59 protein-coding genes and 2 tRNA genes (2 of these 61 cut by a window edge) are annotated in these 54,861 nt (G+C 64.1%); 24 read left to right on the top strand and 37 right to left on the bottom strand.

Translation table 11 applies throughout. The annotated features are described in order from the left end of the window. On the bottom strand, positions 1-1,100 hold the 5' portion of the coding sequence (locus tag BMX67_RS12200) for an NADP-dependent isocitrate dehydrogenase (protein ID WP_090735315.1). It extends 112 nt beyond the left edge of the window; the window shows 1,100 of its 1,212 coding nt (coding positions 1-1,100); it begins with the start codon at positions 1,098-1,100; its stop codon lies off the left edge, out of view. Between the two features lie 227 nt (positions 1,101-1,327). Between BMX67_RS12200 and BMX67_RS12195 the strand changes: the two genes are divergently transcribed. Further along, complete coding sequence (locus BMX67_RS12195; RefSeq protein ID WP_090735313.1) at positions 1,328-2,458, top strand: Hint domain-containing protein; 1,131 nt, start codon at positions 1,328-1,330, stop codon at positions 2,456-2,458. 5 nt (positions 2,459-2,463) lie between these two features. Here BMX67_RS12195 and BMX67_RS12190 read toward each other — a convergent pair whose 3' ends face one another. Next, positions 2,464-3,591, bottom strand: a complete 1,128-nt coding sequence (locus BMX67_RS12190) for an HD domain-containing protein (RefSeq protein WP_090735310.1) — start codon at positions 3,589-3,591, stop codon at positions 2,464-2,466. Positions 3,592-3,600: 9 nt separating this feature from the next. Then, on the bottom strand, positions 3,601-4,263 hold the full coding sequence (locus BMX67_RS12185) for an alpha/beta hydrolase (RefSeq protein ID WP_090735307.1): 663 nt from the start codon (positions 4,261-4,263) through the stop codon (positions 3,601-3,603). A gap of 167 nt (positions 4,264-4,430) precedes the next feature. On the opposite strand from BMX67_RS12185, the gene iscR reads away from it, so the two are divergent. After that, positions 4,431-4,889: a Fe-S cluster assembly transcriptional regulator IscR gene (gene iscR / locus BMX67_RS12180; RefSeq protein WP_090735304.1), complete on the top strand. Its 459-nt coding sequence runs from the start codon at positions 4,431-4,433 to the stop codon at positions 4,887-4,889. 4 nt (positions 4,890-4,893) lie between these two features. On the opposite strand, the gene BMX67_RS12175 is transcribed toward iscR, so the two are convergent. Beyond that, positions 4,894-5,115 (bottom strand): hypothetical protein, encoded by a 222-nt coding sequence (locus BMX67_RS12175; protein ID WP_090735302.1) that lies wholly within the window; start codon positions 5,113-5,115, stop codon positions 4,894-4,896. Positions 5,116-5,391: 276 nt separating this feature from the next. On the opposite strand from BMX67_RS12175, the gene BMX67_RS12170 reads away from it, so the two are divergent. Continuing rightward, complete coding sequence (locus BMX67_RS12170; RefSeq protein ID WP_175479890.1) at positions 5,392-5,958, top strand: helix-turn-helix transcriptional regulator; 567 nt, start codon at positions 5,392-5,394, stop codon at positions 5,956-5,958. A gap of 63 nt (positions 5,959-6,021) precedes the next feature. On the opposite strand, the gene BMX67_RS12165 is transcribed toward BMX67_RS12170, so the two are convergent. The 14 genes from BMX67_RS12165 to BMX67_RS12100 form a co-directional block, all read right to left on the bottom strand. Continuing rightward, a tRNA-Phe gene (locus BMX67_RS12165) sits at positions 6,022-6,097 on the bottom strand. Between the two features lie 84 nt (positions 6,098-6,181). Then, positions 6,182-6,343, bottom strand: coding sequence for a DNA gyrase inhibitor YacG (locus BMX67_RS12160; RefSeq protein WP_090735296.1), 162 nt, complete (start codon positions 6,341-6,343; stop codon positions 6,182-6,184). Further along, entirely contained in the window at positions 6,343-7,383 is a 1,041-nt protein-coding gene (locus BMX67_RS12155; protein WP_090735292.1) for a ribonuclease E/G, read from the bottom strand. Before BMX67_RS12155 ends, BMX67_RS12160 begins: the two co-directional genes overlap by 1 nt. Beyond that, the gene (locus BMX67_RS12150; protein WP_090735289.1) at positions 7,380-7,979 is read right to left on the bottom strand and encodes a Maf family protein; all 600 of its coding nucleotides are present in this window, start codon (positions 7,977-7,979) and stop codon (positions 7,380-7,382) included. The genes BMX67_RS12155 and BMX67_RS12150 overlap by 4 nt, the downstream gene beginning before the upstream one ends. 7 nt (positions 7,980-7,986) lie before the next feature. Beyond that, positions 7,987-8,205 carry a translation initiation factor IF-1 gene (gene infA, locus BMX67_RS12145; RefSeq protein ID WP_010397442.1) on the bottom strand — a complete coding sequence of 73 codons (219 nt, stop codon included), beginning with the start codon at positions 8,203-8,205 and terminating at the stop codon, positions 7,987-7,989. 84 nt (positions 8,206-8,289) lie between these two features. After that, entirely contained in the window at positions 8,290-9,360 is a 1,071-nt protein-coding gene (locus BMX67_RS12140) for a FliM/FliN family flagellar motor switch protein (protein WP_175479889.1), read from the bottom strand. A gap of 64 nt (positions 9,361-9,424) precedes the next feature. Then, a complete protein-coding gene (locus BMX67_RS12135; protein WP_090735283.1) occupies positions 9,425-12,082 on the bottom strand; it encodes an ATP-binding protein in 2,658 nt (885 codons plus the stop codon). Then, positions 12,072-12,365 (bottom strand): hypothetical protein, encoded by a 294-nt coding sequence (locus BMX67_RS12130; protein ID WP_245739438.1) that lies wholly within the window; start codon positions 12,363-12,365, stop codon positions 12,072-12,074. The genes BMX67_RS12135 and BMX67_RS12130 overlap by 11 nt, the downstream gene beginning before the upstream one ends. Further along, entirely contained in the window at positions 12,355-12,732 is a 378-nt protein-coding gene (locus tag BMX67_RS12125; RefSeq protein WP_090735280.1) for a response regulator transcription factor, read from the bottom strand. Before BMX67_RS12125 ends, BMX67_RS12130 begins: the two co-directional genes overlap by 11 nt. Before the next feature lie 38 nt (positions 12,733-12,770). Then, entirely contained in the window at positions 12,771-14,084 is a 1,314-nt protein-coding gene (locus BMX67_RS12120) for a helix-turn-helix transcriptional regulator (protein ID WP_090735277.1), read from the bottom strand. Between the two features lie 133 nt (positions 14,085-14,217). Then, entirely contained in the window at positions 14,218-15,081 is an 864-nt protein-coding gene (locus tag BMX67_RS12115) for an ATP-binding protein (protein ID WP_425438982.1), read from the bottom strand. A 9-nt stretch (positions 15,082-15,090) separates the two neighbouring features. After that, positions 15,091-15,954, bottom strand: a complete 864-nt coding sequence (gene tatC, locus BMX67_RS12110) for a twin-arginine translocase subunit TatC (protein ID WP_090735272.1) — start codon at positions 15,952-15,954, stop codon at positions 15,091-15,093. Between the two features lies 1 nt (position 15,955). Beyond that, positions 15,956-16,453 carry a Sec-independent protein translocase protein TatB gene (gene tatB / locus BMX67_RS12105; RefSeq protein ID WP_090735269.1) on the bottom strand — a complete coding sequence of 166 codons (498 nt, stop codon included), beginning with the start codon at positions 16,451-16,453 and terminating at the stop codon, positions 15,956-15,958. An 18-nt stretch (positions 16,454-16,471) separates the two neighbouring features. Continuing rightward, a complete protein-coding gene (locus BMX67_RS12100) occupies positions 16,472-16,705 on the bottom strand; it encodes a twin-arginine translocase TatA/TatE family subunit (protein ID WP_090735266.1) in 234 nt (77 codons plus the stop codon). A 152-nt stretch (positions 16,706-16,857) separates the two neighbouring features. Here BMX67_RS12100 and BMX67_RS12095 point away from each other — a divergent pair, with 152 nt between their 5' ends. The 5 genes from BMX67_RS12095 (at position 16,858) to BMX67_RS12075 (ending at position 21,210) form a co-directional block, all read left to right on the top strand. After that, positions 16,858-17,478 carry a MarC family protein gene (locus BMX67_RS12095; RefSeq protein WP_090735263.1) on the top strand — a complete coding sequence of 207 codons (621 nt, stop codon included), beginning with the start codon at positions 16,858-16,860 and terminating at the stop codon, positions 17,476-17,478. Beyond that, a complete protein-coding gene (locus BMX67_RS12090; RefSeq protein WP_090735261.1) occupies positions 17,475-18,038 on the top strand; it encodes a retropepsin-like aspartic protease family protein in 564 nt (187 codons plus the stop codon). Before BMX67_RS12095 ends, BMX67_RS12090 begins: the two co-directional genes overlap by 4 nt. A 78-nt stretch (positions 18,039-18,116) precedes the next feature. Next, positions 18,117-18,542: a MarR family winged helix-turn-helix transcriptional regulator gene (locus tag BMX67_RS12085; RefSeq protein ID WP_090735258.1), complete on the top strand. Its 426-nt coding sequence runs from the start codon at positions 18,117-18,119 to the stop codon at positions 18,540-18,542. Further along, a complete protein-coding gene (locus BMX67_RS12080) occupies positions 18,539-20,170 on the top strand; it encodes an efflux MFS transporter permease (RefSeq protein ID WP_245739437.1) in 1,632 nt (543 codons plus the stop codon). Before BMX67_RS12085 ends, BMX67_RS12080 begins: the two co-directional genes overlap by 4 nt. Further along, positions 20,167-21,210, top strand: coding sequence for an HlyD family secretion protein (locus tag BMX67_RS12075; RefSeq protein WP_090735257.1), 1,044 nt, complete (start codon positions 20,167-20,169; stop codon positions 21,208-21,210). Before BMX67_RS12080 ends, BMX67_RS12075 begins: the two co-directional genes overlap by 4 nt. 14 nt (positions 21,211-21,224) lie before the next feature. Here BMX67_RS12075 and BMX67_RS12070 read toward each other — a convergent pair. After that, positions 21,225-21,311: transfer RNA gene (locus BMX67_RS12070), tRNA-Leu, on the bottom strand. A 118-nt stretch (positions 21,312-21,429) separates the two neighbouring features. On the opposite strand from BMX67_RS12070, the gene lipB reads away from it, so the two are divergent. The 4 genes from lipB to BMX67_RS12050 all read left to right on the top strand — a co-directional run bounded on the left by lipB (position 21,430) and on the right by BMX67_RS12050 (position 24,966). Next, complete coding sequence (lipB, locus tag BMX67_RS12065; protein WP_090735254.1) at positions 21,430-22,083, top strand: lipoyl(octanoyl) transferase LipB; 654 nt, start codon at positions 21,430-21,432, stop codon at positions 22,081-22,083. Positions 22,084-22,178: 95 nt separating this feature from the next. Beyond that, complete coding sequence (locus tag BMX67_RS12060; protein ID WP_090735251.1) at positions 22,179-22,598, top strand: c-type cytochrome; 420 nt, start codon at positions 22,179-22,181, stop codon at positions 22,596-22,598. Positions 22,599-22,792: 194 nt separating this feature from the next. Further along, on the top strand, positions 22,793-24,469 hold the full coding sequence (gene ctaD / locus BMX67_RS12055) for a cytochrome c oxidase subunit I (protein ID WP_090735249.1): 1,677 nt from the start codon (positions 22,793-22,795) through the stop codon (positions 24,467-24,469). Then, positions 24,469-24,966 (top strand): DUF2244 domain-containing protein, encoded by a 498-nt coding sequence (locus tag BMX67_RS12050; protein ID WP_090735246.1) that lies wholly within the window; start codon positions 24,469-24,471, stop codon positions 24,964-24,966. The genes ctaD and BMX67_RS12050 overlap by 1 nt, the downstream gene beginning before the upstream one ends. Positions 24,967-25,014: 48 nt before the next feature. Here the strand turns inward: BMX67_RS12050 and BMX67_RS12045 are convergent, their stop codons facing one another. Then, positions 25,015-25,203 carry a DUF3008 family protein gene (locus tag BMX67_RS12045; RefSeq protein WP_090735243.1) on the bottom strand — a complete coding sequence of 63 codons (189 nt, stop codon included), beginning with the start codon at positions 25,201-25,203 and terminating at the stop codon, positions 25,015-25,017. Between the two features lie 38 nt (positions 25,204-25,241). Beyond that, positions 25,242-25,706 (bottom strand): GatB/YqeY domain-containing protein, encoded by a 465-nt coding sequence (locus BMX67_RS12040; protein ID WP_090735241.1) that lies wholly within the window; start codon positions 25,704-25,706, stop codon positions 25,242-25,244. 154 nt (positions 25,707-25,860) lie between these two features. On the opposite strand from BMX67_RS12040, the gene carA reads away from it, so the two are divergent. Both carA and BMX67_RS12030 read left to right on the top strand, forming a co-directional pair. Continuing rightward, positions 25,861-27,009, top strand: a complete 1,149-nt coding sequence (gene carA / locus BMX67_RS12035) for a glutamine-hydrolyzing carbamoyl-phosphate synthase small subunit (protein ID WP_090735239.1) — start codon at positions 25,861-25,863, stop codon at positions 27,007-27,009. Between the two features lie 76 nt (positions 27,010-27,085). Further along, on the top strand, positions 27,086-29,167 hold the full coding sequence (locus BMX67_RS12030; protein ID WP_090735236.1) for a glycosyltransferase: 2,082 nt from the start codon (positions 27,086-27,088) through the stop codon (positions 29,165-29,167). On the opposite strand, the gene BMX67_RS12025 is transcribed toward BMX67_RS12030, so the two are convergent. Further along, positions 29,164-31,953 (bottom strand): [protein-PII] uridylyltransferase family protein, encoded by a 2,790-nt coding sequence (locus BMX67_RS12025; RefSeq protein WP_090735233.1) that lies wholly within the window; start codon positions 31,951-31,953, stop codon positions 29,164-29,166. The two genes, BMX67_RS12030 and BMX67_RS12025, sit on opposite strands and share 4 nt — an antisense overlap. A gap of 202 nt (positions 31,954-32,155) precedes the next feature. On the opposite strand from BMX67_RS12025, the gene BMX67_RS12020 reads away from it, so the two are divergent. From BMX67_RS12020 to ilvN, 3 genes are all read left to right on the top strand, one after another. Then, on the top strand, positions 32,156-32,995 hold the full coding sequence (locus BMX67_RS12020) for an arginyltransferase (RefSeq protein WP_090735230.1): 840 nt from the start codon (positions 32,156-32,158) through the stop codon (positions 32,993-32,995). Between the two features lie 158 nt (positions 32,996-33,153). Continuing rightward, positions 33,154-34,908, top strand: a complete 1,755-nt coding sequence (locus tag BMX67_RS12015; RefSeq protein ID WP_175479888.1) for an acetolactate synthase 3 large subunit — start codon at positions 33,154-33,156, stop codon at positions 34,906-34,908. Between the two features lie 67 nt (positions 34,909-34,975). Further along, positions 34,976-35,536 carry an acetolactate synthase small subunit gene (gene ilvN, locus BMX67_RS12010; protein WP_090735225.1) on the top strand — a complete coding sequence of 187 codons (561 nt, stop codon included), beginning with the start codon at positions 34,976-34,978 and terminating at the stop codon, positions 35,534-35,536. 7 nt (positions 35,537-35,543) lie between these two features. Here the strand turns inward: ilvN and BMX67_RS12005 are convergent, their stop codons facing one another. From BMX67_RS12005 to BMX67_RS11995, 3 genes are all read right to left on the bottom strand, one after another. Further along, a complete protein-coding gene (locus BMX67_RS12005; RefSeq protein ID WP_175479887.1) occupies positions 35,544-35,894 on the bottom strand; it encodes a hypothetical protein in 351 nt (116 codons plus the stop codon). Positions 35,895-36,052: 158 nt separating this feature from the next. Then, entirely contained in the window at positions 36,053-37,348 is a 1,296-nt protein-coding gene (locus BMX67_RS12000; protein WP_090735222.1) for a DUF2254 domain-containing protein, read from the bottom strand. Between the two features lie 2 nt (positions 37,349-37,350). Beyond that, entirely contained in the window at positions 37,351-38,109 is a 759-nt protein-coding gene (locus BMX67_RS11995) for a M48 family metalloprotease (protein WP_090735473.1), read from the bottom strand. 142 nt (positions 38,110-38,251) lie between these two features. Between BMX67_RS11995 and BMX67_RS11990 the strand changes: the two genes are divergently transcribed. Continuing rightward, positions 38,252-38,500 (top strand): hypothetical protein, encoded by a 249-nt coding sequence (locus BMX67_RS11990; RefSeq protein WP_090735220.1) that lies wholly within the window; start codon positions 38,252-38,254, stop codon positions 38,498-38,500. Here the strand turns inward: BMX67_RS11990 and BMX67_RS11985 are convergent. Continuing rightward, positions 38,497-38,745, bottom strand: a complete 249-nt coding sequence (locus BMX67_RS11985; protein ID WP_090735218.1) for a DUF167 domain-containing protein — start codon at positions 38,743-38,745, stop codon at positions 38,497-38,499. The two genes, BMX67_RS11990 and BMX67_RS11985, sit on opposite strands and share 4 nt — an antisense overlap. Positions 38,746-38,836: 91 nt before the next feature. Here BMX67_RS11985 and BMX67_RS11980 point away from each other — a divergent pair, with 91 nt between their 5' ends. Both BMX67_RS11980 and BMX67_RS11975 read left to right on the top strand, forming a co-directional pair. Further along, a complete protein-coding gene (locus BMX67_RS11980) occupies positions 38,837-39,409 on the top strand; it encodes a nitroreductase family protein (RefSeq protein ID WP_090735215.1) in 573 nt (190 codons plus the stop codon). Next, positions 39,406-40,122, top strand: coding sequence for an EI24 domain-containing protein (locus BMX67_RS11975; protein WP_090735213.1), 717 nt, complete (start codon positions 39,406-39,408; stop codon positions 40,120-40,122). The genes BMX67_RS11980 and BMX67_RS11975 overlap by 4 nt, the downstream gene beginning before the upstream one ends. On the opposite strand, the gene BMX67_RS11970 is transcribed toward BMX67_RS11975, so the two are convergent. After that, the gene (locus tag BMX67_RS11970; protein ID WP_090735210.1) at positions 40,076-40,348 is read right to left on the bottom strand and encodes a DUF1467 family protein; all 273 of its coding nucleotides are present in this window, start codon (positions 40,346-40,348) and stop codon (positions 40,076-40,078) included. The genes BMX67_RS11975 and BMX67_RS11970 overlap by 47 nt on opposite strands. Then, positions 40,348-40,752, bottom strand: coding sequence for a methylmalonyl-CoA epimerase (gene mce, locus BMX67_RS11965; RefSeq protein WP_090735207.1), 405 nt, complete (start codon positions 40,750-40,752; stop codon positions 40,348-40,350). The genes BMX67_RS11970 and mce overlap by 1 nt, the downstream gene beginning before the upstream one ends. Before the next feature lie 130 nt (positions 40,753-40,882). Between mce and BMX67_RS11960 the strand changes: the two genes are divergently transcribed. Continuing rightward, on the top strand, positions 40,883-41,614 hold the full coding sequence (locus BMX67_RS11960; protein WP_425438981.1) for a response regulator: 732 nt from the start codon (positions 40,883-40,885) through the stop codon (positions 41,612-41,614). On the opposite strand, the gene BMX67_RS11955 is transcribed toward BMX67_RS11960, so the two are convergent. From BMX67_RS11955 to BMX67_RS11930, 6 genes are all read right to left on the bottom strand, one after another. Next, a complete protein-coding gene (locus tag BMX67_RS11955; RefSeq protein ID WP_090735204.1) occupies positions 41,611-42,789 on the bottom strand; it encodes a DUF1501 domain-containing protein in 1,179 nt (392 codons plus the stop codon). The genes BMX67_RS11960 and BMX67_RS11955 overlap by 4 nt on opposite strands. A 4-nt stretch (positions 42,790-42,793) precedes the next feature. Beyond that, on the bottom strand, positions 42,794-44,167 hold the full coding sequence (locus BMX67_RS11950; RefSeq protein ID WP_090735202.1) for a DUF1800 domain-containing protein: 1,374 nt from the start codon (positions 44,165-44,167) through the stop codon (positions 42,794-42,796). Between the two features lie 71 nt (positions 44,168-44,238). After that, complete coding sequence (gene aspS / locus BMX67_RS11945; RefSeq protein WP_022706537.1) at positions 44,239-46,014, bottom strand: aspartate--tRNA ligase; 1,776 nt, start codon at positions 46,012-46,014, stop codon at positions 44,239-44,241. Between the two features lie 60 nt (positions 46,015-46,074). Then, entirely contained in the window at positions 46,075-46,734 is a 660-nt protein-coding gene (locus BMX67_RS11940) for a CPBP family glutamic-type intramembrane protease (RefSeq protein ID WP_090735199.1), read from the bottom strand. Next, complete coding sequence (locus BMX67_RS11935; RefSeq protein WP_245739436.1) at positions 46,707-47,471, bottom strand: glycoside hydrolase family 25 protein; 765 nt, start codon at positions 47,469-47,471, stop codon at positions 46,707-46,709. The genes BMX67_RS11940 and BMX67_RS11935 overlap by 28 nt, the downstream gene beginning before the upstream one ends. Before the next feature lie 151 nt (positions 47,472-47,622). Next, a complete protein-coding gene (locus BMX67_RS11930) occupies positions 47,623-47,895 on the bottom strand; it encodes a hypothetical protein (RefSeq protein ID WP_090735196.1) in 273 nt (90 codons plus the stop codon). A 202-nt stretch (positions 47,896-48,097) separates the two neighbouring features. Here BMX67_RS11930 and BMX67_RS11925 point away from each other — a divergent pair, with 202 nt between their 5' ends. The 3 genes from BMX67_RS11925 to BMX67_RS11915 are packed head-to-tail and all read left to right on the top strand — an operon-like array spanning position 48,098 to position 51,580. Further along, positions 48,098-48,982, top strand: a complete 885-nt coding sequence (locus BMX67_RS11925) for a glycosyltransferase (RefSeq protein ID WP_245739435.1) — start codon at positions 48,098-48,100, stop codon at positions 48,980-48,982. Further along, complete coding sequence (locus BMX67_RS11920) at positions 48,982-49,815, top strand: NAD-dependent epimerase/dehydratase family protein (RefSeq protein ID WP_090735194.1); 834 nt, start codon at positions 48,982-48,984, stop codon at positions 49,813-49,815. The genes BMX67_RS11925 and BMX67_RS11920 overlap by 1 nt, the downstream gene beginning before the upstream one ends. Before the next feature lie 37 nt (positions 49,816-49,852). Continuing rightward, on the top strand, positions 49,853-51,580 hold the full coding sequence (locus tag BMX67_RS11915; protein ID WP_090735192.1) for a chloride channel protein: 1,728 nt from the start codon (positions 49,853-49,855) through the stop codon (positions 51,578-51,580). A gap of 12 nt (positions 51,581-51,592) precedes the next feature. On the opposite strand, the gene cobT is transcribed toward BMX67_RS11915, so the two are convergent. From cobT to BMX67_RS11900, 3 genes are all read right to left on the bottom strand, one after another. After that, positions 51,593-53,461 carry a cobaltochelatase subunit CobT gene (gene cobT / locus BMX67_RS11910; RefSeq protein ID WP_090735460.1) on the bottom strand — a complete coding sequence of 623 codons (1,869 nt, stop codon included), beginning with the start codon at positions 53,459-53,461 and terminating at the stop codon, positions 51,593-51,595. 77 nt (positions 53,462-53,538) lie between these two features. Beyond that, positions 53,539-54,564, bottom strand: coding sequence for a Hint domain-containing protein (locus BMX67_RS11905; protein ID WP_090735189.1), 1,026 nt, complete (start codon positions 54,562-54,564; stop codon positions 53,539-53,541). A 118-nt stretch (positions 54,565-54,682) separates the two neighbouring features. Next, positions 54,683-54,861, bottom strand: partial view of a hypothetical protein gene (locus BMX67_RS11900; RefSeq protein WP_090735186.1) — the 3' portion only. It continues 460 nt past the right edge of the window; only the last 179 of its 639 coding nucleotides appear in the window; its start codon lies off the right edge, out of view — the gene reads right to left on this strand; its stop codon occupies positions 54,683-54,685.

The following is a 54,861-nucleotide window of genomic DNA, read 5'->3' as shown; positions in this document are numbered from 1 at the left end:
TCCTCGACGCACTGAACGGTGACCTTCTCCAGCGTGGTGGCAAAGTTCATCAGCGCATCATTGCCGTCCAGCTTGGCGCGGTGCTTCAGGCCACCGGTCCAGGCAAAGATCGACGCGATCGAGTTGGTCGAGGTCGCGTTGCCCTTCTGGTGTTCACGATAGTGACGGGTCACGGTGCCATGCGCGGCCTCGGATTCGACGACCTGCCCATCCGGCGTCATCAGGACGCTGGTCATCAAGCCAAGGCTGCCAAAGCCCTGCGCAACGGTGTCGGACTGCACGTCGCCGTCATAGTTCTTGCAGGCCCAGACATAGCCGCCCGACCATTTCATCGCGCTGGCGACCATGTCGTCGATCAGGCGATGTTCATAGGTAATGCCGGCTTCCTTGAACTTGTCCGCGAATTCCTCGTCAAAGACCTGCTGGAACAGATCCTTGAAGCGGCCGTCATAGACCTTCATGATCGTGTTCTTGGTCGACAGATAGACCGGAACGCCGCGGGCCAGACCATAGTTCATGCTGGCGCGTGCGAAATCGCGGATCGAATCGTCAAGGTTGTACATCGCCATGGCGACACCGGCGCCGGGCGACTGGAACACCTCGTGTTCGATTTCTTCGCCGTCCTCACCGACGAACTTGATCGTCAGCTTGCCCTTGCCGGGGAATTTGAAGTCGGTCGCACGGTACTGGTCGCCAAAGGCGTGACGGCCGACGATGATCGGCTGGGTCCAGCCCGGAACCAGACGCGGGACGTTTTCGCAGATGATCGGCTCGCGGAAGATCACGCCGCCCAGAATGTTGCGGATGGTGCCGTTGGGCGAACGCCACATCTTTTTCAGGCCGAATTCCTCGACGCGGGCCTCGTCCGGGGTGATGGTCGCGCATTTGACGCCGACACCGTATTTCTTGATCGCCTCGGCGGCATCGACGGTGATCTGGTCGTCGGTGCGGTCACGCTCTTCGATGCCCAGATCGTAGTATTTCAGATCGATGTCCAGATAGGGCAGGATCAGCTTTTGCTTGATGAAATCCCAGATGATCCGGGTCATTTCGTCGCCGTCGAGCTCGACGACGGGATTGTCTACCTTGATCTTCGACATACTGGCCCCCTTGGCGTTGGAATGCTGCTGAGGCGCTATAGCCGGATTCGAGGCTGAATGAAAGACGGTATGCGATGGTATGCCATCAGCGTCCCTACAGCCGGGCATTCAGGTCGAGACAGTTTGATGAAAACCCGATGCGGATTGCCCGCCCGCGTTAACCGCGGCTCAGCCAGCTTTGCCTAAGCCTTGATGGTCAGTCGTCATCTTTCAAGGAGTAAGGTCGCATGCCGACCACGGTGAACCTTTTGTGGTTCGGGAATCTTGCCCAGATCAACACGAACCCGGCCACCCCTGCCAGCAATGCACAGGCGCGCAGCCTGATCGGCCACAGTGCCGAAGGGCGCAGCCAACTGAAACCTGTCGAAATTGCCGGTGAGACCGTCGGCATCCGCGTCGGCAACCAACCCGTCAACGCCTTCGCCACCACCTACAACGCCGCCGGTACATCGGACATGAGCTATCTTTCCCCGCAGACGGGGCAGCAGGCTGTTTCGCAGATCACCGGTTTTTTCCGGATTCAATACGATCTGCGGCTGCCCGATGACAGCACCGTCACCCAAAGCGGGGTACTGATGCAGATGGCAAATGGCGATATCTTCATGCGCCCCGCACTCAGCACGGTTTCCGCATGGGACGGTATCAGTGTTTTGCGCGGCGTCACCATCGTCGACGCCGCCCCGCTGCCCGTGAACACCTATGCCGCGACGATCTCGTTCGGGGCAGATATTTTCGACTTGCCGATCGTCTGTTTCGCGGCGGGTACGATGATCCTGACCTCGCAGGGCGAACGACCGGTGCAGGATCTGCGACCCGGCGATCTGGTCTGGACCCGCGATCACGGACACCAGCCGATCCGCTGGCATGGCCGACGCGATCTGGGCGCCGCCGATCTGGCCGCCAATCCGAAGATGCGCCCGATCCGGATCAGGGCGGGGGCGCTTGGTCCGAACCTGCCCGCGCGCGACCTGACGGTATCACCCCAACATCGCATTCTGGTTCGCTCGCAGATCGCGCAACGGATGTTCGGCGCGTTCGAGCTGCTGGTGCCCGCCCGTCAATTGACCGATGCGCCCGGCATTGACGAGATCCTTGATGCGACGGCTGTCAGCTATATCCATCTTCTGTTCGACCGGCACGAGGTCATCCGCTCGGACGGGGCTGAAACGGAATCGCTGTATCCCGGACCGCAGACCCTGAAGGCCCTGCGTCACGCCGCCGAGGAAATCTTTGCCCTGTTTCCCGAACTGCGCGACCTGTCCGCGACATTTCCCGGCGCACGCCCCTTTGCCACGGGTGCCAAGGCCCGCCAGATGGTGCAGCGACACGGCGCCAATGGCCGCGCCCTGTTTTGCTGATCGGGTCAGTCGGCCAGCGCCAGCGCGATCTGCGGCGACAGCCAGTCCCAGATCGCGGGCGCGCCCCGGCTGACCTTGCTGCCCACCCGCGCCTCGACATCGGCAAAGCTGACCGAATATTCGCGCCAACTGACGCCGCCGGAATGCAGGTTCTGAACGGCGGGCTGTACGCGATCCAGCGATTTGGCAAAGATCGCATCGGGCGTCTGAACCGCCTCGAATTCCTGCCACAGCGCGTGGAATTCCTGCGCCTGCGCGTCTGGCAACAGGCCGAAGATCCGCCTGGCCGCGGCAGCCTCGGCCTGCTGGATCTGTGCAGATCCATGCGCCTGCCCCGCCGCGGAATGCAATGGCACGTCGCCGACGTCGATCTCGACCAGATCATGCAGCAGCAGCATCCGGATCACCCGGCCGATATCGACCCCCGGCCCGGCCTGATCGGCCAGGGCCAGCGCATAAAGCGCCAGATGCCAGCTATGTTCGGCGCTGTTCTCGAAACGCGAGGCGTCGATCAATGTCGTCGCGCGGTACACCGATTTCAGCTGATCGGCCTCGGCCAGAAAGGCCAGCCGCGCGGCCAGATCCCCGGCAACCGTTTCGCCCGCCAGCAAGGCCTGCGCGGCCTCGATCATCTCGGGCCATTCGTCGCGCAGACGCGCGGCGCGGCCACCTTCCAGATTGTCGCGCACGATCTGCACATGGTCGGGCAAGGGCGACGGGGCCTGCAACACCTGAAACAACGGCTGTGTGTGATCCATCCGCTTGGCAAAGACCGCATCGGCATCGACGCGCCCCTCGAAGGCGCGCCACTGGGTCAGAAGGGTGTCCGCGTCCGGATGAAGCCCAAGGATGCGGCGCGCGGCGGCATCCTCGGCGGCGGCGACATCGGTGGCATCATGGGTCAGATGGATCGGGTGATCGCCAACATCGATTTCAACCAGATCATGCAGCAACAGCATTGCGATCGCACGATCCGACGCGCCGAACACCATCGCCCACAAGGCGACATGCCAGCTGTGTTCGGCGCTGTTCTCGGCCCGCGACAGGTCCAGCAGGACATTGGCGCGGGTCACGGATTTCAGCCGGTCAGCCTCGTTCAGGAAGGCGAACTGACCGGCCAGAAGATCGGACATCGCCCGCGATTACCGCGTGGTTTCCGTCAGGCGACGGCGCACATAGGTCTGCACCTTGTCGATCATCGGCTTCATATGCGCCTCGTCGTCGCGGAAGAAGTGATCGGCGCCGTCGATTTCTTCGTGGCTGATGGTGATGCCCTTCTGCTCGCGCAGCTTGGCGACCAGCGTGTTGGTGTCTTTCGGCGGCGCGACGCGATCGGCGGTGCCGTTGATGATCAGGCCGGAATTCGGGCAGGGCGCAAGAAAGCTGAAATCATACATGTTCGCAGGGGGCGACACGCTGATGAAGCCGGTAATCTCGGGGCGGCGCATCAACAATTGCATCCCGATCCACGCGCCAAAGCTGAAGCCCGCCACCCAGCAATGCTTGGAGTTGGGGTTCATCGCCTGCAGATAATCCAGCGCCGAGGCGGCATCGGACAATTCGCCGACGCCCTGATCGAACTCGCCCTGACTGCGACCAACGCCGCGGAAATTGAACCGCATCACGGTAAAGCCCATCTTATGAAAGGCGTAATGCAGGTTGTACACGACCCGGTTGTTCATCGTGCCGCCATATTGCGGATGCGGGTGCAGGACGATGGCGATGGGCGCGTCGGGCTTGCCGGGCTGGGGATGGTAACGACCTTCAAGACGGCCTTCGGGCCCCGGAAAAATCAACTCTGGCATCGTCTTCCTTCAGCGGCAGGATGGTTTCTTGACGCGTTGCGCCGCGCCTTCTAGACCAGCATATCTGGGGTGCCGGCACAGGAACCGCAAGAAACGGATTTTGGCGGCATAACGCAGCGACGCGCCACCCGTCAATGCAGCCCGACAGAGCAAAGGGGAGGAGTCGCGTGAAACTTTCGACCAAAGGACGCTACGCGATCATCGCGTTGACCGATCTGGCCATCGCCAAGCAGGACGAATTGACCTCGCTTGGCGAGATCTCGAAACGTCAGGATATCTCGCTTCCCTATCTCGAACAGCTGTTCGTGCGCCTGCGCCGGGCCGAGTTGGTCACCTCGGTTCGCGGACCGGGGGGTGGCTATCGGCTTGCGCGGGCGCCCGAAACCATCCGCATCGCCGATGTGCTGGAAGCCGTCGATGAAACCGTCAGCGCCATGCATGTCGGCGCGGGGGCATCGGGCGGGGTGTCGGGCTCGCGAGCCCAGACCCTGTCGAACCGGCTGTGGGAAAGCCTGTCGGCGCATGTCTATGTGTTCCTGCACAACCACACGCTGGCCGATGTCGCCAAGAACCAGCTTCTGCCCTGCCCCGCCCTGCCGCGGCTGTTCAGCGTGGTCGACGAATAGCATCTCAGCCCTGCAGCAGGCGCAGGAAAGGCGGCAACTCGGCCATGCCGATCAGTTCGGCCCGTTCGCCATCCGGGCCACAAAGCCACAGGACATTGTCACGAAATTCGATCGACGCCACGCCGTCTTCGGGGATGTTCCGTTCGAAATAGGCGTTGATTACGTCCAGCATGTCACGGGTTAGTTCTGCCTTGACGCTGTAGCTTGGCTGACGGGCCGCTGTCATCGGTGGTCCTCTCGCAAAACTTGGCAAGTCACCCTTCAGATGCATGACCCAACAGGCATCCCCGGAAGCAGGCGACGGGCGACCGAACCGGGCAAGGCACAACTTTACCGAACAAAGTATTGAACTGTGTCATAGTTGACCCTTAGATCAATTTCCAATCCTTTGAGTTGAATTGCTGGCTTTTCAGCCAACGCCTTATTCCCAAATTCAGATTTTTTTTTCATGCTCGACAAAGTCATACAGATAAAAAGTGATGAACTCTCGCAACTTGAGCAGGTGGCGGCTACCGGCTTTCTGCTGGCTTTCGGTCTGCGCTTTGGCTATCCGCATTACCTTTTGAACAGATTCCCGAAGGATTGGGTCGAGATTTATGAACGCGAAAGGCTGGCCTTCGGCGATCCGGTCGCCTCTTGGGTGATCTCGCAGACCCATGCGATCCGCTGGTCCGAACTGAAGGCTCCGGACCCCCGCAATGTCATGCGCCGCGCCGCCCAGCACGGCCTGGTCTATGGCGCGACCTTCGTGTCGCAATATGACCGTCGGCGCAGCTTTCTCTCGGTCGCCCGCGCCGACCGCGAGATCACGGATCACGAAATGCAGATGCTTGACGGGATGCTGGATCGCTGGACACGGGCCTATTCGGAAACGGCTACGTCGCTGACCGCCGAAGAGCTGGCGGCGCTTGACCTGATCGGCCAAGGCGCGAAACAGAGCGAGGCTGCGGCACAGCTGAACATCAGCCTGTCATCGCTGAAGAACCGGCTGGAATCGGCGCAGCGCAAGCTGGGCGCGCGCAACACGATCAACGCAATCGCCATCGCCGTACGACGCGAACTGATCTGAAAAAGAACGACCAGAACACCAAGAACCGGCTAATTCAGGCTTTCGACAACTGAAGTGATTAAATGGTGCCCGGAGGCGGATTCGAACCACCGACACGCGGATTTTCAATCCGCTGCTCTACCAACTGAGCTATCCGGGCCCCTTGCGGCAACCTTGTGGGCTGCGGGCGTGGAGGGGTGTTTACGGCCGCTTTCACGGACTGTCCAGAGCAAACGTGAAAAAATTATCGCTCTTCGTCTTCGGGCGTGGGGACATCCTCCAGCGGCGGTCCCGGGATCACGTATTCACCGCGCAACCACCGCGCCAGATCGACATCCGCGCAGCGTTTGGAACAGAACGGACGGTAGGCCGGAATGCTGTCCTTGGAACAGATCGGGCAGGCCATCAGCGCCCCCCGGCAAGCCGCGCCAAGGGGGCGCGGTCGCGCTTGCGGTTGATTTCGTACAGGCCCATCGCGGTCCAGCCGACCAGCGTCGTTTCGGTTCCGTCGCCCTTGAAGGCTGCGCCCAGCACCTGGTCAAGCGTCGCGCGGTCGCGCTTGGGCATCGGCGCGAAATCGACCGCGACCTGCCCGCCAAGACCACGAAGCCGCAACTGACGCGGCAGATCGCGCGCAAGGGCGATATTGGCCTTCAGCGCCGCAGCAGGCGAGGTGTCGTTGCCGGTATTCACATCGACCGCGATCAGGGCGCGGGTCGATTCGATATAGGCCGAGGCACTGTTTGGCAGCGCGACCCGGTCGCGCAGCAGCGCGTCGATCGCATCCAGCACGCCAAAGGTCTCGAAGGCATCTTCGCCTTCTTCCACTGCGTCGGGCTGGGGATCGGACCATTCCGTCCAGGCCTGTTCCCAGGGGCTTGGCGCATCCAGCAACAGGTCGGGGTCGCCCTCACCTTCCGCCAGGATACGGTCCGCCAGATCGATCAGCGGGGTCAGATCGCGCAGGATATCCTCATCCTCGGCGTGCTCGGCCGCACTGCGGATCACCATGCCATGGGTTCGGTCGGCCATGCAGTCGCGGGCCAGCGCGGTCAGGTGATCGCGGGTCTCACTGTCGCGAATACGCCGCGAGACATTGATGCCGGGCGACATCGGCGTCACCAGACCATAGCGCCCGCGAAAGATCAGCCGCGGGGTCAGCGGGATGGCCTTGCCCTCTTCGGCGACGCCGCTGATCTGAACCAGCAAGGGCTGACCCTCGCTGATGCGAGAACGTTCGCGCAGATAGCCGCGCTGACCGTCGGGCAGGCGTACGAACACACCGCCCTGCCCTTTCATCAAACGCTCAGTCACGCCGCGGCAAATGGCACCGACCGCCAGATCCTCACCCGAATCGAGGATCAGATCGACCAGCTGACCGTCCTCCATCAGGGCTGCGGCCTCTTCGCCGTTGTAATGTCCAAGAACGACTTGGCGACCCTTCATTGGCGGCCTCCGTGAATTCCGATTGCGGCAAGCATCGCGGCGGTTTCCGCAAGCGGCAGGCCGACGACTGCAGAGAATGAGCCCTGAATCCAGGGAATGAATTGGGCGGCGGCACCTTGAATGGCATAACCGCCGGCCTTGCCCTGCCAGTCGCCGATATCCAGATAACGCTGCAACGCCGGCTCATCGACCGGGTTCATCCGCACCAGCGTCTCAACCAGCCGCACGCGACTGTGGTCTGCATGGCGCAAGGCGATGGCGGTCAGAACCTTGTGGCGGCGACCCGACATCAACCGCATGAACCGCGCGGCTTCGTCGCGATCCTCAGGCTTGCCCAGAATGCGACGCCCCACGGATACGGTCGTGTCTGCGGTCAGTACGGCCTCACCTTCGGCGACGGTCAGGGCATTCGCCTTTTCCAATGCCATGCGGCGCACGTAATCGCGCGGCAATTCGCCGGATGCAGGGGTTTCGTCGATATCGGCGGGGCGCAGGTCGGCAGGCTTGATGCCGATCTGGGCCAGAAGATCAAGGCGACGCGGACTTGCGGACCCCAGGATCAGCCGTGGTGGCGTGACCGATACAGTTCCGGTCATCGCGATCTTACTTGAAGCGGTAATTGATCCGCCCCTTGGTCAGGTCATAGGTGTTCATTTCCACCTGAACCTTGTCTCCGGCCAGAACACGGATGCGGTTTTTCCGCATCTTGCCTGCCATATGCGCGATGATCTCATGGCCATTTTCCAGCTCGACCCTGAACGTCGCATTCGGCAGGAGTTCCTTCACGACGCCGGGAAATTCGAGCATTTCTTCCTTGGCCATGGTCACTCCATACTATTCATCCCGCAGGAATCGGGACGTCAGCTAAATGCGTGCATGGCGCGCCAATTTCAAGTGGAAAGCGCGCTAGTTCTGACCATTCACCACGATTCCCGTCCCGGATGGCGGTCCGGACACGGTAGAATCGCGCGGCATCTTCGGTTCAGTCTGCCGGAATTCATCCGGAGTTGCCAGATCGACATGGCTGTTCGGTGCGGGTGCGACCGCCCCCGCATCACGGTCATGCAGCCGGATCGCATGGCAGCCTTCGGATTCGCCAAACTTCCCGGTGGACAGCAATTGCCCATCGGGTGTCTCAAGCCGAACATCGGCAAGGTTGACGCGCGGCAGGGCCAGCATCTTGCCCGCCGTCAGGCCACGAAGCTCACCCAGTGAGATCCGGCGGCGACACAGCACGCCGACCAGTTCGACCGGGGCGTCCTGCATGGATGCCGACAGGCTTGGCCGGGCCCTGGCCGGCTGTGCGACCTTCGGTGCCGCCACGGGCACCGGGCGTTCGGCCATGTCCCGCTGCGGGAAGGCCATGAAGATCTGTGCCTGCCGGGGATCGGGTCCGCCCAGCCGCAACTGAAAGGACAGGCTGCGATAGGCCTTGTCCTCCAGCATCAGCATCAGCGGGCGCAGGTCCGACAGATGGGTCGCGTATCGAAATCCTGCGACGCAGCCGAACCCTTGCAACGGTGCCAGATCGACAGCCAGTTCGGTCAGGCAGGCGGTGACGAAATCGGCACACAGCATCGCGTCGGCGCGGGTAATCTTGCGGCGCTCGACCGGGCGGCGGGTGATGCGGCCAAGGGTCTGCATCTCGATCAGCGCGGTCACGGCCTCGGGGCACAGGGCGACCATCGCGACGGCATCGCCCGGCCCCTGCAACACGGCCAACAGCGCGTCTTCGGGGATCAGTTCGGGCATTTCGGCCAGTGTCGCGGCCCCTGCCGTCACCTCATCGGGCTGGACCTGCATCTTGTAAAGCCGGTCCGCCGCGCGCCCCAAGGCGGTGGCTGCCGCGCGTGCGGGCGTCGGCGGCGCCGTCTGCGGCAACGAGGGCGCACGACCTGCCCCGACCTCGGCCTGCCCACGGGCCCGCAGCAATCGGCGCAATGCGCCCTCACCCTGTTCTGTCTGCCCATCGGCCATGCAAGACACCCACGAATCGTCGAAACACGCCCCTGAGCCTTTCAGCAAAGCATTGAGAAACCGTTTACGACGCTGCCCCGGCATGTGGGTTGGCCTGTCCGACCGGCGGGTGTTTCGGCAGCACGATACGAAACGCCGCGCCCCCCTGCCCCGGCAGATAGCTGATATCGCCACCAAGGGTCAGCATGATCTCGCGACAGATGGCCAGGCCCAGCCCCGCGCCCCCCGCCCGCGCAGGATCATTCAGTCGCGAGAATTTCTCGAAGATCAGCGACTGTCGCGCGGCATCGATTCCCGCACCGTTGTCGATGATGTCGATGGCGGGGCCGTTGGCCGGGCGCCGCGCGACACGGATGCGCAGCACCGGGCGGTCGGCATCGCAGTATTTGCGGGCATTGGTGATGACATTGATCAGCACCTGCAAAAGACGGTCCGGATCGGTGATGACGCCCAGATGTTCGGTCGGAATATCGCGATCAATGGTAAAGGCGCGTTCCGCCCGCGTAGCCGAGGCCGCGTTCAGCGCCCGTTCTATCAGATCGTGCAGATTAGCTGCCGATACATCCAGCTGCGCCTGCCCGCTTTCCAGCACCGAAAGGTCCAGCAGATCGTCCAGAAGCCGCGTCAGGCGTCCGGCCTCGTCATGGATGATGCCGGCGAAACGGGCGCGGTCCTCGTCCGACAGGTCAGGCGTCTTCAAGATTTCGGAAAACGCCCGGACCGAGGTCATCGGCGTGCGCAGTTCATGGCTGATCTGGCCCAGAAATGCGTCCTTCTGCACCGAAAGGGCGGTCAGCTTGTCATTCGCCTCGCGCAATTGCCGGGCCGTGCGTTCCAGTTCCGAGGTCGCGATTTCCAGCCGCTGCGCCTCTTTCATGGCGCGCTGCGCCTCGCCGGCGACATCCATCAGATCCGACACGGTCAACGACATGCCACCCGCCACCCGGTCGATCATCGCATGCGCCGTGGCCGCACCGACAGACCCCGACAGACGCCGTTCCAGCGCGGTCAGAAAGGCGGGCGTCAGATCCGGCAGATAACCGGATTTCCCCTGTGCGGCGGCCTGCGCCCGAAAGTAACGCAGCGCCTGATCGGGACCCCAGACGCGCCGCGCCATGGCCAGAAGCGGCTCGGCCCTGTCCTCGCCCGGTGCGCGGCTGTGGCGGATCGGCTGGATGGCGCTGACGAAGGACAGACCCTGCAAACGTTCGACCGGATCGGGAAAGCCGAAGATCGACAGCGCGATGAAGGCCAGCGTGTTGACCGACAGCGTCAGGAACACGGCAAAGGCCAGCGGATCGACACCATCGATCAGCGGCGGCAGGCGCCCGATCCCGACCGAAGGCAGGAACACGATCACCAGCCACAGCACCGAGCCCGCCCCGACCCCGGCATAGGCGCCCATCCGGTTCGCCCCACGCCACAACAATCCGCCCAGCATCGCGGGCAGAACCTGCGCCATCCCGGTAAAGGCGACAAGGCCCATCGCCGCCAACGCCTCGGACCCGCCAGAGGCCTGATGATACAGCCAGCCCGCGCCCATCACCGCAAGAATGGCCAGACGGCGCGAATTCAGAACGAAGCCACGCAGGTCATCGGTCTCTTCGCCCGATGCCGGGCGCCGCAGCCACAGCCGCAGCGGCGTCAGCCAGTGGTTCGAAATCATCGTCGACAGCGCGATGGTACAGACAACGACCATCGAGGTCGCCGCCGAAAACCCGCCCAGAAACACCAGCAGCGCCAGAAGATCCTGCCCCATCGCCTGCGGCAGGGTCAGGACATACAGGTCGGGATTGGCACTGGCGGGCAGCAGCTCGGCCCCCATCACGGCGATCGGCAGCACGAACAGCGACATGGCGAACAGATAGGCCGGAAAGGCCCATCCGGCGACATGCAGGCGTTCTTCGTCCGCCGCCTCGACGACCAGCACCTGAAACATGCGCGGCAGGGTCAGGATCGCGGCCGCCGACACGATGTTCAGCGCAGTCCAGCGGTCAGGGCGCAGCACCCAGCCGTCACGCGCGGGGTCCTGGGACGCGGCGGCGATGCGGGCCACGATGTCTGCCGGACCGTCGGCCAGCCCCCAGACTACAAAAACACCCAGGGCGACAAAGGCCACCAACTTGACCACGGCTTCCAGCGCGATGGCGGTGACGACCCCGTGGTGCCGTTCATCGGCGGCCAGATTGCGGGTTCCGAACAGGATGGTGAAAAGCGCCAGACCCGCTGCCACCCACAGCGCGGTTTCGCTGGTCACCGGCGTGGCCCCCGGCGATTGCAGGGCGAACAGCTCGAATGACAGGCGCACCGACTGCAACTGCAACGCGACGTAGGGGGTCGCGGCAATCACCGCGATCAGCGTGATCAAGGCGGCCAGCGCGTTCGATTTGCCGAACCGGGCCGAGATCAGGTCGGCAATCGAGGTCACGTGATGCATTCGCGCGATCCTGACCAGACGCCGCAGCCCCCACCAGGCCCCCGCGAATACCAGCGTCGGGCCAATATAGATCGTGGCGAATTCCAACCCCGAACGGCTGGCATAGCCAACAGCGCCATAGAACGTCCAGGCCGAGCAGTAAACCGAAAGGGACAGCGTATAGACCAGCGGATGATCCAACCAGCGCACGCGCCCCCGCTGTGCCGCGCGATCGGCGGCGAAGGCCACGCCGAACATCAGCACGACATAGCCCATGCAGACGGCGACCAATGTCTCAAACGGCATCGGGACGGTCCCAGTCTGCCTCGGACGGGGGGGTGCCACTGGCGCGGATCGTGGCGGCCTCGGCCCGGATCAGGGCGCGGTGCAGCGCGAAGATCGCCACGATCAGCGCGGCCCAAAGCCCGAACAGCCAGACGATGCCGCTGGCAAAACTGACAGCATCCGGCAGCCACCAGACCGGCAACATGAACCCGATCAGCGCCAGGATCGGCAACACCCGCGCCGCATCGCCCAGACGTCTGCGGCGAAACGAGGCGCGTTCCAGAAACAGGGGTTTATCCGCCATCGCCCCCCTGCCCCAGCATCCGCCGCACAAGCGCGCATAAATCATCATTGGCAAAGGGTTTCGACAGCACCGCATCGGCCTGTTCGGCCGCAGGTCCGGTCTGCCCCCGCGCGGTCAGCATCAGCACCGGGGTGGCGGCAAGGCCAAGATCGTCCTCGGCCCGCAGATCGGCCAGAATTTCCTCGCCCGAGCGGTTGGGCAGCATGAGGTCAAGGATGACCAGACGCGGACGCTGCGCCCGGATCGCCTCGATCCCGCCTGCGCCATCGGCATGCAGCGATATCCGCCAGCCTTCGCGCATCAGGATAAAGCGCACCGCCTCGGCGATATTGGGCTCATCCTCGATCATCAGGATATCCAGCATCATCGAGATAACCGCCCCTCCCAAAGCGTTGCCCGTGACGGCTAGTTTGCAGGATGCGGGCGCCCTGTCAAAGCCTGAGGGCCATGCAGCCCCGGCGCAAGGATCGAGGGTTCACGCCGCGCAAGGCAATCGCCGCGCGGGCAGATGCGGCAGGCGGGGCCGATGGGAATGACCGGGGTGGCGGCGGGCGCGGCCTCGCGGGCGGGCAGGATCAGCATCTGCGCCTGTGTCAGAACGGGCCCGGCAAGGCCCTGCGGCTGACTTCGGGTGGCGTGGCTAAGCGTATCGAAGGCTTGCCCCTGCGGCGTGACGACCCGCGTGCTGATCGCGACCTGCGGCGTCGCCAGGGCCTGAAACAGCGGCCAAAGCGGGCAGGCATCGCCCGGACGCGGCAGTGGAAAATCGGGCGCGGGACGGCGCAGGGTCAGCGCACCCGACCCGTCGCAGATCAGAAGCCCCGCGCTTTCAAAGCCCGGCGGGCGCAGGGCGGCCAGACGGCGCAGCACAAGATCAAGGGGTGCGCCCAGCCTTTCGGCGATCAACAGCGGATCGCCCAGATCACCGGCCTGGGCCAGACTGGCATCGGGCAGCCGACGGCGATCCTGTTCAAGCCGGTCCAGATGCGCGCGCGCCAGAACACGCGCCGCATCGGACGCCAGATCGGCGGAATCCGACAGATCGGGTGCCCCGGCGGCCATCCAGGCCTCGACCTCTTCCTGCGGGGTGAAGGTGCCGCCTTCGGTTTCGAACCCGTCCAGATAGGCGACCAGTGATTGCGCCGTTGTGGACAGTCGCAGACTGTCGGCAGACAGGTTGGCATGAAACCGGCTGCGCCATTCCGCGGGAATGTCGCCCTCTTCAGCCAGGATCGAGGCGGTCGACCGCACCGATGTCACGGCAGACAGCACCTCGTGCAGGGTGGTCAGAAGATAGGGATCCTGCGTCATCCGGTCGGACAGGTCGATCAATTGCCGTTCCAGCCCGCCGGCATGGCGGGTGGCGGCGATCAGCAGCCCGGCCCAGCCGGGAAAACGGGCCAGAAATTCGGGCGCCTGTTCCAGTTCAGGCATGGCATGACCGGACAAGGCCGGCACCTGCGCCGCAGCCTCGCGCAGGGCGGCAAGCCGGGCTTCCTCGCGCCCGGCGGACAGTTCTTCGACCGGAACGTCCAGCGCGGCGGCGATGCGGCCGACCAGCTTGTCCCCGATCGGCCGGCGGTTATGTTCGATGAGATTGAGATAGGCGGCCGAGATCCCGGCCTCGCGCGCGACATCGGCCTGACGGCGCGACATGGCCAGACGCCGCTCGCGGATGCGGGTGCCGGTCAGGACATGGGTCGCGCTGCGCTGGGTCATGGGCGGATGAAAGCCCGGCTGAGGTCACGGCGCAAGAGTTGCGCGCGATATTTATGTGCAAGCGGGGGCCGACCTTGCGGTCGGCGTGCTGCCGCCCGGGCCGGGGGCGCGCCGCTGACGCGGCGCGGGCGCCTCATGTCCGGATGGGCAGACCGTGGCGACCGGCAAGATCGGTAAAAAGCTGCCATGCCACACGGCCCGAACGCGACCCGCGCGTGGCCTGCCATTCGATCGCCTCTGCGCGCAGGGTGTCGGCGTCGATCTGCAATCCGTAGGCGCGGCAATAGCCCTGCACCATCGCCAGATATTCATCCTGCGAACAGGGATGAAAGCCCAGCCACAATCCGAACCGATCCGACAGAGAGATCTTTTCCTCGACCGCCTCGCCGGGGTGGATCGCGGTCGCCCGTTCGTTGTCGATCATGTCGCGCGGCATCAGGTGGCGCCGGTTCGAGGTTGCATAAAGGATCACATTCGCGGGCCGACCGCTGATCCCGCCATCCAGAACAGCCTTGAGCGATTTGTACTGCGTATCGTCATGGCTGAAGGACAGATCGTCGGAAAACAGCAGGAAGCGCCGATCGCTTGCCCTGCCCAGAATCGACAGCAGGCGCCCGACCGAGCCCAGATCCTCGCGCGCGATCTCGACCAGAACCAGCGGCAGGCCCTGGGCCACGGCCTCGGCATAGACGGCCTTGACCAACGAGGATTTCCCCATCCCCCGCGCGCCCCACAACAGCGCATTGTTCGCGCCATGCCCGCGCCCGAACTGAAGGGTATTGTCCAGCAGGATCTGCTTGGGGCGGTCAATGCCGATCAGCTGTACCAGATCGACGCGATCGACGGCGGGCACAGGGTCCAGCCGGTCGGGATCGGGGTGCCAGACATAGGCCGTCGCCTCGGCAAAGCTGGGCGCGGGCGATGGTGGCGGCGCCAACCGTTCCAGCGCCGCGGCAATCCGCTGCAGGGGGTCGGGGCCGTCATCCATATCGCGCATCTTTCCTCTTCAGTCTTCGCCGTCTTCGACCCACAATCCCTGCGCACGCAGTTCCGCCTCGCGCTTGCGTTCGATGCGGCGGACCAGCTGGATCGAGATTTCGTAAAGCCCGTAGACGACCGTGAACAGCACCACCTGACTGATGACATCGGGCGGGGTCGCCACGGCGGCCAGCAGCAGGATCGCCACCACCGCATATTTGCGGACCGAGCCCAGCCCCTCGGCCGAGACAAGCCCCGCCTTGCCCATCAGGGTCAGCAGAACCGGCAACTGAAAGCTAAGACCGAACGCAAGGATGAACTTGGTGGTCAGCGCCAGATATTCATCGACCGAACCCTGAAAGACGATCGCGGCCATCGGATTGTTCGCCGCGGCCTCGGCCCCGGCCTCGTCGGGCAGGGCAAGCGGCCCCTGCTGGAAGCCCAGGAAGAAATCATAGGCCATCGGCAGGATGACGTAATAGGCGAAGGCCGCGCCCAGAAAGAACATCACCGGCGAGGCGACCAGAAACGGCAGGAAGGCCTGTTTTTCGTTGCGATACAGGCCCGGTGCCACGAAACGCCACATCTGATAGGCGATCAGCGGGAAGGACAGCGCGAACCCACCAAGAAACGAGATGCGGATCGCGACAAAGAACCCCTCTTGCAGCTTCAGAAGGATCAACCCGCATTCCTGACCGCGCGTGTCCAGCGCGTGACAGATCGGGCGGGTCAGGAAATTGTAGATCGGGTTCCAGACCGTGTAGCACAGCACCATCGCGACGATGAACGCCAGAAGCGACCAGATGATGCGGGTACGCAGCTCGGCCAGATGCTCGATCAGCGGGGCCGAGCTGTCGTCGATCTCGTCTTCGGGGGTCGTGTTGGTGGCCAATTCAGGTGTCTTTCATGTCCGAGCGGCGGACCGCATGCAGCCGACGCTTGCCACTGTCATCGGCAGCAACGGTCGGTTGCGCCGGCGTCGATTGAACCTGCGGCGACGGGGCCGGGCTGTCGGCGGGAACGCTGGCGGGCGTTTCGCCCTGCGTGGCCGGAACCGGCGGCTGGCCGGGATAGGTCTTCAGCCCCTCGGTGGTGCCGGGGCGCTTGGGGTCCCATTTCTCGAATCGTTCGGCAGCGCGGTCCAGCGCGTCCAGACCCAGGGATTTCTTGGAGGTCAGCGACTTCATGTCCCGCAGGCTGCCCGCCGCCTCGTCGATACCCGAGGATTTCGCGGCATCTTCCATCGCCGAGGTGAACTCGCGCGCCATGGAACGTGCGCGGGCCGTGAACCGTCCCAGCGAATGAAACAGATGCGGCAGATCCTTGGGGCCGACGACGATCAGGGCGACGACGCCGATCAGCAGAAGCTCGCTCCAGCCGATGTCCAGCATGGCTGTGCCTTTCTGCGATCAGCTGCGGTCGGTCGAAGAGGGCGTGACGTCGCGGGCCTTTTCGCCCGGCGTTTCGCGCGGCTCGTCGGCGGCGTTTTCGATTTCCTCGGTGCCGTCTTTCACACCGCGCTTGAAGGCGGTGATGCCCTTGCCAACTTCACCCATCAGGGACGAGATCTTGCCGCGCCCGAACAGCACAAGCACCACGACCGCGATCAGAAGAAGGCCGGGAAGGCCGATATTGTTCAGCATTGCAAACTCCCTTGCCGGGACGGATCGCCCGTCCGCGCCCCTGTCTAAGGGCATCGCGATCCGAATGCAAAGCCCGAAAGCGTGATCGGGGCGACCGTCGCATGGCCGTCACAACGGCTTGGCAGGCCGGTCGCGGCGGGCGATAAGAAGGCATGGACATGTCGATCTATATCACCGCCTTCGTGACCCTGTTCGTGGTCATCGATCCTGTCGGGCTGGCCCCGGTCTTTATCGCGCTGACGCCCGGCCAAAGCGCGTCGGAACGCGCCCGCATCGGACGCCGCGCGGTCTTTATCTCGGCGATCTTGCTGACATTGTTCGGGCTGGTCGGCGAACGGCTGCTGTCGGGCATCGGGATCTCTATCTCGGCCTTTCGCATCGCGGGCGGCATCCTGTTGTTCCTGACCGCGCTGGACATGCTGTTCGAGCGCCGGACCGAGCGTCGCGAAGGTCAGGGTCAGGCGGATGCGCCCGAACATGACCCCTCGGTCTTTCCGCTGGCGACGCCGCTTCTGGCGGGGCCCGGCGCGCTGGCGACAATGATCCTGCTGGTGGGCGAACATCAGGGCTGGGGCCATGTGGTCATGGTTCATCTGGTGATGCTGGCGGTGCTGGCGATCGCACTTGTCTTGTTTCATCTGGCGACACCGCTGGCCCGGGCGCTGGGACGCACCGGCACGATGGTCGTCACGCGCCTTCTGGGGATGCTTCTGGCCGCGCTGTCGATCCAGTTCGTGATCGACGGGCTGGTCGGTTCGGGATTGATGGGATGAACCTGGACGATGGCGCGCAGCTGGTCTTCTATATCCTGCTGCTGATCGTGATCGGTGGCGCCATGATTTTCGAACTGGCGGGCCGGGGCGGGCAGATGCTGCGACAGGCGGCGCTGTGGGCGGTGATCTTCGCCGGGGCATTCTTCGCCGCCGACACCTGGCTGACCCAGCCACGTCAACAGGTCATCACCGGCGGCCGGATTCAGATCCCGGCCAGCCGCGACGGCCATTTCCACCTGACCGCCGAGGTGAACGGCACCCCGCTGCGCTTTATCGTCGATACCGGCGCATCCTATATCGCCCTTGGCCCGGACGACGCGCGCAAGGCCGGGATCGACCCGGACGATCTGGCCTATCTGGGCAGTGCGATGACCGCCAACGGGCAGGTTCGCACGGCCCGCGTGACCATCGACGACTTTTCCATCGGCGACATCCGGGAACAGCACGTTCCGGCCATGGTCATCGATGGCGACCTGAACGGATCGCTGCTGGGCATGTCCTATCTGCGCCGCTTTGCCCGTGTCAGCTTCGAGGGCGATCTTCTGATCCTGGAAAGATAGCCCCGCCCTGCCCCTTGAAGTCCCGATCCCGGTTCATTAGCTAGCCAACTTCGTTAAACAAGTTAGCACGCTAATAATATGGCTGACACTTCAATCATCGACTCGCTGCTGCATGTGATGCGAACGCTGCGGCGCAATTACGATGAATGCGCGCGCGACATGGGGCTGACCATGTCGCGCGCCCGCGTGCTGAGCCAGCTTAGCCGCCGGGAAGGGCTGACCCAGACCGAACTGGCCGCGGCGCTGGATATCGAAACCCCGACCCTGAAACGCCAGATCGACGCCTTGCAGGCCGATGGCTTTGTCCAGCGCCGCCCGATTCAGGGCGATGCGCGCAAGAACGCACTGTACTTGACCGACAAGGGCCGCGACAGCCAGATCACGGAATTCAGCCGCACCCTGCGCCGCGACGTGATTGCCGGAATCGACCCCAAAGACCTTGCCCGCGCCCAGTTGGTTCTGGACCAGCTGGCCGTCAACATCGCCAAGCTGTCCGCAAGATGAGCGCCGACGCCCCCGATAGCCCGGCCCAGCCGCCACAGAACCCCGCCCTGCCCCTTGGGCCGGCCCTGTGCTATGCGGCGGTCGCGCTGGCCGTCGGCCTGACCCAGGGCCTTGGCCAGGGGATGCTGCTGTCCAATCTGGGGGCGATCGCGGGCGATCTGGGCATCACGCGGGCGCAATCCAGTTGGCTTCTGGTCTGCTATATGGTGCCGCGCGCTGCCCTGCCGCTGCTTCTGATGAAGATGCGGACCCAGTTCGGGCTGCGCCGTTTCGCGGAAATCAGCATCGCACTGTACATGGTCGTGGCCTTCGCGGCGATCTATGCAAACGACTTCCGCTCGGCCCTGATCTTGCAGACCTTGTCGGGGGCGGCTGCCGCGCCGCTGTCCACGTTGACCTTCCTTTACATGATGGAGCCGCTGTCCCCGCAATGGCGCCTGCGCCTTGGCTTGCCGGTGGTGATGACGATCATCCTGTCCGGGACGCCGCTGGCGCGGATCATCTCGCCAGAGTTGATCGGCGACGGGTCGATCCTGTCGCTGCATCTGGTGACGCTGGCGATGTCGATGGTCAGCCTGGGACTGGTCTATCTGATCCCCGTGCGCCCCGTGCCGCGTGCCAAGGTGATCCAGCGGCTGGATTTCGTCAGCTTCGGCCTGATCGCGACCGGGTTCACGGCGCTGACCTCGGCCTTTGTGATGGGGCCGATCTACAACTGGACCGACGCGCCCGGAATCGGCATCGCGCTGGCCGTGACCGTCGCCACGCTGGCCACCGCCGCCATCATCGAGCTGAACCGCAAGGACCCGCTGCTGGATATTCGGTGGCTGACCAGCCCCGCGATCCTGCACCTGACGGCCACACTGTTCCTGTTCCGGCTGATCCTGTCCGAACAATCGTCGGGCGCACCGGGGCTGTTCACGGTTCTGGGGCTTGCGCCCTCGCAGATGACGACGCTGTTCACCCTGATCTTTCTGGGCGGGATCGCGGGCGGGCTGGCCTGCATCGCGTGGATCCGACCGCAGCGCGTTCCGCAGTTCCACCTTGCCGCGCTGATCCTGATCATGGTCGGCGCCTATATGGACAGCTTTGCCTCGCTGAACACGCGCCCCGAACAGATGTATCTCAGCCAGACGCTGATCGCGATGGCAAGTTTGCTGTTCATGCCGCCCGCGATGATCACCGGGTTGATGGCGGCGCTGGCAAAGGGACCGCAATACCTGCTGAACTTCATCATCGTCTTCATCTCGACCCAAAGTCTTGGGGCGGTGATCGGCTCGGGGCTGTTCACCACCTTCATCAACAACCGCCAGACATTGCATCTGCAATACCTGTCCGAACAGCTGCGCCTGACCGATCCGCAGGTTGCCCAGACGCTGCAATCTTCGTCGGCCCGGCTGGTCACCATGATCGCGGATCCTGCCCAACGTCAGGCGCAGGCCGTGATGGGTGTGGCGCAGCAGGCCAGCCAGCAGGCCTATATCATGGCCTATAACGACGCCTATTTCCTGATCTTCATTGTTGCGGCACTGGCCGCGGCCGCGCTGCTGATCCATCGGCTGCGTGATGGGCTTGCCCATCGAATGGCCGCCCGCGCGACTGCCGCCCAGACGGACGCTTTGACATGAACAAGACGCATCTTCTTCCCTCGGCCATCGCCCTTGTCATCGGCATTGCCGGTGTCGCGCTGCTGCTGTTCACCTGGCATCTGCCGCCCTTCCAGCCTGCCGATCCGGTGACCGAAAACGCCTATATCCGCGGCAAGGTCACCACGTTGGCACCGCAGGTTTCCGGTTATGTCAGCACTGTCGCGGCCACCGATTTTCAGGACGTCCAGAAAGGCGACGTGATCGCCCGTATCGACGACCGCAGCTATCGCCAGCGGCTGGCGCAGGCCAAGGCGCAACTGGCCGCGACACAGGCGGCGCTGCAGGTCGGCCAGCAGAATGTCGCCTCGGCCAAGGCGGCGCTGCGTGCCAATCAGGCGGCGGTCGAATCGGCCCGATTTGCGCTGGAGACCGCCGAAACCGACTGGAACCGCGCCCGCCGCCTGACCGACCGGGGCGTGGCCGCGCAATCGACGGCGGATCAGTCGGAACTGGCACTGAACAACGCCCGCGCCGAGGTGACCCAGGCCGAAGCGCAAGTGCAGGTCCAGCGCGAGGCGGTGACCTCGGCCCAGGTCTCGCTGGCCGCGCGCCGCGCCGATATCGAAAGCGCCAAGGCGGCGGTTGAACTGGCGCAGATCGATCTGGACAATACCGTCATCCGCGCCCCCGCGACGGGGCGGCTGGGGCAGGTTTCGGTCCGCGAGGGGCAATATGTAACCGCCGGGACGGCGCTGGTGTCCCATGTCGGCAGCGATCTTTGGGTCGTGGCGAATTTCAAGGAAACCAGCCTCAAGGGCCTGCGCGTCGGCGAAACCGCCGAATTCACCGTCGATGCCCTTCAGCATCAGCGTTTTACCGGCAAGGTGCAGGCATTTTCGCCCGCGACGGCATCGGAATTCAGCCTGATGTCGGGATCGGCCGCGACCGGCAACTTTACCAAGATCGCCCAACGCCTGCCGGTTCGCATCTCGATCGACGCCGATCAGGCGGGGGCGCAGGACCTTAGCCCCGGCATGTCGGTGGTGGTGCGCGTCGAAACCGTCGCGCAGGGAACCTGAAATCTGGGGAAGGTTGGTGCGGCCGAGAAGACTCGAACTTCCACTCCGGTTAAGGAACAGCGACCTCAACGCTGCGCGTCTACCAATTCCGCCACGGCCGCATCCGGGCAGTGCGGCGGGTCATACAATGGCGATGCGCAATTGAAAAGCGTTTTCTGACCGGCCCCGCGCTTTCCAAGGCGACTTGACCTTGACCGCCCCAAAGGCCAGATCGCACCCATGGTGGAATGGATCACAAGCACCGGCCTGACCGGATATGAACACGCCGTCGACCTGATGGAGGCGCGCGTCGCCGATATCCATGCGGGCCGCGCGGACGAGGCGATCTGGCTGGTGGAACATCCGCCGCTGTACACCGCCGGGACCAGCGCCGATGAAAAGGACCTGCTGACCGCGCGCTTTCCCGTCTACGCGGCCGGGCGTGGCGGGCAATACACCTATCACGGGCCGGGACAGCGCATCGTTTACGTGATGCTGGACCTGAACCGCCGCGGCCGCGACATTCGCGCCTTTGTCGCCGGGCTGGAACGCTGGGTCATCGGCGCATTGGCGGAATTCGGCGTGACCGGCGAAACCCGCGACGGTCGCGTCGGCGTCTGGGTCGCCCGCCCCGAAAAGCCCCCCCTGTTCGACGGCACCCCGCGCGAGGACAAAATCGCGGCCATCGGCGTGAAGCTGCGCCGCTGGGTCAGCTTCCATGGCATCTCGATCAATGTGGAACCCGATCTGACCCATTACGACGGCATCGTTCCCTGCGGAATCAGCGGTCATGGCGTGACCAGCCTCGTCGATCTGGGCCTGCCCGTCACGATCGAGGATCTGGACGTCGCGCTGCGCGGCAATTTCGCGAAGAACTTTCCCCAGCCCGACTGAATTCTGCCTGCGACCTTAGGGCGGGTGGATTCCCTGAACCGCCGCAATATAGTCAGGTCGGAGAACCAAGTCTTTTGGCTGAGCGAGGAAAGAGCATGAAAATTGCAGTTATTGGCACCCTGATGGGTGCAGCCCTAGCTATGCCGGCTTTTGCACAGGATGGCGATGTCGCCACGGGCGAAAAGGAATTTCGCAAATGCAAAGCCTGCCACATGATCGAATCGCCCGAAGGTGAATCGATCGTGAAGGGCGGCAAGACCGGGCCGAACCTGTATGGCATCATCGGCAGCCCGGCAGGCGCGCAGGAAGGCTTCAAGTACAGCGACGCGCTGATCGCGCTGAACGAAGCCGGCGAAGTCTGGACCCAGGAAGATCTGGCCGCCTACATCACCGATCCGAACGCCTTTGTGCAGGAAAAGACCGGTGACGATTCGGCCAAGACCAAGATGACCTTCAAGATGCGCAAGAATCAGGCCGATGTGGCCGCATATCTTGCCAGCGTCTCGCCGGAATAAGCCCCGCGCAGCAGTCCTGCGGCAATGCGCCGCAGGCCGGAACGACCTTGCCCTCGCGGAATGTGATATTCTTGCGAGGGCGTTCAACTTTTGGTCAGCGCGACACATTGCCCGATGGCGAGGGCTGGTCTAGAAGAATGCGGGATTACGCCGGTCTGCCAGACCGGCTCGACGACATTTGAGGGAGTTCGGGTATGGCAGACGCAGCCGCTCACGGCCACGAAGACCATCACGACCAACGCGGGTTCTTCACCCGATGGTTCATGTCCACCAATCACAAGGACATCGGTATTCTTTACCTTTTCACCGCAGGTCTGGTGGGGCTGATCTCGGTCTGTTTCACCGTCTACATGCGGATGGAACTGCAGCACCCCGGCGTGCAGTACATGTGCCTTGAAGGGGCCCGCTTCATCGCGGACGCTTCGGCGGAATGTACCCCGAACGGCCATCTGTGGAACGTGATGATCACCTATCACGGCGTCCTGATGATGTTCTTCGTGGTGATTCCGGCCCTGTTCGGCGGTTTCGGCAACTATTTCATGCCGCTGCATATCGGCGCCCCGGACATGAGCTTTCCGCGGCTGAACAACCTGTCCTACTGGATGTATGTCGCCGGTGTGGCGCTTGGCGTTGCCTCGCTTCTGGCACCGGGCGGGAACCAGCAGGCCGGTTCGGGCGTGGGTTGGGTTCTGTACCCGCCGCTGTCGACGACCGAGGGCGGCTATTCGATGGATCTGGCGATCTTCGCCGTTCACGTGTCGGGCGCATCCTCGATCCTGGGCGCGATCAACATTATCACCACCTTCCTGAACATGCGTGCCCCCGGCATGACCCTGTTCAAGGTGCCGCTGTTCGCCTGGTCGGTCTTTATCACCGCGTGGCTGATCCTTCTGGCGCTGCCGGTTCTGGCCGGGGCCATCACCATGCTGCTGATGGACCGCAATTTCGGCACCAACTTCTTCAACCCGGCCGGTGGCGGTGACCCGATCCTGTACCAGCACATCCTGTGGTTCTTTGGCCACCCGGAAGTGTACATCATCGTCCTGCCCGGCTTTGGCATCATCAGCCACGTCATCGCCACCTTCTCGAAGAAGCCGGTCTTCGGCTATCTGCCGATGGTTCTGGCCATGGCCGCGATCGGTGTTCTGGGCTTCGTCGTCTGGGCGCACCACATGTATACGGTCGGCATGTCGCTGACCCAGCAAAGCTATTTCATGCTGGCCACCATGACGATCGCCGTGCCCACGGGCATCAAGGTCTTCTCGTGGATCGCGACGATGTGGGGCGGCAGTGTCGAATTCAAGACCCCGATGCTGTGGGCCTTCGGCTTCCTGTTCCTGTTCACCGTCGGCGGTGTGACCGGCGTGGTCCTGTCGCAGGCGCCGCTGGATCGCGTCTATCACGACACCTACTATGTCGTGGCCCATTTCCACTATGTGATGTCGCTGGGTGCGGTCTTTGCGATCTTCGCCGGTGTCTATTACTGGATGGGCAAGATGTCGGGCCGCCAGTATCCCGAATGGGCCGGCAAGGTGCATTTCTGGATGATGTTCCTGGGCGCCAACCTGACCTTCTTCCCCCAGCACTTCCTGGGCCGTCAGGGCATGCCGCGCCGCTATATCGACTATCCGGTCGAATTCGCGTTCTGGAACAATATCAGCTCGATCGGGGCCTACCTGTCCTTCGCGTCGTTCCTGTTCTTCATCGGCATCGTGGTCTACACCCTGCGCGCCGGTCAGCGCGTGAACGTACCGAACTACTGGAACGAGCATGCAGACACGCTGGAATGGACGCTGTCCTCGCCCCCGCCGGAACACACGTTCGAGCAACTACCCAAGCGCTCGGACTGGGATCACAGCCACGCGCACTGATGCCCTATGAATGGACACAGGAAACGGCCCCGGAGGATTCCGGGGCCGTTTCACATCAACTCAGGCTGTGGCCCTATCGGTCACTGCCGCGCCGGGGTTTCGTCTGGTTCATCGGGGTGACCGCCGGGCTGATGGCCCTGCCCCTTGTCGCGGTTCTGGGCAGCTTTGTGCTGTGGGGGCTTCTGCCCTTCATCCTGCTGGTGATCTGGGGGGTCTGGGCCGCACTGCAAAACAGCTATCGCAGTGGCGAGACCTGGGAAAACCTGACCCTGACACGCGATCAGCTGCGGGTCCGTCGCCACGATCCGGGGCGTGCGGACCGCGATTGGCAGACCAACCCCTATTGGGTGCGGGTCGCCCTGCGCGACGGCCCTGTCGAGGAATATCTGACCCTGACCGACGGCCAGCGCGACATCGAACTTGGTGCCTTTCTGACCCCCGAAGAACGCCGCGCCCTGCGCGATGAGATCGAACAGCGGCTGTTCAGCCTGCGCTGAGCGCATGTGAAAATCGCCGCCCGTTGCGGGGCGGCGATCGCTGCGGGATCAGTCATCGTCGACCTTGTCTGGCAAGCCGTCCAGTTCGGTCGATGCGAAATCCTCCAGCTCGTCTTCCGACATGCTGTCATACATCTGCTGCGACGCGCCCTGCAGGTCGCCGACCTTGGTATCCCCGCGTTTGGCGGACAGGGCGGCACCCGCCGCGCGTTGCTGGGCCTTGGATCTGGCTGGCATAAGATCACCTCCTGCCTGCCAACGCACCCAAGGCCCGATCAGTTCAACAGGCGCTGTTTCACCAGCGGCCCGACCGCGGCGAAATCCATCTGCCCGGCATAGCGGGCGCGCAGTTCCGCCATGACGCGGCCCATATCGCGGATGCTTTCGGCCCCCAGATCCGACACGACCTTGTCGACCGCCTCGGCGCTTTCACCCTCGGTCAGCTGGCGGGGCAGGAACTCCTGGATGACGCCGATTTCATCGACCTCTTTCGCAGCCAGTTCCAGCCGCCCGCCCTCTTCATAGGCTTTCGAAGATTCCTGCCGCTGCTTGACCATTTTCGACATGATCGCGATCAGGTCGGCGTCGCTGAGGGCACCCTCTTCGCCATCGCCGGTCCGCGCGGCGATCTCGCGGTCCTTGATGGCAGCCCCGATCAGGCGCAGCGTCGAGACGCGCGCACTGTCCTTGGCCTTCATGGCGTCCTTGGTTGCGGCTTGAAGCTTGGCACGCAGATCCATCACAGTCTCCGATGATGCGCCGTGATTGGCGCAGGAAAGCTGGCGACATAGGCCGGGCCACGTGTAAAATCAAGCCAAACCGCGCGTCGGGGAACTTGACCTTGCCGCGCTGCCCCTCTATCCACCGACAGATTTTCAGTACAGGGGTGCCGCCATGGCCACAAAACCGACTGCCTGCCTCGCGCTTGCCGACGGGACCGTTTTCTATGGCCGAGGCTTTGGTGCCACCGGCGAGACCGTCGCCGAACTGGTCTTCAACACCGCGATGACCGGCTATCAGGAGATCATGACCGATCCCTCTTATGCCAGCCAGATCGTGACCTTCACCTTCCCCCATATCGGCAATACCGGCATCACCACCGAGGATGACGAGGCGCAGGATCCCGTCGCCAGCGGCATCGTCGTGCGCTGGGATCCGACCCAGCCGTCGAACTGGCGCGCGATGGGGGAATTGTCGGACTGGATGACCAAGCGCGGCCGCATCGGGATCGGCGGCGTCGATACCCGCCGCCTGACCCGCGCGATCCGTCAACAAGGGGCGCCGCATGTCGTGCTGGCCCATGACCCCGACGGCAATTTCGACATCGAGGCCATGGTTGCCAAGGCCCGCGGCTGGCAGGGCCTTGTCGGGCTTGATCTGGCCAAGGATGTCAGCTGTGCCCAAAGTTATCGCTGGGATCAGGGTGCCTGGGAATGGAGCAAGGGCTTCGGCACCTCGCCCGAGGACAAGCCCTTCAAGGTCGTGGCGCTGGACTATGGCGCAAAGCGGAACATCCTGCGGTCGCTGGTCGCCCATGGCGCGGATGTGACCGTACTGCCCGCGACCGCCACCGCCGAAGAGGTGATGGCCCATGAGCCCGAAGGCATCTTCCTGTCGAATGGCCCCGGCGATCCGGCGGCGACGGGCGAATACGCCGTGCCGATGATTCAGGAACTGCTGCGCCAGGACATGCCGATCTTCGGGATTTGCCTTGGTCATCAGATGCTTGCGCTGGCCCTGGGTGCGAAGACCGTCAAGATGGGCCACGGCCATCACGGCGCGAACCACCCCGTTCGCGACACCGAAACCGGCAAGGTCGAGATTACCTCGATGAACCACGGTTTCGCCGTCGATACCCAAAGCCTGCCCGAAGGCGTTCTGGAAACCCATGTCAGCCTGTTCGATGGCAGCAATTGCGGCATCCGGGTCGACGGCAAACCGGTCTTCTCGGTGCAGTACCACCCCGAGGCCGCGCCGGGTCCGCAGGACAGCCTGTATCTGTTCCAGCGCTTTGCCGACGCGATGCGCAATCGCCGCGACTGATCGGGCGCACGGCCGCGTTTAACCGCTTGTTAACCGTGGTCGTGCCACCACAGGGCGTTCCAAAAGGGAATCGCCCATGTCCGAGGCTGCGTTAGACCTGTTCCCCACGCCCCCCGCGCCTGTCGCGGGGCATGCCTGTGCGGCGCTTGCACCTCGCAATCCGCAGCCATTGGGCCAGATCCTTCTGGAGGACGGAGTCGTCGATCCCTCGCATCTGCTGAAAGCGCAGGTGCTGCGCGGTCGGCAAGAGGCGCGTCTGGGTCAGATCCTTCTGGCCCAGGGCTGGATCACGCCAGAGGCCCTGACCCGCGCGCTGTCGCGTCAATGGCGCTGTTCCGCCATCGATCCGGCGGCAACGCCTGGCGACCCGCGCCTGATCGACCTTGCCGGAGCCGATTTCTGCCTGGCGCATTCGGTCCTGCCCTGGCGTCGCATCGGCGGTGTAACCTGGGTCGCCACCGCCCGCCCCGAGGAATTCGCATCGCTCATCCCCCGGATGCCTGTCGAATTCGGCACCGTGCGAATGCTGCTTTGCACCGAAGCGCAGGCGCAAGGCGCGGTCCTTGCGCGACGTCGCATCGCCCTGATCCGTCAGGCCGAAACCTGCGTGCCCGCCGCTGAAAGCTGTCGCACGCGGAATGAATCGATGGTGGGCCGACTGGCCGTCGCCGTCATCCTGCTGGCCTTGATCGCGGTCTGGCTCGTGCCGGCGGCGCTGTTGGGCGGGTTGACCGCCATCGTGACACTGGGACTGATCGGGCAAAGCACGCTGAAGCTGCTGGCCCTTGCCAATACCGTGCTGCATGACCGGGCCGAGACCCGCACCCGACGCGATCTGGCCGCCGCAAAGGTGCAGCCGCCGCAGATGGATGGCCCCCTGCCGGTGATCTCGGTCATCGTGCCGCTGTTTCAGGAAAGCGATGTCGCGGGCAAGCTTGTCGCGCGGCTGGCGCGGCTGGCCTATCCGCGCGAACTGACCGACATCCTGCTGGCGATCGAGGCCAGCGACCATGTCACCAAGGATGCGCTGAAAGGCGCGAAGCTGCCCGCATGGATGCGCGTGGTCGAGGTTCCCGACGGGCCGATCAAGACCAAGCCCCGCGCGCTGAACTATGCGTTGAACTTCTGCCGCGGCAGCATCGTCGGCATCTGGGACGCCGAGGACCGACCCGACCCCGATCAGCTGCACCGCATCGCCCGGCATTTCCATTTCGCGGATGCGCGGGTCGGTTGCCTGCAAGGCGCGCTGGATTTTTACAACCCCCGCACCAACTGGCTGGCGCGCTGCTTTACCGTCGAATATGCGGCGTGGTTTCGGGTTCTGCTACCGGGCATTGCGCGGATGGGGCTGTTGGTGCCCTTGGGCGGGACCACCTGCTTTTTCCGGCGCGCCGCGCTGGACGATGCCCACGCCTGGGACGCATGGAACGTCACCGAGGACGCGGATCTGGGCGTCCGTCTGGCCCGCCGCGGCTGGACGACCGAGATCATCGACACCACCACCGACGAAGAGGCGAATTGCCGTGTCATCCCCTGGATCAAGCAGCGATCCCGCTGGCTGAAAGGATTCGCGATGACTTGGGGCGTGCATATGCGCGACCCGGTCGGGCTGTGCCGCGATCTCGGCGCGCGCCGCTTCATCGGTTTTCAGGTGCAGTTCCTGGCGATGCTTAGCCAGTACCTGCTGGCCCCGATGCTTTGGAGCTTCTGGCTGCTGGCCTTCGGCTTGCCCCATCTTCTGCGCACCCCGCTGGACGGCGCTTTGGGCGGTTGGGTGCTGCCGGGGCTGATGGCGCTGTTCATCGCGACAGAAACGCTGAATCTGGCCATCGGCCTTTATGCCGTGCGCGGGGCCAAGCACCGGCATCTGTCGCTGTGGGTGCCGACGCTGCACGTCTATTTCCCGCTTGGCTGTCTGGCCGGGTGGAAAGCGATCTACGAGGTCGTGCGCCATCCCTTCTATTGGGACAAGACCGCCCACGGCGTCTTTGACGAAGCCGAAACCGAAATCCTGCCCGACGACATGCGGCAAGTTCCGGTTCTGGGCCAGATCGGCGGACGCAGTCTGGACGAGATCGCGGCCCAGCGCGGCGAGGCACCCCGCCCCGCCACTCCGATCCCTGTCGTGGTCGCGCCGCCCATGGCCAAAGTCGGTTAATCCACGCGGCCCAATTGCGTATCGATGATGGCTGCGGCGGCTTCGGTGGCCGCATTCAGCCTGCTGGACAGTTCGTCCAGATCCGCACAGCTGGTTTCGCGCAGCAGGAATACCTGACCGCCATGGCCGATCTCATCGAAATCCAGCGGGCGCTCGGTCAGCAGCCGGGCCGAGCCCTGAATCCGCCACAGCAGGCGATAGGATGACGCCAGTCGATCGGCCTCTTGCCCGCCAAGAAGGCCCGCGCGTTTGCCACAGCGCAATTGCGCAAGCGTGCCGCGCTGCGGCTCGCCCGCCCGCAGGGCACAGGACTGCGCCAGAAGATCGATATCCTGCAAACGACCCGGTCCGATCTTGGCCTCCCACGCACCATCGACCGGCTTGGCAGCAAAGATCCGTTCGCGCATCTTCGCCAGATCCGGCATCACCCGCGGGTCCCCGCCACGATCCTTCAGCACCGACAGGCGCAGTTCTTCGATCCGGTCGGCCAGAGGCTGCGCGTTCTCGCCGGCCAGACCGACCACCCGCGCGCGGGTCAGGGCCAGATGTTCCCATGTCCAGGCTTCGGTCATCTGGTAATTTTCAAAGCTTTGGACCGAGGTCGCCACCGGCCCCTGACGGCCGGAAGGCCGCAGACGCATATCGACCTCGTACAGCCTGCCCTCGGCAGTCGGGGCCGAAACCGCGGTGATCAGCGCCTGCGTCAGCCGGGCATAATAGGGCCGCGCCGTCAGCGGCTTGGGTCCATCGGAACTGTCGACACCATCCGCGTCATAGATCACGATCAGGTCCAGATCCGACCCGGCATTCAGCTGTCTTGCGCCCAGGGACCCCATGCCCAGGACAACCGCGCCCTGGCCCGGCGGCGGACCATGCCGGCGGCTGAAATCCTGAACCGTCACCGGGGTCAGTGCCGCCACGCAGGCATCGGCCAGATCGGCATATTGCCCCCCGGCCTCATCCGCGTCGATCAGCCCGCGCAGATGATGCACCCCGATGCGGAAATGCCATTCATGCGCCCACCGCCGCGCCGCGTCCAACGCACGTTCATACCCCCCGCCCGGCGCGTTCAGCGCGGTCTTCAACTGCTTTGCCAGATCGTCGCGAAGGGATTGCGGGCCGGGCCATGCCGCGAAGAAACTGCCCCCCAGCACGGCATCCAGCACGGCGGGATGGCGCGACAGATAGGCCGACAGCCCCGGCGCCGTCCCGCAGATATCGACGATCAGGTCGATCAGCTGGGGGTTGGCCTCGAACAGTGAAAACAACTGCACGCCCGAAGGCAGGCCAGACAGAAACGCATCGAACCGGGCCAGAACCTCATCCGGTTGTCCGGCGCAGGACATGCGCGACAAAAGCTCTGGTTCGATCCGCTGGAACACCTGCTGGGCGCGTTGCGACCGAAGCGCCGGGTAGTGCTGCCACCGGTCGATGATCGCCCGCGCCTCGTCCGAGATGTCGGGCCGGGGGGCGGCGTCCGTGGGCGAGAAGAAGGATTCCGTCAGTTCATGGACATCTTCCAGCCGGGATTTCAGACGCTCGGACCACCGGTCCGCATCGTCCTGTCCCATCATCGCCGCGACGGTCGCAATCCCCTCGGCATCTTTCGGCAGGCAGTGGGTCTGCGCATCATTCACCATCTGGATGCGATGTTCGATGTCGCGATGCTCGCGGTAATGGTCGGTCAGGCGATCGGCCACGCCTTGCGGGATCCACCCCTTTTGGGCAAGTGCAGCCAGACCGCCCACAGTATCTCGGCACCGCAGATCGGGGTCGCGCCCGCCCGCGATCAGCTGACGGGTCTGGGTAAAGAACTCGATCTCGCGGATACCGCCCTGCCCCAGCTTCATATTGTGGCCGGGAATGTCCAGGCGACCGCCCAGCCCCTTGTGGTCGCGGATCCGCAGACGCATGTCATGGGCGTCCTGGATGGCCGCGAAATCCAGATGCTTGCGCCAGACGAAGGGGCGCAATTCGCGCAGGAAACGCTGGCCCGCCGCGATATCCCCGGCGGCGGCGCGCGCCTTGATGAAAGCCGCGCGTTCCCATGTGCGGCCCTCGGCCTCGTAATAGGCCAGTGCCGCCGCGGTCGAAATGCAGACCGGGGTGACAGAGGCGTCGGGCCGCAACCGCAGATCGGTGCGGAAGACATATCCATGTTCGGTCACGTCAGACAGCGTCGCCGCCATCTTGCGCGTCGCGCGGATCAGCGCGGCACGGGCCTCGTGCTGATCGGCCTCGTCATAGGCGGTTTCGTCAAACAGGACGATCAGATCGATATCCGAACTGTAGTTCAGTTCCTTCGCGCCGCCCTTTCCCATCGCCAGGGCAAAGATGCCCCCCGCATCGGCCTGGGTTTCAGGCAGCTTGCCGCGCCGTGCCTCATGCGCGACATGCACCCGCAGCGCCAGATCGACGGCACGATCCGCCAGATCGGACAGGGCGCCAGTGACCTTTTCAAGCGGCCAGACCCCGCCCAGATCGGCCAGCGCCGTATACAGCGCCACCCGCCGCTTGGCCCGGCGCAACGCCACGCCCAGCTCGGCGGCATCCAACGCCTCGAACCCTGCGGTTTCACGGGCGACCACATCTTCATGCGGCAGCGCATCCAACAGCCAGTCGGCCTCTTTCTGGATCAGCCCCGCCAGATAGGGGCTGGTCCCCGCCGCCCCCTTCAGCAGTTTCTGCAAAGGCGCAGGGGCCGCGACAAACAGCGCGGATACCGACGCAGCGCGGTCGGCATCCAAAGCCAGCGGAAAGCGGGTGATGCGATCAACGAAATCCATGCGCGTCACACTAGCCAAAGCCAAAGGACGGTCAATCTGCCGCAACATGGGCGCGCGGAAACCATGTTCCGCTTTCGGTGCTTGGCGTGTCATGATTTCGTTGCTAGGCTTTGCTGCGAACCCACAGCATGGCGAATTTTTCAAGCCCAGACGCCCGTATGAGAAGCCCTGACCCGAACCCCTGCCTGCCGGGGCGCCGCTGATGCGCCATACAGTCCCGCACGCGCCGCAATTCTATGTGACGGCCCCGCAGCCATGCCCCTATCTGCATGGCCGGGCCGAGCGAAAGCTGTTCACGGCGCTGCAGGGCGAAAACGCGGCCGAGCTGAACAACGCGCTGTCGCGGCAGGGCTTTCGTCGGTCCCAGAACGTGCTGTACCGCCCCAGCTGTGAAAGCTGCGTGGCCTGCATGTCGGCGCGGATCAGGGTCGCGGATTTTCAACCCTCGCGCACGCAGCGACGCTTGCAGAAACGCAACGCCGGGCTGCGCCGGCTGGCGACCAGCGCCTGGGCGACCGAAGAACAATATGATCTGTTCCGCAGCTATCTGGATCAGCGGCATGCCGATGGCGGCATGGCGGATATGGACATCTTCGAATTCGCCGCCATGGTCGAGGAAACGCCGATCAAGACGCGGGTGATCGAATATCGCTGCGACGGTCGCGATCCCGCCAAGCTGGTCAAGGGCGACGATCATCTGGCTGCCGTCTGCCTGACCGATGTACTGGATGACGGGCTGAGCCTTGTCTACAGCTTCTATGATCCGACGCTGCATGCCGCCAGCCTTGGCACCTATGTCATCCTTGATCATATCGAGATCGCGCGCGCCGCGGGGCTGCCCTATATCTATCTGGGCTATTGGGTGCCGGGCAGCCGCAAGATGGAATACAAGGCCCGGTTCTCTGCGCTTGAAATCTACAAGGGCGGTGTGTGGCAGGATATCGGCGACCCTGCCGATCATGTAGACGAGGCGCATCCCCTGTCCGTGGACCCGATCGTCGAGCAGGTTGCCCGCATCGCCCTGCCACAATTCGATCGCTGAACCGGAAGTCGCGAAAGAAAATTACAAATTCGGCAGGATCAGCGTCATTTTTACCGCCGGATACCATTGACCCTTCTGACAAGCGCCCATAGTTTGCCCCGACGCGGCGGCGCAGAAATGCGGCCTTCGCGCGGTTTATGTCTGATGGAGTGAAGAAGATGTCCCGAATGATGACGGGTGCAAGAATGGTTGTCGAAGCGCTGCGCGATCACGGCGTCGACACTGTATTCGGCTATCCGGGCGGGGCGGTACTACCCATCTATGACGAGATTTTTCAACAGAACGACATCACCCATGTTCTGGTCCGTCACGAGCAGGGTGCCGTTCACATGGCCGAGGGCTATGCCCGCGCGACCGGCAAGCCGGGGGTGGTTCTGGTCACCTCGGGTCCGGGGGCGACCAATGCCGTGACCGGCCTGACCGATGCCTTGCTGGATTCGATCCCGCTGGTGGTTCTGTCGGGACAGGTTCCGACCTTCCTGATCGGCACCGATGGCTTCCAGGAGGCCGACACCGTCGGCATCACCCGCCCCTGCACCAAGCATAACTGGCTGGTCAAGGATCCCAACAAGCTGGCCGAGACGATCCACAAGGGATTTCACGTCGCCACCTCGGGCCGTCCGGGCCCGGTGCTGATCGACATTCCGAAGGATGTGCAATTCGCCACCGCCGAATATCTGGGCCCCAAACAGGTCGCGCCGGCGCAATATCAGCCCGCGCGCAAGGGTGATCTTGACGCGATCACCCGACTGGTCGAGCTGATCGAACAGGCCGAACGCCCGATTTTCTATACCGGCGGCGGCGTCATCAATTCGGGGCCCGCAGCCAGTCAATTGCTGCGTGAACTGGTCGATGCGACCGGGTTCCCCGTCACCTCGACCTTGATGGGACTGGGCGCCTATCCTGCTTCGGGCAGGAACTGGCTGGGCATGTTGGGGATGCACGGTCTTTACGAGGCCAATCTGGCGATGCACGACTGCGACCTGATGATCAATCTGGGCGCACGGTTCGACGACCGGATCACCGGTCGCGTGGCCGATTTCAGCCCGAACTCGGTCAAGGCGCATGTCGATATCGACCCGTCCAGCATCAACAAGGTGATCCGCGTCGACCTGCCGATCATGGGCGATGTCGGCCATGTTCTGGAAGACATGCTGAAGGTCTGGAAATCCCGCGGACGCAAGGTGAACGGTCCCGCGCTTGGCAAGTGGTGGGAAAAAATCGAAGGCTGGAAGGCCAAGAACTGCCTGTTCTTCCAGAACAGCGATTCGATCATCAAGCCGCAATATGCGATGCAGCGCCTGCAGGAGCTGACCAAGGATCATGACCGCTATGTCACGACCGAAGTCGGCCAGCATCAGATGTGGGCTGCGCAATATCTGGGCTTTGACCAGCCGAATCGCTGGATGACATCAGGCGGACTGGGCACGATGGGCTATGGTCTGCCGGCCAGCATCGGTGTTCAGATGGCCCATCCCGACGCCTTGGTCGTCAATGTTGCCGGCGATGCCAGCTGGCTGATGAACATGCAGGAAATGGGCACGGCGGTCCAGTTCCGCCTTCCGGTCAAGCAGTTCATCCTGAACAATGAACGGCTGGGCATGGTGCGCCAGTGGCAGCAGCTGCTGCATGGCGAACGCTATAGCCAAAGCTGGTCCGACAGCCTGCCCGATTTCGTGAAGCTGGCCGAGGCCTTTGGCTGCAAGGGGGCGCAGGTTCAGGACCCCAAGGATCTGGACGACGCGATCCGGCAGATGATCGAATATGACGGCCCGTTCATTCTGGATGTGCTGGTCGAGAAGCATGAGAACTGCTTCCCGATGATCCCCTCGGGCAAGCCGCATAATGAAATGCTGCTTGGCGAGGCCGAAACCCAAGGCGTGATCGAATCGCAGGGTGCGGTTCTGGTCTGAGATGTCGGCACGGGGGCGCTGCCCCCGTACCCCCGGGATATTTCTGCACAGAAGATAGGGGCAGAGCATGAATGCGTTGAATATTCAAAAGGGCATGTCGAGCCATTCGGCCTATGACCTGCGCGATCCGAATGCCGAGATCGAGGAAAGCCACACCCTGGCGGTGCTGGTCGAGAACGAGCCGGGTGTTCTGGCGCGAGTGATCGGGCTGTTTTCGGGCCGTGGCTACAATATCGACAGCCTGACGGTGGCCGAGGTGGACCATACCGGTCATCGGTCGCGGATCACGGTCGTCACCCGTGGCACCCCCGCCGTGATCGAGCAGATCAAGGCGCAGTTGGGTCGGATCGTGCCCGTCCATGATGTGCACGATCTGACCGTCGAGGGTCCGTCGGTCGAGCGGGAACTGGGTTTGTTCAAGGTGGCGGGTCAGGGCGAAAAGCGTGTCGAAGCGCTGCGAATCGCCGAGATCTTTCGCGCCAATGTCGTCGATTCGACCTTGGAAAGCTTTGTTTTCGAACTGGTCGGCACGCCATCCAAGCTGGATGCCTTTGCTGAACTGATGCGCCCTCTTGGGCTGTCGGAACTGGCCCGCACGGGCGTCGCGGCGCTGGCCCGGGGGAACTGACCCCGGATCAGCGGGTGGCGAGACGTGCCGCCGGATAGCTGTTCGCGCCGCGCCCTTTCGTCACCGGGCGTGGCGTCGAACTGACAACCCTGAGATGCGGTTCCATCGGTTCGGCGCTATTGCGCAGCATCTCGGGCAGGCTGGAACAGCCTTGTTCGGACAACACCTGCACATTCCGGGCATGACGCAATTCGCCGATCGTCTCGCTTTCGAGTTCGACCAGGTCGCCGGGTTGCGGCCAGGCCGGGCCGTGATTCAGGTTTTCGGGGCCTTGCAGGTAAGCAAGTGAAGCCTGGTCTTCGCACCAGATCACCGCTTTCTTCCGATCCTTGCAGCTCCAAACTACGACGCCGATCATGGGCAGCCCTCTTTGGCCCGACCCCGACGGGGCACGAGATGTTCGTAAATTTCAAAGGTTATGTATGTGTTAATGTGACTAAAGCAGAAAACCGCCGACTTGCCAGCACTTTTTTGCGTATTTCTGCCTATATTTAGCTGGCATGTGTTTCATTATCATCACTCGGCCGTGAACTGGGCCACATCGAGGGCCCAAGCTGAGAGGTCTTTCAGGCTTGTCCTTTGTTCCGGCAGAAGTAAATTTCCGTCACTCAATTTCAGCAGGTCGCGGGACAGATCTGCCGCAGCCTTGGAAAAAACCTGTGGCGAAATCTGCGCCAGAGCCAGCAAAGCCTGTTGCAGACCAACATGGACCCAATAGTCCGCGGCCCCGTCACGACCGATGGGCAGCAACGATTCGACCAGCAGTTCATGCGCGCCAAGCGTTGGCACGAACAGGCGCGGATACTGTACCTGTGGCTGGATCGGGGTACGCCATTGCGACAGGACCTGAAGAATATGCGTGACCGCCTGTTTCGCGGTGCCGGGGTCGTTGATGCCGGGTGACAAGGCGCGCTGCGCTGATTCGGACAGCACCGACAGACCGAAGCGCGGATCCTGATCGAAGCTGCGATTCGCGGCGATGGTCAGTGTGCCGAGCAGGCGTTTGCGCAACGCTTCGGCCGCCTCTTCATCGGCGGGCTGCGGGCGGATATGAAAGGCGGGCGCGGCCAGATGCAGGAAATCGCCGGGACGGACCGCCAGATAGACCTCGATCCCCGCTTCGGACGCCATGTCGGACAGTTTCGCGGTGTCGCAATGCTGAAGGAACCCGTTGGCGTCCGACAGGACCGGCTGGGCATCGACCGGGGGCGCACCGATCATCGGATTGCCGCCCAGCCAGGGCGATTTCAGATGCAACGCCAGCGCCCTGTCGGCCGCGGCTTCGATCCGTTTCAGCGTGTCGCCCACGCGGCCCAGTTGCGACAGAAGCTCGATCCAGCGCAACAGCGACACGACGATGATCAGCACCACAAGTACCGTCACCGCAAACAGCACCAGCCGCCCGGATTCGCCATAGATGCCGGTTTTCAGGATGATGATGCTGACAAGGCTGAACAGAAACGCGCCGATAAAGGTTGCCAATACCGTCTGGCTGGCCGAATCCGAAACCAGCAGATGCACCGCGCGCGGCGTCGCGGTGGTGCCCGCCGCCGCATAGGCCGCCGTCAGGATCGACAGGGAAAAGGTCGTCACCGCCAGCATGGACGAGGCAAGGATCTGCAGGATCGCCTCGATCGCGTCGGCGCCGATCTTGGCGGGTAGATCACTGGGAATGAAGCCTTTCAGCGCAAACCCGGCCAGCGCGGTCAGCACGCCCAGTACGGCGAAGGCCGTCACCCGCACCCAGACCTTGCGAAACAGTTGCGTCAGACGCCAGCGTAGCTGCCCGGGCAGGGGATTGGCGCCCGCCACCCCTACCGTGTCCTGCCGCTGCGCACGTCTTCGATGGCGCGTTGCACCTGCGCCAGACGCGAGGCGCGCGAGGGATGCGTTCCCAGGACGTGATTGCCGGGATCGGGCAGCCGTTCAAAGAACCTGGCCCCGCGCATCGGATCGAAACCCGCATTCAGGGACACGATGGCCCCAAGGTAATCGGCCTGAAGTTCCCAGTCCTTCGAATAATACCGCGACCCGACCGACGCGCCGATCTGCTGGGCCTGTTCGATCGCGGCCGCGTCGCCGCCATAGATCGACGCGATGCTGCCCAGAATCACCGCCCCCGCCGCAGCCGCGCCGGCCTTGCGGTCAAGATGGTTCAGGATGTGATGCGCGGCTTCGTGGCCGACGACAAAGGCGATCTCGTCGGAATTGCGGGTCGCCGCGATCAGCGACAGGGTAAAGCCGATAATCGGGCGGCCATTGTCATCGACCGTCTGAAAGGCGTTCGGTTCCAGTCCGGGGCGGTCATCGACGACGAATTGGAAATCGCAATTGATCGGCTGGGTGCGGCGCTGCAGGCATTCGCGTTCGACCGCGGGCTCCATCCGGCGCATGACGGCGACGAAAACGCGGGCGGAATCGTCGGGCGTGACGATGTCCATACTGGGGGCGCGGCTGGATTGGGTGGGTTGCCCCTGCGGCGCAGATGTCTGAACCGGCGCACAGCCCGCCAGCAGCCCCGCCACAATCACCGCCATCGCCGCCAACCGCCGGGGTGCCGATTTCCCTGCCATGATCGCTTGCATCCTGCCCTGTCCCCGCTTCGGGGTGATCCCGTTTGCCATCACCTTATCGCGCGTCATTTGCCGCTGCAAACCCTGACCCTTGCCCACCCTGCCCTTCCACGCAATTGTCAGGAACAAGCAGGAGAAAACAATGTTCACCATCGAGCACGATTTCGACGCCACCGTCATCACGCTGATCGACGAAGCCCCCGCCAAGACCCGGCCCCTGAACGAGGATGTGGTGATCCTGTCTTTCGACGATCGAGTCGTCATCGAACAGATGAGCCCCGATGGCGACGAGGTGGTCCGCGTCACCTTCACGCTGGAACAGCTGTCCGAACTGCGCCTTGCCCTGAACCTGCCCGAGGGGAATTACCGGATCGAGCGGAAGGACGGCTAGTCCAGCCGAAAGGTCTTGTCCCGCGCGGTCGCGCCACGGATCAGGGTCAGGCGCGATTTGGCGACACCCAGCGCATCCGCCAGCAGGCGGATCACCGCATCATTGGCCTTGCCCTTGTCAGGTGGCGCGGTGACGTGAACCCGCAGAACCTGCCCCGCCGCATCGACCGCGTTGCGGCGGGCCTTCGGCGTGACCCTGACCGCAAATTCGGCACCGGGGATTGCAAGATGGGACAGATCGCACATCGGCCACACATGGCAGGGCGGACGCTGCGGGGCAATCCTATGGAAATTCCCGCCCTGCCCCCATATGCCACCTGAAAGAACGGAGATCTTGATGGACCATCGCAACGATCAGGCGGTCGCGTTTCTGGGCGCCCGCCGCTCGCACCCGCCAAAGCTGCTGAAATCGCCCGGACCGGACCGCGACGAACTGATCCGGTTGCTGACCATGGCCGCCCGCGCGCCCGATCACGGAAAGCTGGAACCGTGGCGCTTTGTGGTCTTGGGTCGCGACCGGCTGGACGCCCTGCAACCGATCCTGCGCCAAGAGGTTCTGGCCACGGGTCAGGATGCCGCGGCGGCGGAAAAGGCCGCTGCATCCTTTGGTTCGCCGGTGATCGTGGCCGTGATCTTTTCGCCGGTGGCCAGCGAAAAGATCCCGGAATGGGAACAGGTCCTGTCGGCGGGCGCGGTCTGCCTTGGTCTGGTGAACGCGGCGCTGGCATCGGGATGGGGCGCGGCCTGGCTGACCGGGTTTGCGGCGCTGAACCAGGGCTTTGCCGAGGCGCATCTGGGCCTTGCGCCGTCCGAACGGGTCGCGGGCCTGATCCATATCGGCACGCGGGGCGAGACACCGCCCGAACGCCCCCGCCCCGATATTCAGGCCAAGACAAGCTGGCTGGAATGACCGTCTTTCGCGCACTGGCGCTGGCATGGTCCGACCTGCTGCGCCCCCGGATCTTTTCGCTGGCGCTGATGGGTATCGGGTTGACCGTCCTGCTGCTGGTGGCTTTGCAGGCGGGGGTTTTCTGGCTGATCCGCATCTTCGCAGCCGGCAGCTTTACCCTGCCATGGATCGGTGCGATCGAAACCGCCGCGCCACTGTCATGGGCCTCGCTTGCGCTGTTGCCGGTGATGGGCTTTTTCCTGATGGCCCCGGTCGCGGCCGGCTTCGCGGGGTTGTTCACCGACCGCGTGGCCGATGCCGTCGAGGACATGCACTATCCCCGCGCCAAGGGCCGCGCCCCGGATTTTCTGGACGGGCTGCTGGAATCGCTGGCGGTCGTCGCCGCGGTGCTGGGCGTCACGATCCTGTCGCTGATCCTGACGCCTTTTCTGGGTCCATTCGCGCCGCTGCTGTTCTACGGCGCGAATGGCTGGCTGTTGGGCCGTGAATTCTTTCAGATGGCCGCGCGACGGCATCTGGACGATACGCGCGCGACCGACCTGCGCCGCAGGCATATCCTGCCGATCACGCTGGCCGGGGCCGCAATTGCGGTGCTGCTGACCGTTCCACTGGTCAACATGATCGGCCCCCTTCTGGCTGCGGCGGGTTTTACCCACCTGTTCCACCTTATCCGCGGAAGAACAGGTCAAAGCTTTCCAACTGGGCGCGGGTAACGACCCCGCCCAGAATCAGCCAGGCGATGATCCCCCAGACCGCCGCCGCAAACAGCGTGGTCAGGATCAGCTTGCGGCGCAGCAACAGATTGGCCGGTGCGCCCGCGGGCGTGCCGGGCACGATCTCTCCGGCCTCGGCCTGCGATTTCTGGCCGATGGGCAGGACCACGAACAGGGTCAGAAACCACAGAACGGCATAAAGAACGATTCCGCCGGTCAGGTTCATCAGACCTGCTCCAGTTCGATCAGGCAGCCGTTGAAATCCTTGGGATGCAGGAACAGCACCGGCTTGCCATGTGCGCCGATCTTCGGTTCGCCGCTGCCCAGCACCCGCGCGCCTTCGGATTTCAGCTTGTCGCGGGCGGCGATGATATCCTCGACCTCAAAGCACATGTGGTGGATGCCACCCGAAGGGTTCTTTTCCAGAAAGCCGTTGATCGGGCTGTCGTCGCCCAGTGGATACAGAAGTTCGATCTTGGTGTTCGGCAGGTCGATGAACACCACCGTCACGCCATGATCCGGTTCGTCCTGCGGGGCGCGCACCGTCGCGCCAAGGGTGTTTTCATATTGGGCCGCCGCGGCCTGCAAATCGGGGACGGCAATGGCGACGTGGTTCAGCTTTCCGATCATGGGATCCTCCGTTTGTCGAAGTTCTAGGGCTTCAGCGCCGTCAGGAAAAGGAAAACGAGGGGATTAACCCGTTCTTAGGGAATCATTCGTTAACTAAAACGTATCGTCACACTCGGATGAGGAAACAGAGATGCTGACAGAAGTCGGAACCACCATGGGAGAGGCGCTGCCTCTTTGGCGCATGTCGCTGCCGGGTCGTCCACTGACCGGGCTGACCGTTCTTGTCGTCGAGGATTCGCGCTTCGCCAGCGAGGCGGTGCGCCTGCTGTGCCTGCGATCCGGGGCCCGCATCCGCCGTGCCGATTGCCTGCGGTCGGCGGCGCGGCATCTGAAGACCTATCGCCCGACGGTCGTGATCGTCGATCTGGGGCTGCCCGACGGCGATGGCGCCGACCTGATCCGCCAGATCGCCACATGCGAACCGCGCGTGCCGGTCGTTCTGGGCATCTCGGGCGACCCGGACATGCGCGACAATGCCATGCAGGCAGGCGCGGACGGGTTTCTGGCCAAGCCGGTCGAAAGCCTGGCGGTATTTCAGCAGGCGATCCTGTCGGCCCTGCCCCAGGCGGTACCTGCGGGGCCGCGCATTCTGCCCGATGACATGATCCAGCCGGACGCGTCCGGCCTGCGTGACGATCTGGCACATGTGGCCGAAATCCTGTCCTCGGCCCAGGACACGGCCGCCATCGACTATATCGCCCGATTTCTGGCGGGGGTGGCGCGGTCGGCGCATGACGACGACCTTGAACAGGCCGCAACGGCACTGGCCCGCGATCATCAGGCCGGGCACGCGGTTGCGACCGATCTGGCGCGGATCAGCGGGCTGGTTCAGGATCGGCTGTCGAAGGTGGCCGAGGTCTAGGCCCAGACGCCGGGATTGTCGCCCATCTCCAGCCCCGGAAACACGTCGCGTTCCAGCGCGTCGCGGGGGATGCCATACAGATCGCGCATCGCCCAGGCGGCATAGGCCCGGATGTCGCGCATCGGCATAAGGTCGCGCCCGGCATACAGATCGCCCTCGGCCAGACCCGGCCATTCGCCATAGGCGCGACCGCCGCGAATGGCGCCGCCCGCCATCAGCATCGCACCGCCCGTGCCGTGATCGGTGCCACCCGTTCCGTTTTCGCGCACCGTGCGCCCGAATTCGGTCATCGCCAGTACCGTCGTGCGCCCCCAGTTCGGCCCCAGCGTGTCGCGCAGGGTGATGATCGCCTCGGCCAGACGCTGCAACGACCGGCCGATGATCCGGCTCTGATTGGCGTGACTGTCCCATCCCGAAATCGAAAAGCTGGCGATCCGCGTTTCGCCGTTCAGCCGATCCGCGGCGAACCGTGCCAGCATCCGCGCGTCGCGGGCGGGACCGGGATCTTCCTGTTCGACCTGCATGCCCGCGCCGGCAATCTCCATCGCCTGATCGCCGGCGGCCTGAAACAACGGGTCGTCGTGATAGACATGTTCAAGAAGCCGCTGCGCCTGCCCCGACAGGTTGAAGCCAGCTTCGGGCGCCCAACTGCGCGCCGGGGCCGGACCATCCAGAATCTGCATGTCATCCAGCCCGATGGCATAGGCGGTCTGCGCCCGTGCCCCCGGCATCTGTTGCAGCAACCGGTTCAGCCAGCCATCCTTGCGCGCCAGCAGATCATCCTCGGACGGGATCCCGGCCTCCAGCAGGCCCTGCCCGTCGAAATGGCTGCGCTTGTCACGATAGGGCGTGGATACCGCAGGCGCGAAGGCCAATTCGCCTGAACGCCACAGCGGCATCAGCGGCGACAACGCCGGATGCAGCGCGAAGAAACCGTCCAGATCGGTCGCGCCCTGATCGGGTCCCTGCGACAGCTTGCGTCGCAGCTGTCGCAGCATCGGATCGCCATAGGGCTGAAACGCGTCCAGACCGTCCATCGCGCCACGAAGGATGATCACCACCAGCCGGTTTTCACCGGGGGCCGAGGCAAAGCTGATGCTGGACATCAACGGATGCGCCGCCGCCGAACAGCCGATCAGCGCCGAAGATTTCAGGAACAAGCGTCGTGACAGCATTGCGTCACCTCCGGTTGAAATCGGCCGAGGCCAGCACGATCGCCACCCCCTCACGCGGCGATTCCGCCTTCGGAACCGCCCATTGCAGCGATTGCGACGCGGTCGAACCCAGCGCGGTCCGCAAGAAATCGCGCGGATCGGGCAGATCGCCCAGCAGTTTGGCCGGGTGCCGCATCGACCAGTCGATCCGCGCGGCCAGCCCCTGCGGCGTGATCCAGCTTTCGGCGCTTTCGGGCCAGCCATCGGGACCGCGCGGCATGGCCCATCGCTGTCCCATGGTCTGCAGCGGGCGCAACAGCCGCCCGTTCGAATCGCGCCGGTCCAATTGCCGAAGATCGCCCCCCCGCATCCCCAGCGCACGCAGCGCGGCGACGACGAAATCAAAGGGCTGCCTGGCCTTCTGCCGAAATCCAGCGGCCAGTTCGGGGGCCTCGGCCAGGGCGACATAGACCACGGACAGATCGCCATCCGCCTGCCGATAGGTCTGCGCCAGACGGTCGATCAGATCGGCGGGCGGATCGTCGGACACGAAATGCACCGCCAGTTTGCGGGCCAGATGCCGCGCGGTGTCGGGATGCATGGCCAGATCGTCGATCACCGCGCGGATATCGTTCAGGCTGGCCTGTCCATTGCCGCCATAGGTGACGCCCAGCACGGTATCCGCGCCGGGTTCGGCCATGGCCGGACGAAAGGCCCGATCCTGCCCCGCCCGATAGCTAAGCCCGGTCAGCAGCCGCGCCAGTTGCCTCACGTCGCGCTGGGTATAGTCACCGCCGACGCCAAGGCTGTGCAGTTCGATCATTTCGCGGGCAAGGTTTTCGTTCAGGCCCAGATCGTCATCCTTGCGCCGCCTGGCAATGGCCGAATTCGGCCCGACGGACCCACTTTGGTTCAGGTAGGTCAGCATCCGCGGGTGGGTTTCCGCCGCGAACATCAGATCGGAAAAACGCCCCCCCAGATGCGGACGAATGGCCTCGTCGACATGGGCGGCGGCAATCAGGGACTGAAAGCGGTTGCCGCCCGCGACGGTGAAGTGATCGGACCAGAACTGCACCAGCCTTTCGCCAAAACCCACGGGATCAGCCACCGCACGCGCGACACGCACCTGAAAGGCATGCTGCGCCATCCAGATCGTCTCACGCCGCATCCGGGCCGATTTGCGCTGCGTCGGCTTGTCCGATCCGGGCTTTCGGGCTGCGGCGGCCAGATCGTTTTCGACCTGCCGGCGGGCGTCGATATCGGCCATGCGGATCGCATCCGCATCGGGCCGGGCCGTCGCGACCGACGCCAGCAGCAGATCGGCATCGACCGCTTGCGGGCTGTCCGGCGACAGACCATAGCCCAGCCGGATCATCGCGATTTCAGGGTCAAGAACCATTGCGCCTCAACGAAAACTGCCGCGGACATCATCCGCGGCAGATATGACACATGGCAAGGGCTGCTGTCAGTTCACTCTTTCGGCAGGGCCCGCAGACGCAATTCGCGCATCTGTTCATTGGTCGGTTCGGACGGGGCACCCATCATCAGATCCTCGGCACGCTGGTTCATCGGGAACATGATGACCTCGCGGATGTTCTGTTCATCCGCCAGCAACATCACGATCCGGTCGATGCCGGCCGCGCAACCGCCGTGCGGGGGCGCGCCATAGCGGAACGCCTTGACCATACCACCAAAGCGCTTTTCGACCTCGTCTGCGCCGTAACCGGCCAGTTCGAACGCCTTGAACATGATTTCCGGCTTGTGGTTCCGGATCGCGCCCGAGATCAGCTCATAGCCGTTGCAGGCCAGGTCGTACTGATAGCCCTTGACCGCCAGCGGATCGCCGTTCAGCGCGTCCAGACCACCCTGCGGCATGCTGAACGGGTTGTGGCTGAAGTCGATCTTGCCCTCGTCGTCCTTCTCGTACATCGGGAAATCGACGATCCAGGCGAACTTGAACTGGTTCTCGTCGGTCAGGCCCAGCTCGCGGCCGATCTCGTTGCGGGCGCGGCCCGCGACACCCTCGAACGCCTCGGGCTTGCCGCCAAGGAAGAACGCGGCATCGCCGATGCCCAGTCCCAGCTGCTGGCGGATCGCCTCGGTCCGCTCGGGGCCGATATTCTTGGCGACGGGGCCTGCAGCCTCGATCTGGCCGTTATCGTCCTTGCGCCACAGGATATAGCCCATGCCGGGCAAGCCCTGCGATTGCGCAAAGGCGTTCATGCGGTCGGCGAACTTGCGGCTGCCGCCGGTCGGCGCGGGAATGGCGCGGACCTCGGTGCCGTCCTGTTCCAGCAGCTTGGCGAAGATCGCAAAGCCCGAACCGCGGAAATGCTCGCTGACGATCTGCATCTCGATCGGGTTGCGCAGATCGGGCTTGTCGCTGCCGTATTTCAGCATGGCCTCGGCATAGGGGATGCGCGGCCATTCGGTATCGACCTTGCGGCCCTTGCCGAATTCCTCGAACAGGCCCTGCACGACCGGCTGGATCGAGGCAAAGACGTCCTCCTGGTCCACGAAGGACATTTCCAGGTCCAGCTGGTAGAAGTCGGTCGGGCTGCGGTCGGCGCGCGGATCCTCGTCGCGGAAGCAGGGCGCGATCTGGAAATACTTGTCGAAGCCCGCGACCATGATCAGCTGCTTGAACTGCTGGGGGGCCTGCGGCAACGCGTAGAACTTGCCCGGATGCAGACGCGACGGCACCAGGAAGTCGCGCGCGCCTTCGGGGCTGCTGGCCGTGATGATCGGCGTCTGGAATTCGGTGAAGCCCTGGTCCCACATGCGGTTGCGGATCGACCGGATCACCTGGCTGCGCAGCATGATGTTGTTGTGCAGGCTCTCGCGGCGCAGGTCGAGGAAGCGGTACGCAAGGCGCGTTTCTTCCGGGTAGTCCTGATCGCCGAAGACCGGCAGCGGCAGTTCATCGGCGGCGCCCAGCACCTCCAGGTCGGTCGCATAGACCTCGATCTCGCCGGTGGGCAGCTTGGGGTTCACGAGGCTGGCGTCGCGCAGCTTCACGCGGCCGTCGATGCGGATGACGGTTTCGGCGCGCAGCTTCTCCATCGCGGCGAAGGCGGGGCTGTCGCTGTCGGCCAGAACCTGCGTCATGCCGTAATGGTCGCGAAGATCGACGAACAGGACGCCCCCGTGATCGCGCACACGATGCACCCAGCCCGACAGGCGGATGGTTTCACCGGCGTTGGCGGCAGTCAGATCGCCGCAGGTATGGCTGCGATAGGCGTGCATGGTCGGTCCCCACTTGTTCAGCCCTCGCATGAACAGCGGGACAGTCGGGAAGTCAACCGCTCAGAAGGGGCGCACCACGTTGCCGCTGTAGAAATAATAGCCCATTCCCACCGCAAACAGCACATTTCCGGCCACCGCGTGCAGCATCCATGCCGCGGGAAAGCCGTGGCGCAGATAGGCACGCGCGAAAATCCAGCCGCCGCAGAAGGTCAGGATCGCCACGACCCAGGACCAATACATCAGATGCGCAAAGGAAAAGACGGCGGCATTGATCGCGATGGCCGCGTTTCCGGCAGGCATCAGACCGCCATAGCGATGGAAGAACAGGGGCCGGAAGATCAGTTCCTGCGGCAGGGCCGACAGCAGCGGGTAAAGGCACCAGATCACCAACAGGAATTCGGGGCGCTGCCGCACCATCGCAAAGATCGCCTCGGGTCGGGACAGATACAGCACCACCAGCCCCGAAATCAGCGTCGCGATCGCGATGCCCAGCACCTCCCACCAGGGCATCAGGCGGCCACGGACCAGTCCGCGCCATTCATAGCCGCCCGTGCGCCACAGCAGGATCAGCCCCGCCAGCATGAACAGGAACAGTGCCGTGAACATCTGATCCGGCGGCAGGAACAGCGCGATGGCCAAGGGCGCCCCGACATAAAGCAGGGCGAACTCGATCCACAACAGCGTGCGGGGTGCTACCGCGTCAATCGGGCCGAAAGCCATCGCGCCCAATCCGTTGACGAGCCTGCAAAGGCGTTGATGTCGACGTCACCCTGAATGCCCGGAACGATCCCGGTACCGGTATACTGCCAGAAGGCCCACCGCTGCCCCGGATAGGTGACGCTGGGATGATCCGCGACCGAGCGCAGCCAGAATTCCGCGCGCATGTCGCCCAGACGGTTGTCGCGGTAGAAATCGACCGTGGTGTAGATGATCGGACGCTGGCCATAGTGGCGGCCGACGATATCCAGGAAGATATTCGCCTCGCGCTTGACCTCGGCTGCGGGCGGGCGACGCGGGCAGGTCTTGGAATGGGTCCATTCAAGGTCCAGAACCGGCGGCAACGAGCCCCGTTCGCGCGGGACGTTGCGGATGAACCACGCCGCCTGTTCGCGACCGGTCCGGCAGAAATAGTAATAGTGATATGCGCCGCGCGGCATCCGTGCCGCCGCCGCCTCGCGCCAATAGCGCTGAAAGCTGGGGTCGCTGTGATCGCCGCCCTCGGTCGCCTTGATGAAGGCGAAGCTGACACCGGAACTGCGGACCTGCGCCCAGTTGATGTCGCCCTGCCACCGGGAAATGTCGATCCCGTGGACATGGTGATTATAGGGGTGACCATTGCGCCACTCATGCGGGTGGCTGTCGCCCAGTTGTGGAACGGATCCACCGACATATCTGGCGCCTCCGGCGGTTTCACCACGCGGCGGCGTTCTGGAACACGCCACCGCCAGAATCAGCATCAAGCCCAATAAGACCTTGGTTAAGTGACGCATTCCTGCCCCTTGATTTGCCTGTGACCCGCGTTGTTCGCGGCTTTGGCAAAAGTATCGCAAAGCTGTGAATGAAAGTCACCGCCCCGCAGAGGTCACGAACACGTCAGGACCGCACCGATCAGTTCGCCGGCGCGGTTTCGCCACCCTCTCCCACCGGTGCCGCGGCATCGGGCGAGATGGTCGGCGCCGCGGCGTCGCCGGCCCCTTCGGCATCGGTGATCGGGGTATCCTCAGGCGGAGGGGTGGTTGCGATGCCCTCATTCTGCTCGTCCACCCCGGCGGGAAAGACGACATACAAAAGCAGCGCCGCCAGTACGGCAACCGCAATGGCAATCAACGCGGGCCGGTGCTTGCGGGCCGAACGCGTGGCGTCGTTGTCGTTATGGGACATTGCTGTCTCCTGTTTGAACCTGTCAGTCAGAAAACTTCGCCTCTGGCGGGTTGGTTCCGGGCGCAAGGGCGGATTCGCACATCGCTGCCCGTCGGCCCGGTCAGGCATGGCAATGCGCTGCGGTTTCTGTCATCAAAACATCACCGGATTGCCATATCCTGCAGATCGCGCAGAAAAGACATCGTCAGTCGAAGGGCACAGAATGGGATTTTCGCCGCTGATCCACCCCGGTTCCACCCCGCAAGGCAAGGCGCTGGCCGCGGGCCTGATCGCGGAACAGCCTGCAAGGGCCGACCACGCCTTTGTCACGCTGGTCAGCAACGCCGCCTATCTTCCGGGGGCCGAAGCGCTGCTGCGCTCTTTGCGGCTGACGGGCAGCGGCGCCGATCTGGTGGTGCTGCATCGCGGTCTGGAACAGCCGCATCTGGCTCGTCTGCGGGCGCTGGGTGCGCGACTGGTTCATGCCGATCTGCTGCCCACCTCGGCGGGTTTCGACCAGACCCATGCCCGTGACGCGCTGCACCGGCGGGCCGCCTTCACCAAGGGCGGCAAGCCCGATTTCCACACGCCGCTGGACAATTTCATCAAGCTGCGGCTGTGGCAGCTGGATTACGACCGCTGTGTTTTCGTCGATGCGGACGCGATCGTGCTGCGCCCGGTGGACAAGCTGTTCGACATGCCCGAATTCTGCGCCGCGCCCAATGTCTATGACGGGCTTGACGGGTTTCTGCGGATGAATTCCGGCGTTTTCACCGCCCGCCCCGATGCCGCGACCTATGCAGACATGCTGTCGCGGCTGGACCGTCCGGGCGTGTTCTGGCGGCGCACCGATCAGACCTTCCTGCAGGATTACTTCCCCGATTGGCACGGCCTGTCGGTGCATCACAACATGCTGCAATATGTGTGGTTCATGATGCCCGAACTTTGGAGTTGGGACGACATCCGCATCCTGCATTTCCAATACGAGAAACCGTGGCAGGACCATGACAAGGCGCATCTGCTGCGACCGTTGATCGATCTGTGGCGGGCGATCGCGGCGGGTCAGCCCATGCCCGACCTGGCCGCCCAGACACGGCCTGCCGCCTGATGCGGATCGCGCTGACCGGAGCCAATGGCATCATCGGCAGCGCGATTGCCGAAGCCGCCTGCGCCGAGGGCCATCGGGTCACCGCCATCGGTCGCATGACCGGATACCGACTGGGCGATGATGCCGATCTGCGGGGGCATGACGCGCTGATCCACTGTGCCTTTGCGCATGTTCCGGGCAAGTATCGCGGCGGCGAGGGGTCTAACCCCGACGGCTTTCGGCGGGCCAATCTGGACGGCTCGATCCGGCTGTTCGATGCGGCGGCGCGTGACGGGGTGCGGCATGTGCTGTTCCTGTCCTCGCGCGCGGTCTTTGACGGGCGCGCACCGGGCATGATCCTGACCGAGGATCTGCCCCCCAGGCCGACCACGCTTTACGGGCAGGTCAAGGCCGAGGCCGAGGCCTATCTGGCCGATCTGCGTCGCGGCGGCCTGCTGACCACCTCGGTCCGCGCGACGGGGGTCTATGGCACCGGCAACGCCCATAAATGGCGCCAGCTTTTCGCCGAGTACCTGTCGGGCAAGCCGATCGAACCCCGCATCGGGTCCGAGGTGCATGTCGAGGATCTGGCCGATGCGGTGATGATCCTGCTGGCTCAGGACAGCCCGCCCCCCATCGCCCATGTCAGCGACATCCTTCTGGATCGCCGCGATCTGTTGGCGCAGGTGATGGCGCTGACCTGCTGCGCCCATCCGCTGCCCGCCGCAGATACCGACAGTTGGCCGCGTGAACTGCGCTGTGACGCGCTGCACGCCCTTGGCTGGCAGGGCGGCGGCTGGCGAAAATTATGCGCGACCCTGCCCGCCATGCTGGACGATCTGCCGCGTTTGTGATCGGCTGAAGGCCGGATTTCTGAAATGGCGCAAGGACATGACCCGCAAGCCAAGCGATGATCGCCCACAACCCCCTGCCCCCGCGGCGGGCTGGTGGCGCCCGACCTTCAGCTATGTGACGGGGCGCTGCGGCGGCGCGCTGCGGATCATGCGCGAACGCGGTCCCAGCCAGATGCAGTTCTGGTTTCTGGCGCTGTTGATCGGCATCGGCGCGGGGCTGGCCGCGCTTGGCTTTCGCCTGGGGATCAGCGCGTTGCAGCGCGCCATCTACGGCGCGGACGACCTGACCCTTGCCACCGCCGCCGAACGGCTGCCCTGGTACTGGGTGCTGGTGGTGCCGGTGATCGGCGGGCTGGTCGTCGGCCTGATCCTTGATCGCTTCACCCCCGATGCCCGCGTCCGCGCCGTGGCCGACGTGATCGAGGGCGCCGCGCTGGACGGGGGCCGCGTCGAAACGCGCGAGGGGCTGGCATCGGCTGCGGCCTCGCTGATCACGCTTGGCACGGGGGGCAGTTCCGGTCGCGAAGGCCCGGTGGTGCATCTGGCCGGTGTCGTGTCCACCGCCGTGGCCAAAAGGATCAAGGCAAGCCCGATGACCGGGCGCGATCTGCTGGGCTGTGCCGTCGCGGGCGCCGTCGCCGCCAGCTTCAATGCCCCCATCGCAGGGGCCCTGTTCGCGCATGAAGTGGTGCTGCGCCATTTCGCGCTGCATGCTTTCGCCCCGATCGCGATTTCGGCGGTGGCGGGCACGGTGATCAACCGGCTGGAATTTGGCGGGCTGACCGAATTCAACCTGCCGCAACAGGCCGATCTGGCCTTTTACGTCGAACTGCCCGCTTTCATGCTGCTGGGGCTGGTATCGGCATTGGTGGCGGCGGCGCTGATGTCGGCCATCTTCCGCGCCGACCGGGTCGGCAACTGGCTGATGTCACGCACGGGCTGGCCGCGCTGGCTGCGCCCGACGATCGCGGGACTGGCGTTGGGGCTGATCGCGATCCCCTTTCCGCATATCATCGGCGTCGGCTATGAAACCACCGCCGCCGCGCTCAGCGGGCGGATCGGGGCGGCGCAGGCCGTGCTGTTTGCGGTCGTCAAGGCGATCGCCGTCGCCATCACCCTTGGCGGGCGCATGGGGGGCGGAGTTTTCTCGCCAGCGCTGGTCATGGGGTCGCTGACCGGGCTGACTTTCGGCATCATCTCGACCGCGGTGCTGCCCGAATTGTCGGGATCGGTCGATATCTATGCCTTTGCGGGCATGGGCGCGGTGGGGGCGGCGGTTCTGGGGGCGCCGATTTCGACCGCGCTGATCATCTTCGAGATGACCGGCAACTGGCAGACGGGGATCGCGGTGATGGCCTCGGTCTCGCTCAGTTCGGCGCTGGCCTCGCGGCTGGTGAACCGATCCTTCTTTCTGACCCAGCTGGAACGCCGCGATGTCCATATCGCCGAAGGCCCGCAGGTCTGGCTGCCGCAAAAGATGCGGATCACCGCGCTGATCCGTCGGTTGGGCGATGAAAATGCGCCCTCGCCCGATCTGGCGCGGAACCTGATGGATGGCGGCGCGGTGCTGATCGAGGGGATGGCGCTGGATCGGGCACTGGCCGAATTCGACCGCAGCGGCGCCGCCTTTCTGCCGGTGATCGCGGCCCCCGATCCCCAGGACGCCGACACACCGCCCGAACCGTTCGGCGTGGTCTATCACGTCGATGCGCTGCGGGCGCTGAATCAGGCACTGTCGGAAACCGCCGCCGAAGAACACGGCTAGGCGGCGGCGGGATCAGCCCCGCCGCATAGCCGCCATGCCCAGCACCCGCGCACGTTTGCGCGGATCGCTGTCGAACAGCGCGGCCAGCTGTTCGGTGATCGCCCCCGCCAGCTGTTCGGCATCGGTGATCGTGACCGCGCGGTCGTAATAGCGCGTCACGTCATGGCCAATCCCGATGGCCAGCAATTCCACCTGACGTTTGCGTTCGACCATGGCGATCACGTCGCGCAGATGCTTTTCCAGATAGTTCGCCGGGTTGACCGACAGGGTGGAATCATCCACCGGTGCGCCGTCGGAAATCACCATCAGGATCTTGCGCGCCTCGGCCCGTTTCGCCAGTCGGCGATGCGCCCATTCCAGCGCCTCGCCGTCGATGTTTTCCTTCAGCAGGCCTTCCTTCATCATCAGGCCCAGATTGGGCCGAACCCGGCGCCAGGGCGCATCGGCGGATTTGTAGATGATGTGCCGCAGATCGTTCAGGCGGCCGGGCTGCGCGGGGCGACCCTGCTTCAGCCAGTCCTCGCGCGCCTGCCCGCCCTTCCATGCGCGGGTGGTAAAGCCCAGGATCTCGACCTTGACGTTGCAACGTTCCAGCGTCCGCGCCAGAACATCGGCGCAGATTGCCGCAATGCTGATCGGGCGACCGCGCATCGAGCCGGAATTGTCCAGCAACAGCGTCACCACAGTGTCGCGGAACTCCATGTCCTTCTCGACCTTGAAGCTGAGCGGCGTGGTCGGATTGGCGACGACACGGGCCAGACGTCCGGCGTCCAGAACACCTTCTTCCTTGTCGAATTCCCAGCTGCGATTCTGCTGTGCCTGCAAGCGACGCTGCAACTTGTTGGCAAGGCGGCTGACCGCCCCGCGCAGCGGATCAAGCTGCTTGTCCAGATAGGCGCGCAGACGTTCCAGTTCGGCCGGGTCGGCCAGATCCTCGGCACGGATTTCCTCGTCCCAGGTCTGGGCGAACACCTTGTACTCGGCGCTGGCCTCGCTGACCGGGGGCGGAATGTCGGGCGGCGACTCGGCCTCGGGCATCTCGGCCTCGTCGGTCAGCTGTTCGTCGGACTGGTCGTCCATGCTGACCTGCGCCTGACGTTCGTCCTGCTGCTGTTCCTGACTGCGCTCGGGCGAGGCGTCCGAGTCTTCGTTTTCGTTTTCTTCGCGCGACTGGTTGTCGCCGGCCTCTTCGTCCTGCTCGGCGTTTTCTTCGGCGTCGTCCTCCTGGGGGTCGTCCGGGTCTTCGCCCAGCTGATCGCCATAGCCAAGATCGCTGATCATCTGGCGAGCCAGTCGCGCAAATGCCTGCTGATCCTCCAGCACGTCATTCACATTCGCCAGCGCATCGCCTGCCTGCTGTTCAACGAAAGGACGCCACAGATCGGCCACGTTCTGCGCCCCACGCGGCAGCGCCCGCCCGGTGGCCGCCTGACGCAGAAGATAGCCCGCCGCCACGGCAAGGGGCGCGTCCGCGGGCTGCGAGATCTGGGAATAGCCCTTCTTGTCGGCATCGACCCCGATCTTCACGTCGATATTGGACAATGCGCCCGGCATGTCGCGGGCCCCCAGCGCCTCGCAGCGGGCGGTTTCCATCGCCTCGTACAACTCGCGCGCCATCGGCCCTGAGGGGGCGAATTTCGCATGGGTGGCGGCGTCGTGATGGCGCACCCGCATGGCCAGCGCATCGGCGGTTCCCCGCGCGATCAGAATTTCCTCGCGACCCATGCGGCGGCTGATCTGCGGCAGGCGCATCGTATCGCCCGCCACGCCCGACGGATCGGCGCTGAAGGTCACGTTCAGTTCCCGCTCATCGGCCATGGCGCGCGTGGCCTCGGTCAAGGCCTTCTTGAACGGATCGGCGGGGTTGTCTGACTGTTTCATGGCGACCATAGAACACCACCTGCGGCGCAGGGCAAGTGTCTGGCCGCAGAACAGCCGGCTTCGCCGTCAGTTTGCCGCTATAGCAGGTCCTTGGCGTTCTTTGCGTGCCGCGCGGCCAGATCCCGCTGACGCCTGTTTTCCGGGATCATGCGCGCGGGCGATGCGATGCCCGGCTGACCGAATAGGGTCCGAAACTCGGCCTGCGCTTCATCTGAAAGCGCCGCGATCCCAATCGGCGCGGCAAGAAAGCTTTCGGTGGGTGCACCCTCGGCAAAGATGATCTGATGATCATCGAAGACCAGATGGAAATACTCGACCGAACTGGCGTCCATATCGATATAGATGCCGGGGATAGCGGTCAGCTTTTTTGCCGCTATCAGAACCTCGGGCTGGCTGAACATGCGCTGCACGATCGGCGAAGCAACCAGCATCCGGTGCTGCGGCGATACCAGAAGATCGGCGACCGGCAGCCCATTTCCCATTGCCCCCGCCGTGATCCTGACAGGGCGCAGCTTGGAATTTCTGGCCAGTTCCGCAGGCTGGACCCGGCGCGACAACAGCAGGCGCAGGGGCTGCCAGCCGTGGTCCTGTGTCTGCACCAGATCGCCCGCCGCAAGATCCTGCACCGCGACCTCGCCCCGGTCGGTCCGAACCCGCGTGTCACGGGCAAGACAGGCGACGTAGCCGGTATATTCGTTCTGCTGCCGGTGGGACGTGCGTTCGATATTGAATGTATAGCTTTGCCCCGGTTGCAGCGCCACGGTCGAGATGATGCCGTCGATCGCCCCCTGCTGGTAACCGTCACCGCCAAAATGCAACGCGGTGACCTTGTGTCCAGTGGTGCTGTTGATCAGGTCATACGCCGTGCTGACCGTAGTTCCCGCCGGAAGGGTCTGCCCATCCAGATCAGCCGGCTGGTTCAGGACCTGACTGCCATCGATCTCGTCGATGATCAGGTCGTTGTCCAAGATGTCGATGGCCGTCGGTCTCGCATCTGGTCGCAGGGTCAGCGTGAAGGGGGCCGTGCCCGCTGCCGCCGCGCCGCTTTCGGCAGGCGGGGTGACGGTGAAATCACTTGGACTGTAAACCAGAATAATCGGCATCGAGAGGTCCTTTTGTAGGGCCAGCAAGGAATGTCGTATCAATATGTGGCCTGATTAGGTATCACAACAAGGCCGAGAACTCATCTGAAAACCGCAAGAGCCGACGCTGCGTCAGGCATCAGTCCTGCGTCAGGTCGACCGCGCAAAAATCCGGCCAGCCGTCCTGTCCGGAATCCCAGTCGGCCAACAGGCGCAGCGCGGGTTGGATGCCGCTGTCATGCGACGCAGCGCGGTCGGGATATTCGATGTCCCGCACCCAGCGTCCCGTCAGCAGGTTCCAGTCGCAACTGGCCGAGG

It is taken from the genome of Paracoccus homiensis (assembly GCF_900111675.1).
GTDB lineage: Bacteria > Pseudomonadota > Alphaproteobacteria > Rhodobacterales > Rhodobacteraceae > Paracoccus > Paracoccus homiensis.
Note: the sequence above shows the minus strand (reverse complement) of the source record. Positions and strands in the feature narration are given on the sequence as shown.

Bases quoted from the DNA above. Each gene is read 5' to 3' on its own strand.
- BMX67_RS12195 (WP_090735313.1), top strand. From the start codon at position 1,328: ATGCCGACCACGGTGAACCTTTTGTGGTTCGGGAATCTTGCCCAGATC.
- BMX67_RS12190 (WP_090735310.1), bottom strand. From the start codon at position 3,591: ATGTCCGATCTTCTGGCCGGTCAGTTCGCCTTCCTGAACGAGGCTGAC.
- BMX67_RS12185 (WP_090735307.1), bottom strand. From the start codon at position 4,263: ATGCCAGAGTTGATTTTTCCGGGGCCCGAAGGCCGTCTTGAAGGTCGT.
- BMX67_RS12175 (WP_090735302.1), bottom strand. From the start codon at position 5,115: ATGACAGCGGCCCGTCAGCCAAGCTACAGCGTCAAGGCAGAACTAACC.
- BMX67_RS12160 (WP_090735296.1), bottom strand. From the start codon at position 6,343: ATGGCCTGCCCGATCTGTTCCAAGGACAGCATTCCGGCCTACCGTCCG.
- BMX67_RS12155 (WP_090735292.1), bottom strand. From the start codon at position 7,383: ATGAAGGGTCGCCAAGTCGTTCTTGGACATTACAACGGCGAAGAGGCC.
- BMX67_RS12150 (WP_090735289.1), bottom strand. From the start codon at position 7,979: ATGACCGGAACTGTATCGGTCACGCCACCACGGCTGATCCTGGGGTCC.
- infA (WP_010397442.1), bottom strand. From the start codon at position 8,205: ATGGCCAAGGAAGAAATGCTCGAATTTCCCGGCGTCGTGAAGGAACTC.
- BMX67_RS12140 (WP_175479889.1), bottom strand. From the start codon at position 9,360: ATGGCCGATGGGCAGACAGAACAGGGTGAGGGCGCATTGCGCCGATTG.
- BMX67_RS12135 (WP_090735283.1), bottom strand. From the start codon at position 12,082: ATGCCGTTTGAGACATTGGTCGCCGTCTGCATGGGCTATGTCGTGCTG.
- BMX67_RS12130 (WP_245739438.1), bottom strand. From the start codon at position 12,365: ATGGCGGATAAACCCCTGTTTCTGGAACGCGCCTCGTTTCGCCGCAGA.
- BMX67_RS12125 (WP_090735280.1), bottom strand. From the start codon at position 12,732: ATGATGCTGGATATCCTGATGATCGAGGATGAGCCCAATATCGCCGAG.
- BMX67_RS12120 (WP_090735277.1), bottom strand. From the start codon at position 14,084: ATGACCCAGCGCAGCGCGACCCATGTCCTGACCGGCACCCGCATCCGC.
- BMX67_RS12115 (WP_425438982.1), bottom strand. From the start codon at position 15,081: ATGCGCGATATGGATGACGGCCCCGACCCCCTGCAGCGGATTGCCGCG.
- tatB (WP_090735269.1), bottom strand. From the start codon at position 16,453: ATGCTGGACATCGGCTGGAGCGAGCTTCTGCTGATCGGCGTCGTCGCC.
- BMX67_RS12100 (WP_090735266.1), bottom strand. From the start codon at position 16,705: ATGCTGAACAATATCGGCCTTCCCGGCCTTCTTCTGATCGCGGTCGTG.
- BMX67_RS12095 (WP_090735263.1), top strand. From the start codon at position 16,858: ATGGACATGTCGATCTATATCACCGCCTTCGTGACCCTGTTCGTGGTC.
- BMX67_RS12090 (WP_090735261.1), top strand. From the start codon at position 17,475: ATGAACCTGGACGATGGCGCGCAGCTGGTCTTCTATATCCTGCTGCTG.
- BMX67_RS12085 (WP_090735258.1), top strand. From the start codon at position 18,117: ATGGCTGACACTTCAATCATCGACTCGCTGCTGCATGTGATGCGAACG.
- BMX67_RS12080 (WP_245739437.1), top strand. From the start codon at position 18,539: ATGAGCGCCGACGCCCCCGATAGCCCGGCCCAGCCGCCACAGAACCCC.
- BMX67_RS12075 (WP_090735257.1), top strand. From the start codon at position 20,167: ATGAACAAGACGCATCTTCTTCCCTCGGCCATCGCCCTTGTCATCGGC.
- lipB (WP_090735254.1), top strand. From the start codon at position 21,430: ATGGTGGAATGGATCACAAGCACCGGCCTGACCGGATATGAACACGCC.
- BMX67_RS12060 (WP_090735251.1), top strand. From the start codon at position 22,179: ATGAAAATTGCAGTTATTGGCACCCTGATGGGTGCAGCCCTAGCTATG.
- ctaD (WP_090735249.1), top strand. From the start codon at position 22,793: ATGGCAGACGCAGCCGCTCACGGCCACGAAGACCATCACGACCAACGC.
- BMX67_RS12050 (WP_090735246.1), top strand. From the start codon at position 24,469: ATGCCCTATGAATGGACACAGGAAACGGCCCCGGAGGATTCCGGGGCC.
- BMX67_RS12045 (WP_090735243.1), bottom strand. From the start codon at position 25,203: ATGCCAGCCAGATCCAAGGCCCAGCAACGCGCGGCGGGTGCCGCCCTG.
- BMX67_RS12040 (WP_090735241.1), bottom strand. From the start codon at position 25,706: ATGGATCTGCGTGCCAAGCTTCAAGCCGCAACCAAGGACGCCATGAAG.
- carA (WP_090735239.1), top strand. From the start codon at position 25,861: ATGGCCACAAAACCGACTGCCTGCCTCGCGCTTGCCGACGGGACCGTT.
- BMX67_RS12030 (WP_090735236.1), top strand. From the start codon at position 27,086: ATGTCCGAGGCTGCGTTAGACCTGTTCCCCACGCCCCCCGCGCCTGTC.
- BMX67_RS12025 (WP_090735233.1), bottom strand. From the start codon at position 31,953: ATGGATTTCGTTGATCGCATCACCCGCTTTCCGCTGGCTTTGGATGCC.
- BMX67_RS12020 (WP_090735230.1), top strand. From the start codon at position 32,156: ATGCGCCATACAGTCCCGCACGCGCCGCAATTCTATGTGACGGCCCCG.
- BMX67_RS12015 (WP_175479888.1), top strand. From the start codon at position 33,154: ATGTCCCGAATGATGACGGGTGCAAGAATGGTTGTCGAAGCGCTGCGC.
- ilvN (WP_090735225.1), top strand. From the start codon at position 34,976: ATGAATGCGTTGAATATTCAAAAGGGCATGTCGAGCCATTCGGCCTAT.
- BMX67_RS12005 (WP_175479887.1), bottom strand. From the start codon at position 35,894: ATGATCGGCGTCGTAGTTTGGAGCTGCAAGGATCGGAAGAAAGCGGTG.
- BMX67_RS11995 (WP_090735473.1), bottom strand. From the start codon at position 38,109: ATGGCAGGGAAATCGGCACCCCGGCGGTTGGCGGCGATGGCGGTGATT.
- BMX67_RS11990 (WP_090735220.1), top strand. From the start codon at position 38,252: ATGTTCACCATCGAGCACGATTTCGACGCCACCGTCATCACGCTGATC.
- BMX67_RS11985 (WP_090735218.1), bottom strand. From the start codon at position 38,745: ATGTGCGATCTGTCCCATCTTGCAATCCCCGGTGCCGAATTTGCGGTC.
- BMX67_RS11980 (WP_090735215.1), top strand. From the start codon at position 38,837: ATGGACCATCGCAACGATCAGGCGGTCGCGTTTCTGGGCGCCCGCCGC.
- BMX67_RS11975 (WP_090735213.1), top strand. From the start codon at position 39,406: ATGACCGTCTTTCGCGCACTGGCGCTGGCATGGTCCGACCTGCTGCGC.
- BMX67_RS11970 (WP_090735210.1), bottom strand. From the start codon at position 40,348: ATGAACCTGACCGGCGGAATCGTTCTTTATGCCGTTCTGTGGTTTCTG.
- mce (WP_090735207.1), bottom strand. From the start codon at position 40,752: ATGATCGGAAAGCTGAACCACGTCGCCATTGCCGTCCCCGATTTGCAG.
- BMX67_RS11960 (WP_425438981.1), top strand. From the start codon at position 40,883: ATGCTGACAGAAGTCGGAACCACCATGGGAGAGGCGCTGCCTCTTTGG.
- BMX67_RS11955 (WP_090735204.1), bottom strand. From the start codon at position 42,789: ATGCTGTCACGACGCTTGTTCCTGAAATCTTCGGCGCTGATCGGCTGT.
- BMX67_RS11950 (WP_090735202.1), bottom strand. From the start codon at position 44,167: ATGGTTCTTGACCCTGAAATCGCGATGATCCGGCTGGGCTATGGTCTG.
- aspS (WP_022706537.1), bottom strand. From the start codon at position 46,014: ATGCACGCCTATCGCAGCCATACCTGCGGCGATCTGACTGCCGCCAAC.
- BMX67_RS11940 (WP_090735199.1), bottom strand. From the start codon at position 46,734: ATGGCTTTCGGCCCGATTGACGCGGTAGCACCCCGCACGCTGTTGTGG.
- BMX67_RS11935 (WP_245739436.1), bottom strand. From the start codon at position 47,471: ATGCTGATTCTGGCGGTGGCGTGTTCCAGAACGCCGCCGCGTGGTGAA.
- BMX67_RS11930 (WP_090735196.1), bottom strand. From the start codon at position 47,895: ATGTCCCATAACGACAACGACGCCACGCGTTCGGCCCGCAAGCACCGG.
- BMX67_RS11925 (WP_245739435.1), top strand. From the start codon at position 48,098: ATGGGATTTTCGCCGCTGATCCACCCCGGTTCCACCCCGCAAGGCAAG.
- BMX67_RS11920 (WP_090735194.1), top strand. From the start codon at position 48,982: ATGCGGATCGCGCTGACCGGAGCCAATGGCATCATCGGCAGCGCGATT.
- BMX67_RS11915 (WP_090735192.1), top strand. From the start codon at position 49,853: ATGACCCGCAAGCCAAGCGATGATCGCCCACAACCCCCTGCCCCCGCG.
- cobT (WP_090735460.1), bottom strand. From the start codon at position 53,461: ATGAAACAGTCAGACAACCCCGCCGATCCGTTCAAGAAGGCCTTGACC.
- BMX67_RS11905 (WP_090735189.1), bottom strand. From the start codon at position 54,564: ATGCCGATTATTCTGGTTTACAGTCCAAGTGATTTCACCGTCACCCCG.